This is a genomic window from Pseudooceanicola lipolyticus (assembly GCF_002786325.1).
Classification (GTDB): domain Bacteria; phylum Pseudomonadota; class Alphaproteobacteria; order Rhodobacterales; family Rhodobacteraceae; genus Pseudooceanicola_C; species Pseudooceanicola_C lipolyticus.
In genome coordinates this window covers 57,488-99,603 of sequence record NZ_PGTB01000006.1, presented here as the reverse complement: position 1 = coordinate 99,603, position 42,116 = coordinate 57,488, and the positions used below count along the sequence as shown (strand labels likewise).

At 63.1% G+C, this 42,116-nt stretch carries 38 protein-coding genes and 1 pseudogene (1 of these 39 cut by a window edge); 31 read left to right on the top strand and 8 right to left on the bottom strand.

All coding sequences use genetic code 11. The annotated features are described in order from the left end of the window. The 3 genes from CVM52_RS04375 to CVM52_RS04365 all read left to right on the top strand — a co-directional run. Positions 1 to 953 (top strand): ParB/RepB/Spo0J family partition protein (locus CVM52_RS04375; protein WP_100161380.1); only part of this gene is annotated, 953 nt, incomplete at its 5' end. A gap of 47 nt (positions 954 to 1,000) precedes the next feature. Then, positions 1,001 to 1,351 (top strand): antitoxin Xre/MbcA/ParS toxin-binding domain-containing protein, encoded by a 351-nt coding sequence (locus CVM52_RS04370; protein ID WP_100161379.1) that lies wholly within the window; start codon positions 1,001 to 1,003, stop codon positions 1,349 to 1,351. A gap of 2 nt (positions 1,352 to 1,353) precedes the next feature. Further along, positions 1,354 to 1,890: an RES family NAD+ phosphorylase gene (locus CVM52_RS04365; protein ID WP_100161378.1), complete on the top strand. Its 537-nt coding sequence runs from the start codon at positions 1,354 to 1,356 to the stop codon at positions 1,888 to 1,890. Positions 1,891 to 2,206: 316 nt separating this feature from the next. Here the strand turns inward: CVM52_RS04365 and CVM52_RS04360 are convergent, their stop codons facing one another. Continuing rightward, positions 2,207 to 3,946 carry an alpha/beta fold hydrolase gene (locus CVM52_RS04360; protein ID WP_100161377.1) on the bottom strand — a complete coding sequence of 580 codons (1,740 nt, stop codon included), beginning with the start codon at positions 3,944 to 3,946 and terminating at the stop codon, positions 2,207 to 2,209. 186 nt (positions 3,947 to 4,132) lie between these two features. Between CVM52_RS04360 and CVM52_RS27625 the strand changes: the two genes are divergently transcribed. Next, positions 4,133 to 5,935: a calcium-binding protein gene (locus CVM52_RS27625; protein ID WP_100161376.1), complete on the top strand. Its 1,803-nt coding sequence runs from the start codon at positions 4,133 to 4,135 to the stop codon at positions 5,933 to 5,935. Positions 5,936 to 6,053: 118 nt separating this feature from the next. Here the strand turns inward: CVM52_RS27625 and CVM52_RS04350 are convergent, their stop codons facing one another. From CVM52_RS04350 to CVM52_RS04340, 3 genes are read right to left on the bottom strand one after another with little or no spacing between them, the layout of a single operon-like run. Then, a complete protein-coding gene (locus CVM52_RS04350) occupies positions 6,054 to 6,728 on the bottom strand; it encodes a GntR family transcriptional regulator (protein ID WP_100161375.1) in 675 nt (224 codons plus the stop codon). 46 nt (positions 6,729 to 6,774) lie between these two features. Next, a complete protein-coding gene (locus CVM52_RS04345; protein WP_100161374.1) occupies positions 6,775 to 8,400 on the bottom strand; it encodes a thiamine pyrophosphate-binding protein in 1,626 nt (541 codons plus the stop codon). A gap of 32 nt (positions 8,401 to 8,432) precedes the next feature. Next, the gene (locus CVM52_RS04340) at positions 8,433 to 9,116 is read right to left on the bottom strand and encodes a DUF2848 domain-containing protein (RefSeq protein ID WP_100161373.1); all 684 of its coding nucleotides are present in this window, start codon (positions 9,114 to 9,116) and stop codon (positions 8,433 to 8,435) included. 434 nt (positions 9,117 to 9,550) lie between these two features. Here CVM52_RS04340 and CVM52_RS04335 point away from each other — a divergent pair, with 434 nt between their 5' ends. The 11 genes from CVM52_RS04335 (at position 9,551) to CVM52_RS04285 (ending at position 21,204) form a co-directional block, all read left to right on the top strand. Next, positions 9,551 to 10,390 carry a p-hydroxycinnamoyl CoA hydratase/lyase gene (locus CVM52_RS04335; protein ID WP_100161372.1) on the top strand — a complete coding sequence of 280 codons (840 nt, stop codon included), beginning with the start codon at positions 9,551 to 9,553 and terminating at the stop codon, positions 10,388 to 10,390. A 10-nt stretch (positions 10,391 to 10,400) separates the two neighbouring features. After that, on the top strand, positions 10,401 to 11,558 hold the full coding sequence (locus CVM52_RS04330) for an acyl-CoA dehydrogenase family protein (RefSeq protein WP_100161371.1): 1,158 nt from the start codon (positions 10,401 to 10,403) through the stop codon (positions 11,556 to 11,558). A 36-nt stretch (positions 11,559 to 11,594) separates the two neighbouring features. Continuing rightward, entirely contained in the window at positions 11,595 to 12,668 is a 1,074-nt protein-coding gene (locus tag CVM52_RS04325) for a Bug family tripartite tricarboxylate transporter substrate binding protein (RefSeq protein WP_100161370.1), read from the top strand. 62 nt (positions 12,669 to 12,730) lie between these two features. Then, positions 12,731 to 14,689, top strand: a complete 1,959-nt coding sequence (locus CVM52_RS04320; RefSeq protein WP_100161369.1) for a tripartite tricarboxylate transporter permease — start codon at positions 12,731 to 12,733, stop codon at positions 14,687 to 14,689. Between the two features lie 9 nt (positions 14,690 to 14,698). Further along, positions 14,699 to 15,487 carry an alpha/beta fold hydrolase gene (locus CVM52_RS04315; protein ID WP_100161368.1) on the top strand — a complete coding sequence of 263 codons (789 nt, stop codon included), beginning with the start codon at positions 14,699 to 14,701 and terminating at the stop codon, positions 15,485 to 15,487. 38 nt (positions 15,488 to 15,525) lie between these two features. Beyond that, complete coding sequence (locus tag CVM52_RS04310; protein ID WP_100161367.1) at positions 15,526 to 16,677, top strand: CaiB/BaiF CoA transferase family protein; 1,152 nt, start codon at positions 15,526 to 15,528, stop codon at positions 16,675 to 16,677. Between the two features lie 219 nt (positions 16,678 to 16,896). Further along, on the top strand, positions 16,897 to 17,442 hold the full coding sequence (locus CVM52_RS04305) for a MarR family winged helix-turn-helix transcriptional regulator (RefSeq protein WP_133119781.1): 546 nt from the start codon (positions 16,897 to 16,899) through the stop codon (positions 17,440 to 17,442). Continuing rightward, entirely contained in the window at positions 17,439 to 17,963 is a 525-nt protein-coding gene (locus CVM52_RS04300) for a flavin reductase family protein (RefSeq protein WP_100161365.1), read from the top strand. The genes CVM52_RS04305 and CVM52_RS04300 overlap by 4 nt, the downstream gene beginning before the upstream one ends. Positions 17,964 to 17,993: 30 nt before the next feature. Beyond that, positions 17,994 to 19,481, top strand: coding sequence for a 4-hydroxyphenylacetate 3-hydroxylase family protein (locus CVM52_RS04295; protein ID WP_100161364.1), 1,488 nt, complete (start codon positions 17,994 to 17,996; stop codon positions 19,479 to 19,481). Between the two features lie 5 nt (positions 19,482 to 19,486). After that, a complete protein-coding gene (locus tag CVM52_RS04290; protein ID WP_100161363.1) occupies positions 19,487 to 19,873 on the top strand; it encodes a cupin domain-containing protein in 387 nt (128 codons plus the stop codon). Then, positions 19,873 to 21,204 carry an amidase gene (locus CVM52_RS04285; RefSeq protein WP_100161362.1) on the top strand — a complete coding sequence of 444 codons (1,332 nt, stop codon included), beginning with the start codon at positions 19,873 to 19,875 and terminating at the stop codon, positions 21,202 to 21,204. Before CVM52_RS04290 ends, CVM52_RS04285 begins: the two co-directional genes overlap by 1 nt. A 28-nt stretch (positions 21,205 to 21,232) precedes the next feature. Here the strand turns inward: CVM52_RS04285 and CVM52_RS04280 are convergent, their stop codons facing one another. Continuing rightward, a complete protein-coding gene (locus tag CVM52_RS04280) occupies positions 21,233 to 21,901 on the bottom strand; it encodes a GntR family transcriptional regulator (protein WP_172720903.1) in 669 nt (222 codons plus the stop codon). 343 nt (positions 21,902 to 22,244) lie between these two features. Between CVM52_RS04280 and CVM52_RS04275 the strand changes: the two genes are divergently transcribed. The 5 genes from CVM52_RS04275 (at position 22,245) to CVM52_RS04255 (ending at position 26,924) form a co-directional block, all read left to right on the top strand. Continuing rightward, positions 22,245 to 23,537, top strand: a complete 1,293-nt coding sequence (locus CVM52_RS04275; protein ID WP_100161360.1) for an ABC transporter substrate-binding protein — start codon at positions 22,245 to 22,247, stop codon at positions 23,535 to 23,537. Positions 23,538 to 23,636: 99 nt separating this feature from the next. Beyond that, positions 23,637 to 24,530: a branched-chain amino acid ABC transporter permease gene (locus tag CVM52_RS04270; RefSeq protein WP_100161359.1), complete on the top strand. Its 894-nt coding sequence runs from the start codon at positions 23,637 to 23,639 to the stop codon at positions 24,528 to 24,530. Beyond that, entirely contained in the window at positions 24,530 to 25,486 is a 957-nt protein-coding gene (locus tag CVM52_RS04265; protein WP_205964874.1) for a branched-chain amino acid ABC transporter permease, read from the top strand. Before CVM52_RS04270 ends, CVM52_RS04265 begins: the two co-directional genes overlap by 1 nt. Further along, positions 25,483 to 26,229, top strand: a complete 747-nt coding sequence (locus CVM52_RS04260) for an ABC transporter ATP-binding protein (protein ID WP_100161358.1) — start codon at positions 25,483 to 25,485, stop codon at positions 26,227 to 26,229. Before CVM52_RS04265 ends, CVM52_RS04260 begins: the two co-directional genes overlap by 4 nt. Continuing rightward, positions 26,229 to 26,924: an ABC transporter ATP-binding protein gene (locus tag CVM52_RS04255; RefSeq protein ID WP_100161387.1), complete on the top strand. Its 696-nt coding sequence runs from the start codon at positions 26,229 to 26,231 to the stop codon at positions 26,922 to 26,924. Before CVM52_RS04260 ends, CVM52_RS04255 begins: the two co-directional genes overlap by 1 nt. Positions 26,925 to 26,955: 31 nt before the next feature. On the opposite strand, the gene CVM52_RS04250 is transcribed toward CVM52_RS04255, so the two are convergent. After that, positions 26,956 to 28,326: an FAD-binding oxidoreductase gene (locus CVM52_RS04250; protein ID WP_100161357.1), complete on the bottom strand. Its 1,371-nt coding sequence runs from the start codon at positions 28,324 to 28,326 to the stop codon at positions 26,956 to 26,958. Between the two features lie 205 nt (positions 28,327 to 28,531). Here CVM52_RS04250 and CVM52_RS04245 point away from each other — a divergent pair, with 205 nt between their 5' ends. The 4 genes and pseudogenes from CVM52_RS04245 to CVM52_RS04230 all read left to right on the top strand — a co-directional run bounded on the left by CVM52_RS04245 (position 28,532) and on the right by CVM52_RS04230 (position 33,228). Next, positions 28,532 to 29,224, top strand: a complete 693-nt coding sequence (locus tag CVM52_RS04245; protein ID WP_100161356.1) for a winged helix-turn-helix transcriptional regulator — start codon at positions 28,532 to 28,534, stop codon at positions 29,222 to 29,224. A gap of 157 nt (positions 29,225 to 29,381) precedes the next feature. Beyond that, a pseudogene (locus CVM52_RS28060) lies at positions 29,382 to 29,498 on the top strand (SAM domain-containing protein); the annotation flags it as partial. A 317-nt stretch (positions 29,499 to 29,815) separates the two neighbouring features. Next, positions 29,816 to 32,944, top strand: coding sequence for an adenylate/guanylate cyclase domain-containing protein (locus tag CVM52_RS04235; protein WP_100161354.1), 3,129 nt, complete (start codon positions 29,816 to 29,818; stop codon positions 32,942 to 32,944). Positions 32,945 to 32,970: 26 nt separating this feature from the next. Then, a complete protein-coding gene (locus CVM52_RS04230; RefSeq protein WP_100161353.1) occupies positions 32,971 to 33,228 on the top strand; it encodes a DUF4242 domain-containing protein in 258 nt (85 codons plus the stop codon). A 171-nt stretch (positions 33,229 to 33,399) separates the two neighbouring features. On the opposite strand, the gene CVM52_RS04225 is transcribed toward CVM52_RS04230, so the two are convergent. Both CVM52_RS04225 and CVM52_RS04220 read right to left on the bottom strand, forming a co-directional pair. After that, positions 33,400 to 33,939, bottom strand: a complete 540-nt coding sequence (locus CVM52_RS04225) for a glutathione peroxidase (protein WP_240620859.1) — start codon at positions 33,937 to 33,939, stop codon at positions 33,400 to 33,402. A 70-nt stretch (positions 33,940 to 34,009) separates the two neighbouring features. Then, entirely contained in the window at positions 34,010 to 34,687 is a 678-nt protein-coding gene (locus CVM52_RS04220; protein ID WP_100161352.1) for a TetR/AcrR family transcriptional regulator, read from the bottom strand. A gap of 135 nt (positions 34,688 to 34,822) precedes the next feature. Here CVM52_RS04220 and CVM52_RS04215 point away from each other — a divergent pair, with 135 nt between their 5' ends. The 7 genes from CVM52_RS04215 to araD form a co-directional block, all read left to right on the top strand. Continuing rightward, a complete protein-coding gene (locus CVM52_RS04215) occupies positions 34,823 to 35,887 on the top strand; it encodes a C4-dicarboxylate TRAP transporter substrate-binding protein (RefSeq protein WP_100161385.1) in 1,065 nt (354 codons plus the stop codon). Continuing rightward, on the top strand, positions 35,884 to 36,420 hold the full coding sequence (locus CVM52_RS04210) for a TRAP transporter small permease subunit (RefSeq protein ID WP_100161351.1): 537 nt from the start codon (positions 35,884 to 35,886) through the stop codon (positions 36,418 to 36,420). The genes CVM52_RS04215 and CVM52_RS04210 overlap by 4 nt, the downstream gene beginning before the upstream one ends. A 2-nt stretch (positions 36,421 to 36,422) precedes the next feature. Continuing rightward, on the top strand, positions 36,423 to 37,724 hold the full coding sequence (locus CVM52_RS04205; protein WP_100161350.1) for a TRAP transporter large permease: 1,302 nt from the start codon (positions 36,423 to 36,425) through the stop codon (positions 37,722 to 37,724). A 14-nt stretch (positions 37,725 to 37,738) separates the two neighbouring features. Continuing rightward, positions 37,739 to 38,509, top strand: coding sequence for a cyclase family protein (locus CVM52_RS04200; protein ID WP_100161349.1), 771 nt, complete (start codon positions 37,739 to 37,741; stop codon positions 38,507 to 38,509). 11 nt (positions 38,510 to 38,520) lie between these two features. Next, complete coding sequence (locus tag CVM52_RS04195; protein WP_100161384.1) at positions 38,521 to 39,462, top strand: fumarylacetoacetate hydrolase family protein; 942 nt, start codon at positions 38,521 to 38,523, stop codon at positions 39,460 to 39,462. Positions 39,463 to 39,595: 133 nt separating this feature from the next. Continuing rightward, positions 39,596 to 39,763 carry a hypothetical protein gene (locus CVM52_RS26780; protein ID WP_172720902.1) on the top strand — a complete coding sequence of 56 codons (168 nt, stop codon included), beginning with the start codon at positions 39,596 to 39,598 and terminating at the stop codon, positions 39,761 to 39,763. Between the two features lie 632 nt (positions 39,764 to 40,395). Beyond that, positions 40,396 to 42,116: the 5' portion of an L-arabinonate dehydratase gene (gene araD / locus CVM52_RS04190; protein ID WP_100161348.1), read on the top strand. The gene runs 22 nt beyond the window's last position; 1,721 of the gene's 1,743 nt are visible here — the first part of the coding sequence; the start codon lies at positions 40,396 to 40,398; its stop codon lies beyond the right edge, outside the window.

Sequence of the window (42,116 nt, the reverse complement as noted above, 5' to 3'; positions counted from 1 at the left end):
CCTTCGACCCGCGGCCGGCCGAGGCCCGGGCGGCCAGCGCCCGCGACCGTGCCGATGCCGAACGGTTGCGCGACGCCGAGGGCAGGGGGCTGGTGATGCTGGAGCTGCCGGTCGACGATATCGATGCCGATGCCTTGGTGCGCGACCGGATGGTTCTGGATGCCGAGGAAATGGGCGAACTGAAAAAGTCGATCCAGCGCGGCGGGCTGCGCCTGCCGATCGAGGTGTTTCCGTCGCCCGAGGGAGCGAAGAAACCCTACGGGCTGCTCTCCGGCTATCGGCGTCTGCAGGCCATGCGCGAATTGCGGGCGGCGTCGTCCGAACCGACATTCGCCACCATCAAGGCGGTGATCCGCGACCCCGCAGCGATGGGCGGCACTTTTGCCGCGATGGTGGAAGAGAACGAGATCCGCGCCTCGCTCAGCCACTACGAGCGCGGGCGGATCGCGGTGATCGCGGTGCAGCAGGGCGCCTTTGGCAATGTCGAGGAAGCGGTGGCGGCGCTGTTTCCAACAGCGTCCAAGGCGAAACGGTCAAAGATCCGGTCCTTCGCGGTGATCTTCGAGGAGCTGGGTGACATGCTGAGCTTTCCCGACCTGATCAAGGAGCGCGACGGTCTGAAGCTGGCCGCGGCGTTGCGGGACGGGGCCGAAGGGCGGCTGCGCGCCGCGCTGGCCGAGAAGGTACCGGAAACGGCGGAGGAAGAGGCGGCGCTGATTGAGGCGGCGTTGGCGCGCCTGATGCCGTCCAAGGCCGATCCGGCGCGGGGCGGGCGGCCGCGCAAGACGTTCGGCGCGGGGCCTTCGGTGGCGCTGAAATCGGGCATCAGCTTGCAGGCCGAAGAAGACGGCAAGGGCTGGCTAATCCGGCTCAGCGGCAAGCGGGTGGATCGCGAGCTGGTTGAAACGACGATGCGCGAGTTGGAAGCGCTTCTGAGCTCGAACCTTCGTTGACGCACGCGTATTGACGCATTATATGTCAATGCGCGTGGAGATATGCAATGTCGATTGTTGACTACCAAAAGGGCGGCCTGTTCCAGCCCGAGCGCATCGCAACCGCTCTGATGACCACACGCGACGAAATCGCGCGTACCGTCGGGCTGGGCCGCGATGCGGTCTCGCGGCGCGAACGGGTTGGCTCGGCGCGCACGCAGCGGCGGCTGCGCGAAATGCTAGAGATCGTCAACCTGATGGCGCCGCGCCTGGGCAGCGCGGCGATTGCCTATGCCTGGTACCGGTCCGAACCGCTGGACGGCTTCGACGGGATGACCGCGATGGACCTGGTGCAGGACGGCCATGCCGATTGGGTGCGCGACTGGATTGCGTCGATCGATGCGGGCGTGTTTGCCTGAGCATGGAGTATCGCGGGCCGCTGTTCCGTGCCCTGCACCCGTATTACGCCCATGAGCCGTTGTCAGGAGAGGGGGCCCGGCGCCATGGCGGCCGGTTCAATCGGCGGGGCAGGGTGGCGCTGTACCTGGCGCGGGATTTCGATACGCTGCGGTTCGAGATCGCCCGCGGCGGTGCGTTCCAGCCGTCGGTGATTGTCGAGTTCGAGACCGAGATCACCGGGTTGGCCGATGTCCGCGATACGGAACTGCTCACCCGCTATGGCATGACGCAGGCAGCATTGGCCGACCCGGCCTGGCGTCTGCGCATGCAGCGGGGCGAGGCGGTTCCGACGCAGGACATGGCCGAGGCGCTTATCGCGGCGGGGCATCCGGGAATGGCGGTGCCCAGCTTTGCGCGTGGCGCCCGGCATGACAGCCTGAACATCATCCTGTGGGAGTGGGGGCCGAATAGCGCGGCGCAACTGCGGTTGGTGGATGATGAAACGCGGCTGGGCGGCGGACCGTCCCGCGCGACCGGGGGCGGGGACAACCCGCCCTGATGCTCGCGGACATTCGCCCTCGCGAAACCCTGTCCGACGCGATATTTTATCGGACGCAGAAAAGCACAAACAGGTGCGGCGGTTAATCTTAGAAGTTTTGACATAAAGCGCCGCCTCCAGGCGGGCATCAACGGTGCGGCATTGCCGACCCGGGCCACAGCAAGGCTTCGGTAGAATACCGCCGGTCGGCATCCGAGTCACAGGCTTTGCTGACGACGCACCGGCTACTGTGTTGTTTTTATCCTGACCGGCGCTTGGCCGTGGCCGAGACAAATTGCGCAGGCACAATCATTTCAGGCAGGCCAAAGGACCCGCTTTATTCGGGCAGGGCGGGCCGGGTTGCAAAGGCGGCGTCGATCCGCCTGACCGCACTGGGCCACTCCTGGAACAGCACCAGTTGCCCTGCATCCTCAAGAAATTCGACGTGGTAATGCCCAAGCTCGGCAAGACGGTCGCGTACTCGCGCATGCGGGGCGATCTGGTCCTTGCTTCCCAGCATCGCAGAGACCGGAACCCGGCCTTCGAGCGAGGCGATCACGCCGCTCCAGTCGGTCACGGCAAGATAGCCGTCCTTGATAAAGGCATCGCCTCCCTGGGCGATGGCGTGTTTCAGACCTTCCGCCATCATGTCGAGACAGCCGGCCCGCTCGCAATAGGCAAGGTCGACAGGGGAGGCGCGCAGGTGGCGTTGCATCATCCGGTGCGCGCCCAGGAAATCGACCGAGGCGATGGCGGCCCGTGTCAGGAACCGGATCGCGGTACGCGAGCGCTGATAGGTACGGGCAAAAGCGCGCGACATGGTCGACATGCCCTCGATCAGGTCATCGGTGACAACGCCACTGTATCCGGTGTTCAACACCCCGACGCAGCGGTCGGGAAACCGGTCGGCAAAGTTGACCGCGATCCCGACCGCCGAGAGATTGCCAATCACGAAGACACGCTCCAGCGACAGCGTGTCGATAAAGGCCAAAAGGTCGCGGCAGGACTGGCGGATCAGTTCCATCCCCTCGGCCGGGATGGTGTCGGTCCGGCCAAATCCGGGGCGCGAGGGGGCAAGGATCCGGATGCCGTTGCGGAGCGCGTCGCTCTTGACGCTTTCGGGCAGGTCCGGCCCCGCCATCATACCGTGCAGGTACAACACGGGGCGCCCGTCCCGCGCGCCGTATTCGCGATAGCTGATCATCCGACCGCTTGGCAGGATCAGCCGTGCCTCGCGATCCGCGGGCGCGTCCTCGGCCGGGTGAAGCGCCTGCGAGACGACGTTCAGGCTTTGCACCTGGGCGATCAGAAAGACGCTGGACCGCACCAGGTCGCCCTGAGACTTGCTGTCGGATTTTTCGAGCAGGCCACGAATATGGGCGCGGACCGTGTTGATCGAAACCTCGCGCAATGCGGCAATCTCTTCGGCCTTCATCCCCTTCGCGAGAAGCACAAGCACCTGGGTCTCGGCCTGGGTCAGACCGTATTTCTCGGCAATCATGCCCCAGACCTCGTTCGCCTCGCTTATGTCGTTGAAGATGACAAGGAAGTTTCGGCTTGACCCGATATCGTTGCCGAAGGCGGCGGGCAGCCGGGTGATGATGGCCGTCTGAATCCCGGCCGTTCCGGTCGAGGTCTGGGCGAAGGCCACCGATTGGGTATCGGGCCAATTGGCAACCTGGTCGCCCAGTTCGCTCTGCGCCAAAAGTTCGAGCGGATCCTCCTCGCCCAGCTTGGCGCGCAGGCGCGTATTGATATGTAGGATGTTCCGCTGAGACCCGCAGATAAGCGCGGGCATGGTGAAGGATTCCAGCAACCGCCTGGCCCGATCGGTATCGCGTTGGATCCGCCCAATCCGGTCGAAGATCTGCAGCGCACTGTTCAGGTGCCCGGTGAATTCAGTTGCGTCCCCGGTTCCGTCGGTCACGATCTGCGAGGTCAGGCACTTTTCCCACAACTCGATCAGGTCGTGGAATTTCTCGGGTTCGGCGATGGTGGCATAGGTCAGCTGCACGAGTTCGGTGAACAGCGCCTGTCTGTCCGTCGTGTCGACGCTGCCGGTGTTGTCGGGCTCCATCTGCCACCTGTTCCTTCCGAGACGCCGCCGGGGCTGGCCGGCGCCCGACAGAGGCTAGCAGCAAAAAAACAACCGTCCCTATCAAAATTGATAATGTCGGATCGGCTGGCCGGGTCCAGAAGGTCTCGCAGGGGGAGGTTCTCGACGTCGAGACCGCTTTTACCCTCATTATTGTAGGAGACAGTTATGGCTGCTTTTTCTCAGCTTGATTCAGAGTTCCGGGTCAACACCTATACTTCCGACGCCCAGCAATCCCCGAACATCGCTGCCAACCCTTCGACGCGCGGCTTCCAGATCGTCTGGCAGAGCGACGGGCAGGACGGGTTCCTGTGGGGCGTCTACGGTCAGAATTTCAACGCCAAGGGCCAGAAGGTCGGCAGCGAGATCTCCATCGCCGACCTGACCGATGGCGACCAGGAAAGCCCCGATGTTGCCTTCAACGAGGATGGCAGCGGCATGTGGGTCTGGCAATCGACCATGCAGATGGCGCTTTCCCCCGATGCCGATACCCCGCCGGTGCCCACGACCTTTCCGGGCGTGAACTACGAGGTGCGTTCGAAGCTGTTCGGATTTGATTCCGACTCCCCCACCGTGACCTATATCCCCTACGAGGTGCAGCGCGAGAACACGCAAAGCAATAGCAACCTCGACGATGACCTGATCGACATCTCGGTGCACTCGCTGGGCGGCGACCGGTTCCTAACCGCGTGGTACAGCAAGGACGAGCCGCGCGACGAATATGCCTTCATGGTCGAAAGCGTCGATGCCAATACCTATCGCACGAATGTCAGCGGTGAGGAATTGTTCGGGATCGCCGAACCCTTCGGCTCGACCAACTGGGGGGATGTCGCCCTGCTGCGCGAGGTGACCGACCGCCGGTTTGGCAAACTCGAAGAGTATATCGTGGTCTCCAGCCAGTCGGGCTCGCCCGATGCCAGCGATGGCAAGATCATCTTCCAGATCTTCCAGCAGGATCTGACGGATGGGTCGTTCAACTACGACACCCGCCTGTTCACCGATTACAACGACCGCTTTGACGTTGCCAATTCCGGTGCAACCGGCAGCGCGTCAAAACCGCATGTCGCGGTGCTGAAAGACGGCGGCTTTGCCATCACCTGGCAGGAGCACGACGAACGCGGCGGCAACGCCTCGAAGTTTCATTACGACACCTATGTGCAGGTTTATAACGAGGACTTCACTCCGCGCGCGGGCAAGATCACCGTCGACACCGGCAGTTCGGATGAGACCCTCCCCGAGATCACCGCGCTCAAGGATGGCGGCTTTGCAATCACCTGGACGGACAGTTCGGGACGCAACGATGACGTCATGCTGCAACGTTTCAACAGCAAGGGCTGGAAGCTGGGCGAGGAGGTGATGGTGAACGACAAGGCTGCCGGCGATCAAAACGATTCCGCGCTGGCCACGCTGAACAACGGCGATGTCGCGGTCACCTGGACGTCGAGCACCGGGGACAAAGACGACGGCGCAGTAATGGCCAAGGTCTTTGACGTCACCGGCTATGGTGCCAAGCAGGCCCAGCACATCGTCGGGACCAACAAGAACGAAAAATTCGTCACCAAGGCCAAGGACGACTATGTCGATGGCGGCGGCGGGCGCGACACGATCAAGGGCGGCAACGGCAATGACACGCTGATCGGCGGTAGCGGCAATGACAAGCTGCTGGGCGGCGCCGGAAATGACCGGCTGGACGGCGGCACCGGCAACGACGTGATGACCGGCGGCGGCGGACGTGACAGCTTCCTCTTCAACAAGGGTAAGGACAAGATCACCGACTTCCAGAACAACCAGGATACGGTTCTGTTCGACAGCGATCTTGGTAAGGGCGGCAACGACCTGAGCAAGTCCGACTTGAAGAAGATGGCCGAGAAGATCGACGGCGGCCTGTTCTTCGACTTTGGCAGCAACGAACTGACGGTCCTCGGCGTCAACACCTGGAAGGCGCTCAGCGACGATATCGCTTTCGTCTGAGTGCCACACCGGCGGCATGCCCCAACATGCCGCCGGTTCTGCGCCGGGACAGGCTTGCAGCCCGGGTGCAGCAGGGAACATCCTCGGGGCAGGCCAGCAACGCCTTCCTCACGGGCGGTCAGAAGCGGTTGATCTGGCCCATGATGCTGGCCTGGAAATCGGTGATATGGTCAATCAACGCCTGGGCGGCGGCGTCGGCATCGCCCAGTTCCAGCGCGTCGACGATGGCTGAGTGCTGTTCGCAGACCCTGTTGTTTCGATCGGGTATGCGAAGTGAGAGGGTCCAAAAGCGCAGCGACCGGTCATGCAGGTTGCTCAGCAGTTCGGCCACGATGCCATTTCGGGCGGATTTGGCGATCAGTTTGTGAAAGGCGCTGTCCAGCGCAATGAGATCGGCAATTTCGCGAGTCTGGGCCGCCTTGTGCATCATCTGGATGTTATCGCGCATCTGCTGGATCTGTTGCGCTGTGACGTTCCGGGTGGCCCATCTTGCGGCCTGCACCTCGTTCAACAGCCGGACCTCGATGATCTCGACCAGGTGGTCCAGCGAAACGGGGCTGACCACCACGCCTTTGCGCGGCATGACATCCACCAGCCCGTCCAGCATCAGGCGATCTATCGCCTGGGTTACCGGGGTGCGTCCGATGCCCAGCGATCCGCTGAGTTCGGCCACGGTCACCGCCTCGCCGGGGCGCAAGTCGCAGGTGAGAATGCGGCGTTTGAGCGTGTCGTAGGCCTGTTCTCGGAGCGAGGCCTTCGTACCTTTGCCCTGCGTCCCGTTAAGCAGTTTCATCTAAAGTGGATCCCGGCCATCAATTGCTGCCGGCGTCGGGCCGGGATCATTTGAACACTTTCTCGGGGTCGAGCCGCAGGTCAATGAGAAGCGGGCCTTGCCTGTCGGCGATCGCGCTGCAGGCCGCTTCAAGTGTCTCGGCATTGCTGATTGTAACCGCGTCCAGGCCGGCGGCACGGGCCATCGCTGCAAAGTCCGGCGGGTCGGTCATCGACAGGTCGGGCGGGAGAGCGCGATTGGTGAATTGCACATGTTCGGCGCCATAGCTGCCGTCGTTGCAGACGATGATCACAAGGTCCGGCGTTTCCCGCCGGATGACTGATAGTTCGCCCAGGGCAGATAACAGCATGCCGCCATCCCCGGCCACCAGCACCGTCGGGCAATCGTCGATGGTCGTGGCGGTTCCGATCGCCTGACCGATGCCGCAGCCGATGCCGCCGAAATGCGAGGTGAACACCAGGTCACGCGGTTGGGTCACCGGCAAGTTGCGCCAGGCCGAGAACACAAAGCGCCCAAGATCGGCGACAAGAACACGCCGCCGGGGCAAGGACTGGTGCAGCCGCCGCAGGGCCATGGTGATGTCCACGGTGCCCGGCGCGGTTGCGACCTCCGCTGGGAGGGTGTCGAAGGCCGCGGCCTCGGCGTTCAGCCGTTCGGCCAGTGCCGTATCGGTGGCGGCCGAGCCGGGGATCTCGGCCAGGTCAAGAAGCGCGGTCATGGCATTGGCGGTGCCGGCGATGTCGCCGATCAATCGGATCGTCGGCGGTGCCATGCGCGGCGTTTCCAGCGCGTCGGGCAGGATCTGGACCACCCGCTTGCCCTGCGTATAGGCGCCGTCTTCCGTGGTATATTTGCTAAGGCTGGCACCGAAGGCCAAGATGCAGTCGGACTGCATGATGACCTCGGTCGCCGTCGGATGGCTGAGATTGCCACTGATACCGATATTGAACGGATGTCCGTCGAACAGGCCCTGGGCTTTCAGCGTGGTGGCCAGCGGCGCCTCGATGCGGTCGGCCAGAGCGACAAGTGCCTGCCGCGCCGCGTCCCCGATGCAGGCCCGACCAGCAAGGATCAGGGGCCGCTTGGCCGAGGCGAGCATTCCCACCGCCTCTTCGAGAAGGGCGCCCGAGGCCGGGGCAAGCACTGGGGCGGGCGGTTCGAAGCCGATTTTCTGAGGGCCGGTTTCGTCCCACTGAAGGTCCACGCGCATGTTCAGAACCACGGGTTTGCGAAGCAGGCTGGCACGGCGGAAGGCGCGTTCCATGTCTTCCAGCGCGGTATCGGCGCGGCGCAGGTCGATGAAATCCGCTCCGGTGGCCAAAACCAGGGCTTTCTGGTCGGTATTCTGAAGGTGTTGCAGGTCGCCCGGCGCGGTGTCGCCACAGATCAAAACCAGAGGGTTGCCGCCCTTTGCCGCCTCGGTCAGCGCGGTTGCCGCGTTGGTCAGCGCCGGGCCGTGGGTGATCGTGGCCACCCCCGTGCGCCCGGTGACCTGGGCATGACCGATGGCAGCCAGCACCGCATTGGCCTCGTGGTTGCAGGCAATATAGCGACCGCAACCGGAGGTGACAAAGCTGTTCACCATGAACAGGTTGGCATCACCTATCAAGCCATAGAGATGGGTGACCCCCAGTTGCTTAAGCCCGTCGGCGACGACCTCGTGAAGTTTCATCCTGCCGCTCTCCGTACCGACCGCATGGCTGTTTAGCCGCGCACCTCAAGCGTGTTGATGTCGTAATGGGCGGTGATCTTGCGGTTGAGGATTGGATCCTCCAGCTCGCAGGTGAAATCGGTGGAGCCTCGCACGCCGCCGATGGCCGGCAATGTGCCGCAGAACATGGCGGTGCCCGGCGCGATGGTTTCCTGTTCAAATTGCGCGATCAACGCCTCGGGCGCCAGCATCGCGGCAACGGTTCCCTCCTGATAGAGCATCTTCTCTCCGCCGATGGTGGCGTAGCTGCGGATGATGATCTGATCCCAGTGCTCCTTGACCTCGTCATAGCGCCAGACCGCGTTCCCGACGGGTTTGTCGCACATCTGCTTGGACAGGGTGACGCCCACGGTTTCGGCCTCGCGGTCGGTGTGATCCGACCCGATACCGACGAGCAACCCGTCCTCCGTACCGATCAGCACGAATTCCGCCTCGCCGCTTGATCCCTCGCCGATCACCTCGATCCTGTCCGACTGGGTCAGCCGCGCGGCCGAAACCAGGTAGAACATCGGTGTCGCCGCCGGGCGTTTGACGCCAAGCGCCTCGAGCTCCGCGATATGGTGTTCCATCGCCTCTTTGTTGCGCCCGGTCCACCCCGCCACGACGAGTCTGGCGACGTCGATCTCGGCCTGGGATGGTCCGCTAAGCTCGTCGATCCGCAGGGAAAGTTTGGTCATGTCTGGGTGTCCTTCCTTGGGCCGGTAACAGGGGTGCCTGCCTTTTCCGCTGGGCCGGATGGCGCCGGAAAAAGCCGCTTCAGCCTCCGTTTTAATGCCTTTGTGAAATTTCACAAGATCTGTCAGGGACTTCGCTTCACATGGAAGAAGTGCTGCCTGTTTTATGAGCGGGTATATGGAAAAAATTCATTTATACAATGATTTAACTGACATCTTTCGCCGTGGTGAGGCGAAATTGGGCCGCATATTGCACTAGGATGCCGTGGAAAATGCCCGAAATTCACAAGACAGTTGACGTGAAAAAGGGGTCATGTGTAACACTTGTGAAATATTACAAGTCGCAGGAGACCCGATGTCCATCTATCCCGCCTCCCCCTGCATGTCGCTGCGTCGTGCCGCCGCCCGGCCCGTTTGCGCCGCGAAAGGTTAATCCGATGCCGTATCAAGGTTTGACCACGGTCGAGGTCGAAGTCGAAGGGCGCATCGCCTGGGTCTATCTGAATCGTCCCGAGAAGAAGAACGCGATGAACCCCAAGCTGCATGCCGAGATGCTGGCGGTATTGGAGGAACTCGAGGCCGACTCCGGGATTGGCTGCGTGGTGATTGGCGGCCGGGGCGGCGCCTTCAGTGCCGGGCAGGATCTGAAAGAGTTCTTTCGCGACCTTTCAGGCGATCCCGTGGCGCAGAAAAAGGCGCAGCGGAACGCCAATGACTGGCGTTGGCACCGGCTTGAAGTGTTCGACAAGCCCACCATCGCGATGATCGAGGGCGTCTGCATTGGCGGCGCCTTCACGCAAATGATCGCTTGCGACTTTGCCATTGCCGCCGAGGATGCAACCTTCTGCCTGTCAGAGATCAACTGGGGTCAGATCCCTGGTGGCCTGGTAACCCGCGTGCTGACCGAGGCGCTTGGCTATCGCGACGCGCTGGACCTGTGCCTGACCGGGCGCAAGTTCGACGGAACCGAGGCCGCGAAGCTGCGGCTGATCAACGAGGCGGTGCCGGCGGCCGAACTCAAGGCCCGGACCCGTGCGCTGGCCGAGCTGCTGATCGGCAAGGATCCCGAGGCCTACCGCGCCACCAAGCACGCTCTTCGCTATGTCCGCAACATCCCGGTACGCGAAGCCGAGGATTACCTCGCCGCGAAGATCGGCGAGTTGCGCATGCGTGCCGGGTCCGGCGCGCAGGAAACGGCGATCAGGCAATTCGTCGACGACAAAAGCTATCGGCCGGCCGAGTCCTCTTACACCTCGGTTTCCGACAAGACGAAGTGAGGAACGGCACATGACTCTGGAACTCTCCGACGATCTGAAAATGCTGAAGGCGCAGATCCGCCGCTTTGTCGACACCGAGATCATCCCGGTCGAGCGCGAGGCGACTGACGGTTTTGACATGAAGCCGGAGTACCGCGCCCGTTTCGAGGCCATGACCAAGGAACTGGGCTATTGGTTCGTGGAACTGAGCGAGGATCAGGGCGGTCTGGGCCTTGGCCTGATCGCCCGCGTTCTGCTGTGGGAAGAGATGGGCCGCACGATCGCCTGCCCACCCCGCAAGCAGAGTATTTTCGGGCCTGAAGTTTCTCCGATCCTGTTCAACCTGACGCCTGAGCAGCAGAAGGACTACCTGTTCCCGGTGATGAGGGGCGAGAAAACCACCTGTTTTGCGCTGTCAGAACCCGATGCCGGTGGCGATCCGGGCAACATCCGCACCACCGCGATCCGCGATGGCGACGCCTATGTCATCAACGGGTACAAGATCTTTATCACCGGGGCGCAAACTGCGGATTTCGCGCAGGTGATGGCCGTGACCGACCCGGTGAAGGGGCGGAAGGGGGGAATATCTTCTTTCCTCGTGGATATGGACACGCCGGGGCTAAAGATCACCCGCGAACAGCAGACCATGATGGGCGACCGCCCCTGCGAATTGTCATTCGAAAATGTCCGTGTCCCTGCCGCCAATTTGATCGGCCAGGAAGGGCGCGGCTTCGCGTTGGCGCAGGACTGGATCAACCAGGGACGGATCCGCCACGGTGCCCGCGCCATCGGCGTGATCGAGCGTAGCCTGGAAATGGCGGTGGCGCAGGCGACCGGGCGCAAGACCTTTGGCAAACCGCTGTCAGAGCGCCAGGCGGTGCAGTGGAAACTGGTGGATTCCTACCTTGATCTCAAGGCCCTGCGGCTGATGGTCTATGACACCGCCATGCGATACGACCTTGGCGAGGACGTTCGCCACGACGCCTATATCGTCAAGATGCAGGGCGACCGCATGGCCTTTGAGGCCATGGACCGTTGCATGCAGATCCATGGCGGCTCCGGTCTGACCATCGACCTGCCGATCGAGAAATTCTGGCGCGATCAGCGCTCGATGATGATCACCGAAGGCCCCGAAGAGATCCTGCGCGGTTCTCTCGCACAGAAAGTCCTGCAGGACTACGCGCAATAGCAACCAAAAAAACCACCCCCCAACAGAGGATGTAACATGAAACTTGTGAAGACACTTGCAGCGGGCGCGGCGCTGATGGTTGCCGGGTTCGGCCCGGCCCTCGCCCAGACCAGCTATGAGGGCGAACAGGTCACGCTGCTGATCAATTACGGTGCCGGTGGTTCCACCGATGTCGAAGGCCGCCTGATCGCCAACCACCTGGGCAAACATATTCCCGGCAATCCCGACATTATCGTGCAGAACATGCCCGGGGGCGGCGGCAATATCGGCTCGAACTATCTGGGTACTTCGGCCAAGGCAGACGGCATGACGGTTGGGTTTTTTACCTGGAACCCGATCGACCAGATCATCGACGCGCCCGGGCTGATGATCAAATACAACGATTTCGACTTTGTCGCCGGCATCTCGCAGCCGACGATCTTCTACATGCGCAAGGATGTGGAGCCCGGTGTCGAAACGCCCGAAGATCTGCTGAAGACCAGCGGATTCAAGGCCGGGTCCCTCTCGCCGACGATTCACCAGACGGTCCGCACGCGGCTGGCGCTGGACATCCTGGAGGTGCCCTTCAACCTGGTGAGCGGATATAAGGGCCTCAAGGATGTTGCGACCGCGGTGTTGCAGGACGAGGTGCAACTGTCGAACGGGTCGCTGACCAGCTATTCCTCGGCGATTATTCCGATGCTGATCGAACCCGGTCTGGCAACCCCGCTGTTCCACTTCGACGTGGAAAAAGACGGCGCGTTCCATCCCGACCCGCTGTTGGACCAGTATAACACCGTGACCTTCCTGGACCTCTACCGTGCCAAACATGGCGCGGACGCGATGCCCTCGGGCGAGAACTGGGAAGCGCTGCGCCTGATCAACAACATCATGGAAGCGATGTACCGCTCGGTGTTCATGCCGCCGAATTCGCCCGATGACGCGGTTGAGATCATGCGCGCGGCGTTTCAGGCCCTGTCCGAGGATCCCGACTTCATCGCGGACTATGCCAAGACCGTGGGAATCGAGCCGCGCATGACCGTTGGCGATACCGGCCAAGAGATCATCAACGAACTGGGTGACCTGTCTCCGGAATTCGTCGAGAACTTCAAAGCTTACGTAAACCAGTAAGCAGCACGGCGCGGCACCCGCGGTGCCGCGCCCGTCCCCCCGGCTGAATCAGGAGATTAACCATGCTCGAGCAGGCCCTGGCGGGTGCGGCACAACTGCTTGTTTGGCCTGCGATAGGTTTCCTGTTTCTGGGGATCCTGATCGGCATCGTCTTTGGCGTGATCCCAGGCCTGTCCGGCCTGAACGGCATGGCGATCCTGCTGCCCTTCACCTTCACGATGGAAACGGTGCCGGCGCTGTGTTTCCTGCTGGGCATGTATGCGGTCACCTCGACCGCTGACACGTTATCCTCGGTTCTACTGGGAATACCCGGAACCGCCGCGTCGCAGGCCACGGTGCTGGATGGCCACCCAATGGCCAAGCGCGGCGAGGCCGAACGCGCCTTTGGGGCGGCCTTTACCGTGTCGGCGGTCGGCGGCGTAATCGGCGCGATTGCAGTGATCGTGTCGATCCCCATGCTGCAGCCGATCATCATGGCGTTCTCATCCCCGGAGTTCTTCATGCTGGGCGTGGTTGGCCTGACCATGGTCGGGTCGCTCAGTGGCGGATCGATCACCAAGGGGATTGCCGCCGCTGTTCTGGGCACGCTGATCGCCTGTGTCGGCTATGGCCAGCAAGTTGCGATTCCGCGCTATTGGTTCGACGTGCTTTACCTGATCGACGGTCTTCCGCTGATGCCCGTCGTGCTGGGGCTGTTTGCCATCCCGGAACTGTTGGACCTGATGAAGGGCAATGGTGGCATCGCGTCGGTTTCGGCGGCGCCGGGGCAGGGCAGCGGGCTGATGAAAGGTGTGCGCGACGCGGTGCGGAACTGGTGGCTGACGCTGCGCTGTTCCATTCTCGGGGTCTATATCGGCATGTTGCCGGGCCTCGGCGCCGGAATCGCGGATTGGATCGCCTATGGCCACGCGGTGCAATCCACCCGCAAGGACCCGCAATTTGGCAATGGCGACATTCGGGGCGTGATCGCCCCCGAAGCGGCCAACAATGCGGTAAAAGGCGGGGGCCTGGTGCCCACAATCGCCTTCGGTATCCCCGGTAGCCCGCCGATGGCGCTGTTGCTGGGGGGCTTCCTGATCCAGGGGGTCGCGCCCGGACCCTCGATGCTCAGCACCAACCTGTCGCTGACCTTCAGCCTGATCTGGACCCTGGTCATTGCCAATGTCGTGGCGGCGGGCCTGCTTTTCGTCCTGTCAAAATATGTTGCCCGCCTGATTTTCATTCCTGCGCTTTTGCTGGTGCCTGCGGTCACCGTCTTTACCCTGATGGGGGCGTGGATGAGCACCTTTCAACTGGGGGATTGGATAGCCCTGTTCGCCGCCGGCGCGCTTGGCATCGCGATGAAACGGGCCGCCTGGCCGCGCCCGCCGCTGATCCTGGGCTTCATCATCGCCCCGATCCTCGAAAACGCGCTGCATATCTCACGCCAATCCTACGGCATTGCCTGGCTGGGCCGGCCGATTGTGCTGATTCTGCTGGCGGTCGCGGTTCTGACCATCGTGATGTCCGTCCGCAAGACCCTGCAGCAGAAGGCCCGCGCCAAGGCCGGGCCGCAGCCGGAAGACCGGCAGATTACACCGGCCGAACAGGCCGGATCCGCCCGGTTCGGCGTGGTGTTCGCGGTGGTTGCCGCCGCCGGTTTCGCCTTTGCCCTCTGGGAGGCGCGGGGCTGGCCGGCGGCGCTGGCCGCCTTCCCGGTTGCGATGGCGGTACCCGGATTGATCTGCGCGGTCCTGGCCGGAACGACCGACTGGCGCCGCCGGTTCAGCGACCATCGGTCCGACCCTTTCCCGCTGGGTGTTCTGGTTGAATTTTCCTTGTGGCTGGGCGGGATCGTTCTGCTGACGGTGGCCTTCGGGCAGATGTTCGCGCTGCCGGTTTTCACGCTGGCCTTCCTGTTGCTGAAGGCCCGTGCCAAACCCGTTCTGGCATGTGTCTATGCCGGCGGGGTGACGCTGCTTCTTTGGGGCATCTTCGATCAGGTCATCCATGTGGCCTGGTACCCATCCTGGTGGCTGTAGGACGCGAACATGACAACCATCACTTACGACTTGCAGACCGAAGCGGGGCACAGCTGGGTTGAGGCGGGCAGCGGCGCGCCGCTGGTCCTGGTTCACGGCATTGGTGGCACCACCGACAATTGGAGCCCGGTGCTGGAGGCGCTGGCGCAACGCTATCACGTCCTGGCGTGGAGCTTTCCCGGCTATAACGGCGCCCGCGCCCTGACGTCACCGCGCCCCGAAGCGGAAGACTATGCCGACCGGCTGGCGGATTTTCTGCGCCGGCGCGGCATTGGCCCGGCACGGGTGGTGGGCCATTCGCTGGGCGCCGTCGTGGTCGCCGCCTTGGCCGGAAGCTGTCGGGAGCTTGTCTCGCGCCTGGACCTGATCTGTCCCGTGGTTGGCGCCGGTAACTTGCCCGAGGCCGCCAGGGCCGCCACGCAAGCGGCGCGGGCCGATGAAATCAGGTCAGGGGGCATGCAGCAGTTTGCCGAGGCGCGCACGGAATCCATCGTCGGCCCGACCGCCGAAGATCAGGATTTGCGACAGATCATCGCGACGATGGCCGAGATCCCGGCGGAGTCCTATCTTCAGGCTTGGCATATGCTGTGCGCTGCGGACCTTCTGCGGCTGCTTGTGCCGGGTGTCCTGCCAGTACAGGTGATCGGCGGCGACCTCGACCCGGTTGCCCCGCCAGACGCGGTTCAATCCGTGGCCGAACGGCTTGGGGTCAGTCCGATCATCCTGCCCGGTATCGGCCATTTCCCGACCTACGAGGCGCGAGACGTCCTGGTCGATCTTCTGACCGCTGGCCTGTGAGCCCGCCCGACCTTCCCAGACAAGGAGACCCCACGCCGATGACTGCGCCGCTTTCAGGATTTCGTGTCGTCGAACTTTCGACAATGATCACCGCGCCGCTGGCAGGCATGTTGCTGGCGGATATGGGCGCCGATGTCATCAAGGTCGAACGTCCCGATGGTGGCGACCCGTTCCGCAGCTTTCGCGGGGGCGCCTACAGCCCGCATTTCTGTTCCTACAACCGCAACAAGCGCAGCGTTGCGCTGGATCTGCAATCGGACAACGGCAAAGCCGCGCTGACGCGGTTGATCGAACGGGCAGACGTGCTGCTTGACAACTTTCGGCCGGGGGTTCTGGATCGGCTCGGTTTTTCCGACGACAGGTTGCTGTCACTGAATCCCGGCCTGGTGCGGTGTTCGATCAGCGGTTTCGGCACCGGCGGCCCCTATGCGCAGCGCCCGGCTTATGATGCGGTGGCCCAGGCGATCAGCGGCATGTCCAGCCTGTTTGTCGAACCCGAGGCGCCGGCGCTGACGGGGCCCACGATTTCCGACAATGTCACCGGCATCTATGCCGGCTACGGGATTCTGTCCGCGCTGCTGGAACGCGAACGCGGCGGCCCGGCGCGGCGGGTCGAGGTCAACATGCTGGAGGCGACGATGGCCTTCATGCCCGATCCCTTCGGCTATTTCACCCAGATGGGTTTGCAGTCGGATCCCTACCTCAGGGTGCGCACGTCACAGTCTTACGTTTTCCGTTGTGCGGACGGGCGGCTTGTCAATGTGCACATGTCATCGCAAGAGAAGTTCTGGCAGGGTTTTTTGGTCGCGACCGGACGGCAAGACCTGGCCGCTGACGCGCGGTTTGCAGAGCGTGCCGGGCGGATCGAGAACTATTTCGACCTGAGCCGGGAAGCCGCCCCAACCTTTGCCGAACACCCGCTGAGCCACTGGCAGGAAAAACTGGCCGAAGCAGACGTGCCGTTTGCCACGGTGAACAGGGTAGAAGAAGTGTTCGACGACCCTCAGGTGCAACATCTGAGTTCGTTCATGGATCTCGAACACCCCGCCGAGGGCACTGTGCGAGCGGTGCGCAACCCGGTTTGGATCGATGGCAACCGCGACAGCCAGCCCCAGGTCGCTCCGCCACTTTTGGGTGAGCATACCGAAGAAGTTCTGCAGGAGCTTGACGGTGACTTAAGCCGCGCCTGATGGCCGTCAGCCCCTCTTAGGGGGCGCTGCACCGCCGTTTTCCACCATTTTCATACGGCCTGCTTCTGGTTCGGAAGCGGGCCCGTTGCGGATTCGCAATCCCGACGGGCGGGATCGGGTAATTCGGGTAGCGAAACTGCCGCTGTGAAATTTCTGTAATATATCATTGACGACTTAATTAAGTTACTTCACTATCATCCTCAACGCCGAGGAGTGAAGATGACCGACGATTCGATCAACACGCGCCTGACCGTAAGCCGGGAGGACCTGTTGCAGGATGGAAGCGATGCTGCCTTCCGCACCATGCTGCACAATCTTCTGGCCTTCTCGGCCCGGCTGCAGCAGATCCGCGGCCAGTTCGCGGCGTTCATCGGATTGAGCGGACCGCAATACACCATCCTGATCACCGTCCGACAATTGCAGGGCGATGCCGGTGTCGGCGCCAATGCGGTGGCGGCGCACCTGTCACATTCGCCTGCCTTCGTGACGGCCGAGACCAATAAGCTTGCCAAGCTGGGGGTGCTGAACAAGTGGCCAAACCCCGAGGACGGGCGCCGGGTCATTCTGTCGGTCACCGATCGCGGCGAGGAATTGCTGAAAACGCTGGCACCGCAGCAGCAAGAGATCAACGACCAACTGTTCGAGCCGGTAACGGCCGAGAATTTCCGGATGTTGGAAACGCTGGCCCGCGAGTTGAACGATAGCGCGGAAAAGGCGCTGCTGTTGTCCGACTACCTGCTGCAGAGCCGCGGGGCCGAAAAATGAGCCAGAGCGTCGCGGAACAGAAAGCCCTGCGCAACACGCTCGGCCAATTCCCCACCGGCGTCTGCCTGATCACCTGCGCTGTCGGGGATGAAAACCTGGGGATGACGATGACCTCGTTCAATTCCCTGTCGCTGACGCCGCCTTTGATCCTGTTTTCCATCGACAAGCGGGCGCGCAGCCTGCCTCAGTGGGAAAAGGCCGCGGGTTATGCGGTGCATATCCTGTCTGCGACGCAACAGGAGCTGTCGAACCGCTTTGCCCGGCCCGGCGATAAATGGGCCGGGGTGACCCATACCGCGGGCCTGCACCAGGCGCCGATCCTATCCGGGGTCACGGCCGTTCTGGAATGTGCGGCCTGGCGGGTGGAGGACACCGGCGACCACATGCTGTTCATCGCGCGGGTTGAGCGCCATTCCAGCGACCCCGACCGCGACCCGCTGGTCTTTGCGCGCGGCCGCTATGCCGCGCTGGAAACCCGCGAACGTGCCGATACCGGATGGCCGCTGGCCATTCACTACTGACCGAAACGAACGACCGAACGGGAGAGACCGATGCTCAAGACCGGACAGCAATACCTGGAAAGCCTGCGCGACGGGCGCCGGATCTTCATTGACGGTGCCGAAGTGGAGGATGTCACCACGCATCCGGCCTTTACCAACGTGGTGCATTCGATGGCACGGATCTATGATTTCCAGTCCGCGGAAGAAAACCGCGAACTGATGACCTACGAGATCCCCGGATCCGGCGGGGAACGGGCCAACCGGATCTGGCAATTGCCGACTTCGCATGCCGAACTGGTCGAGCGCCGCAAGGCCCTGGAGGCCTGGACCGAGTTGCATGGCGGCTTTCTGGGCCGCGCGCCCGATCACGTCGCCTCGTGTATTTCCGGTATGTATATGGGGCTGGACGCGTTCGAAGCGCATGACCCGGACCGTGCCACCGCGCTGTCGAACTATTACAAATATGCGCGGGACAACGAGCTTTACCTTACCTACGTCATCATCAACCCGCAGGCCGATCGATCGAAGACGGCGGATGAGCAAGCCGATCCGTTCCTGACCGCCGGTGTGGTGGCCGAGGATGACGAGGGCCTGACGATCCGGGGCGCCAAGATGCTGGCGACCGGTGGGATCATGGCGAACGAAGTCTTCGTGACCTGCATTCAGCCGTTGCGCGCAGGCGAAGAGCCCTATGCGATTTCCTTCGCCATTCCGATGAATGCGAAGGGGCTGAAGATCCTGTCACGCAAATCCTACGAGGCCTCGGCCACCAGCGTCTTTGACAACCCGCTGGCCAGCCGTTTCGACGAAAATGACGCGGTGCTGTATTTCGACGACGTCAAGGTGCCGTGGGACCGGGTGTTCATCAACCAGGACACCGAGATGTGCAACAAGCAGTTCCACGCGACGCCGGCGCATGTCTACCAGAACTACCAGGCCCAGGTGCGGCTGATGGTCAAGATGCGCTTTCTCATGGGGATTGCCCGCAAGACCGCCGAAACCAATGGCGTGGTCGGCTTTCCCCAGGTGCGTGAAACGCTGGGCCAGCTGGCGGCGCAATGCGCCATGGTCGACTCGCTGGTCCACGCGATGGAGATCAAGGGCGAGATGCGGGGCGATTATTTCGTTCCCGACCGGCACACGCTCTATGCCGCGCAGGTGCTGACACAGCAGCTCTATGCGACCGTGATCACCACGCTGCGCGACCTCGCAGGCGGTGGCATGATCATGCTGCCCTCGTCGGTGGAGGACTTCGCCAACCCCGAGATCGCAACGCTGATCGGCAAAACACAGCAATCGCCGACAACCACCTCGGAAGGCCGGGTGAAGTTCTTCAAGCTGGCCTGGGATGCCGTCGGCTCGGAATTCGCCTCGCGGCACACTCAATATGAAATGTTCTATGCCGGGGCGACCTTCGTCACCAAGGGACATTCCTTCCGCACCTTCGACTGGGACCGTTGCACCGGCCTGGTCGACAGGATGCTCGACACCTACTCGCTGGAAAGCGAGCTGGCCCAAATCAAAACCGCAGCGGAGTAAGACCATTGGCCATCAACAAAGAACACAAGGAATTCCATACGATCGATATGGGCACCGAGGGCTGGGAAACCCCGCCGGGCTATCCCGAGGGGATCGAGCAGAAGATCATCGCGGGATCGCTGGACGAGGACGGCAAGCAGGGCCATCGCACCCGCCTTCTGCGCTTTGCACCGGGCGTGTTCACCACCGCTCCCTTCGTCCACGACTATTGGGAAGAGGTGTATCTGGTCGAGGGCGACCTGACCGTCGGCAATGACGAGAATGGCAAGGGTGGCGAGGCCTATCCGGTGCACACCTATGCCTGCCGTCCGCCGGGGGCCTATCACGGGCCGTTCAAGTCCGAAGGCGGCTGCGTGCTGATGGAAATCCACTATTACGAAGAGAAGGTCTGATGCACTCTGTCCCCGTTCTTCTGGACCGGATGGCCAAGGGAGAGACCCGCGCTCTCGACCTGACCACCGCCTGTCTCGATCGCATTCAGGACCCGGAGGGGCAGGGGGCGACGGTCTTTACCATGATCGACCCCGACCGCAGCATCGCCCAGGCCGAACAGGCCGACGCGGCGCGCGCAGCCGGGGAAGCGACCACGCCGCTCAGCGGGGTGCCGGTTTCGGTGAAGGCGCTGTTCGACCTTCAGGGTCATGTGACCCATGCCGGGTCGCGGGTGCTGGCCGACGCGCCTCCGGCCGCTGCCGATGCCGAGGTGGTCCGGCGGCTGCGGCAGGCTGGCGCGGTGATCATGGGTCACACCAACATGACCGAATTCGCCTATTCCGGCCTGGGGCTGAACCCGCATTACGGCACCCCCGCCAATCCCGCCGATCCGACGCGGATTCCCGGCGGTTCGTCGTCGGGGGCGGCGGTGTCGGTGGCCGAGGGGATGTGCGCAGTGGGGCTGGGCACCGATACCGGCGGGTCCTGCCGCATCCCGGCCGCCTTCTGCGGATTGACCGGCTATAAACCGACGGCCCGCCGCATCCCGATGGACGGGACCTATCCGCTCTCCGAGTCGTTCGATTCCATCGGCGGCATTGGCCAGACCGTGGGCTGTTGCGAAGCGCTGGATCAGGTGATCAGCGCCGAACAGGTCTCCCCGGCCGCGCCGCCCGACCTATCAGACCTGCATGTCGCGGTGCTGGACAATTACGTCCTGGACGATCTGAGCCCGCTGGTCGCAGCCACGTTTGAAGCCGAGGTAGCCGCGCTGGCCAAGGCCGGGCTGCGGATCAGCCGCGTTACGCTGCCGTTTCTGGACAATCTGCCGGAACTGAACGCGCGCGGCGGCATCATTGCGGCCGAGGCGCTGGCGCAGCACCGCGAGCTGCTGGCCAGTTCCGGGGCGGGCTATGACCCGCGCGTCAGCATCCGTATCCGCAAGGGCGAAACGCAACAGCCCGGCGAATACCAGGCGCTGTTGAAGGCCCGGGCCGACATGATCGCGCAGGCCGATGCGCTGACCGCCGATTATGACGCGCTGATCATGCCGACCGTGGCGATGGAGGCGCCGCGTTTCGCGGAGATGGCGGAGGACGCCGCTTATGGCAGTGCCAACCTGCTGGCGCTGCGCAACACCACCGTGGCTAACCTGCTGGACCGCTGTGCAATCAGCCTGCCGATGCGCAGCACCGGCCTGCCGGCCGGTCTGATGTTGATGTGCGAGACGATGGACGACCACCGGATGTTCGCCATGGCGCGCAGCTTTGAAACCCTGCTGAGAAGATAGCTTGATGACCCGGCTGTACGGAACAGGCTCAGCGCCGCATCACCCGGTCGACGATATTGCTCTGGAAGGCGGCGATATGGTTGCGCACGGCCTCTTCCGCGGCGTCGGCGTCGTGATTGGCAAGCGCCTCGACGATGGCGCTGTGTTGTTCCACCACGCGGTCGTTATGTTCCGGAACCTGCAGCGACAGGGACCAGAAGCGCAGCGACCGGTCATGCAGGTTGCCCAGAAGCTCGGCCAGGATCGTGTTCCCGGTGGCGTGGCTGATGATTTCGTGAAAGGCGCTGTCCAGGGAGATCAGCTGTTCGACATCCCGCGACGCCGCGGTCTTTTTCATCGTCTTCAGGTTTTCGCGCAGCGCCTTGATCTGTTTGTCGGTGATCCGTTCCGACGCCCATCGCGCAGCGCGGCATTCGTTCAGCAGCCGCACTTCGATGATTTCGACCAGATCTTCCAGCGAGACCGCGCTGACAACAACGCCCTTGCGCGGCATCACCTCGACCAGCCCGTCCAGCATCAACCGGTCCACGGCCTGAATCACCGGCGTACGGCCAAGGCCCAGATCGCTCGCCAGCGCCGCAACGGTCACCGCCTCGCCCGGTTTCAACTCGCAACGCAGAATACGCTGCTTCAGCGTGTCATAGGCTTGCCCACGCAAAGACACCCGTTTTCCGGTTTGGCTGGTGGGTTTTGACATGGTGCTCATCGCTTCGCATTTCACCTGTGCTGGTGAAGTTTCAGACGCTCATTCAGCCTGTTTTCAACACCATAGAAGAACGAAGAGCACGCGGATTGCAAGCGAATGGCGCCCAGGTGACGCCCTACGGCAACAGCGATCAATAACCGGGAAAAGCCGCGAAAACCGGCTTGGCACGCTTTTCAGGCAATTCGCCTGGCCCACCTGACTTAGCCCTCTCCAGTTCTGGCCCTGCCCCTTGACAATGCGGGAACACAAATACCACTGTAAAATATCACAAGCGTTTCAGATGTAAGATCTCCGCCCGTCACTCAGGGCACCCACCACGCAACAGGGAAGCAAAATGACACAAGTTCACACCTTAATAACCGCGATCTCGGCACTGGCCCTGATGGCCGCTGCAACCACCGCTGCTGCCCAGGACAAGCCGGAAAGCCTTGATCTTGGAGTCTTCACCTTCATGTCCGGCCCGGCAGCCGCCTATGGCATGCCCGGACGGCAGGGCGCCGAGGTGATGATCGAACGGATCAACGCCCAGGGCGGGATCGGTGGCGTGCCGATCAACGCCACCTTCGTCGACGAGGCACAGGGCGCCGAAGGCGTCATCTCGGAATATCGCCGCCTTGCCGAAGGCGAGACCGATTTCATGATCGCGGCATTGTCTTCGGGCAACTGCCTGGCCCTGGCTCCGATCGCTGATCAGCTGAAGATGCCGACCATCGGCTGGAACTGCGACACGCATCAGCTGTTCAAGGAATCGCACGACTACTTCTATCGCCCGAACGGCAACACGATTGCCGAGTTCATGGCCTATACGCTGTATTTCCTGAAGCAGAACCCCGATGTCAGCCGCGTCGCGATCATCAACCCGGACTATTCCTTCGGCCATGACGCGGCGGAAATCGTGAAGGCGACGCTGGCCGCGATGAAGCCCGACGTCGAAGTGGTGGCCGAACTGTTCCCCAAGCTGGGCTCGGCCACCTATCAGACCGAGATTTCCCGGCTCGCGGCAACCCGTCCGGACGTGATCTTCTCGAACCTCTGGGGCGGCGATCTCGAGAACTTCATCCGCCAGGCCGCGCCGCGCGGGATCTTCCGGCAAAGCCAGGCGGTGCTGGCCTTGGGCGAAGCCGTATTGCAACGCTCTGACCTGCCCGAAGGCGTTGTGGTCGGCGTGCTGGGCGACGGCTGGTGGCGGTCGCCCGATGCTGAAAGCATCGGCATGGCCGCGGATTTCGCGGCGGATTATGCCGAGAAATTCGGCGAAGACCCGGTGTTCCCGGCAATCAAGATGGCCAACAGTTTTCTGGTGATGAAGGCGGGGTATGAAAAGGCGATTGCCGAGAATGACGGCGCCTGGCCGACCGAAGAGCAGGTGGTCGCAGCGCTTGAAGGTCTGACCACGCAGACGCTGACCGGCGAGATGACCTTCCGCGAGGATAATGACGGCGTCATCGATCAGGTCGTGGGCATGACCACGGTTGTCGAGGGCATCGACTATCCGGTGCTGGGCAACATGGTGCGTTACGAGGGGGCGGCCCTGCTGCCGCCGCTGGGCTCGGATCCGATCGAATGGATCGGCTCGCTGGGCCCCGACTTCCTCGACACGCTGCCGGAACCGGGCAGCTACGAGTAATCGCCCGCCTCCACCCCGCTCCGCGGCGCCCCGGCGCCGCGGGGTGATCCCAAGATCGGCGCGAAGCCTGCGCCCCGAACCACCGGACCCGACACAGTGATGGTTTTTATCCCCCTCATCGTCGATGCCCTGGCGAATGCAGCCTTGATCTTCTTCGTCGCCGTCGGCCTGACCCTTGTGTTCAGCGTGCTGCGCATCCTGAACGTGGCGCATGGCAGCTTTTATTCCATCGGCGCCTATCTCGCGGCCAGTGCCGGGCTGTGGGTCGTGTCCGCAGGGGCGCCCGGCTGGCTGACCTTTCCGATCCTGCTGCTCTCGGCGATCCTGGTTGCGGTGATCTGCGGGCCCATCGTCGAACGCACGCTGATCCGCTGGACCTATGGCAAAAGCGAGGCGGTCCAGGTCCTGGTCACCTTCGCGCTGTTCCTGATCCTGGAGGATCTACAGCGGATGGTCTTCGGGGTGCAGTCGGTCTATCAGGATACGCCGATGACCCTGCTTGGCGTGGTCGAGATCGGCGGCATCGTCTACCTGACCTATCAGCTGCTTCTGATCGGGCTGGCCATCCTCACCCTGATCGCGCTGAAACTGTTCATCAGCTATTCGCGGGTCGGCAAACTGCTGTCGGCGGTGGTGGCAGACCGAGAGGTTTCGCAGGCGATGGGCATCGACACCAGCCGCATGTTCGTCATCGCCTTCAGCGTCGGGGTCTTTCTCGCGGCGCTTGGCGGCGCGCTGGCGACACCGACCTCGGGCGTTTCGCCGGGTCTTGGCGCCGACACCATGGTGCTGGCCTTCGCCGTCGCCGCCATCGGCGGACTGGGCCAGGTGGAAGGCGCGGCCATTGCCGCGATCATCGTCGCCTTTGCCAAGGTGCTGGCGATCTATTTTGCACCTTCGCTGGACGCTGTCGCGCCGTATCTGGTGATGCTTGTCGTTCTGATGGTGCGCCCCTACGGCCTGTTTGGCGCTGAAACCGCGCGGAGGGTATGATGTCGCGTTTCACCACGTTCCTGATGGCCGGCCTGATCCTTCTTGCGATCGCGCCTGTCCTGTTCCCCTTCACCCAGTTCGTGCTGACCATCGCCATCGCCAAGGGCTTTGCCGCGCTTGGGGTCGCTTTGCTGCTGCGCGCCGGGCTGATCTCGCTGGGGCATGCGATGTTCTATGCGGTGGGCGCCTATGCGGCAGCCTTCCTAGCCACCCGGCTTGGGATCACCGACATTTTCGCGATCTTCGCCTTCGCCATCGTGACCTCAGCGCTATCCGGGCTGATCGTCGGCCTGTTCCTGGTGCGCTATCGGGCGATCTTTTTCGCCATGCTGAACCTTGCCGTGTCCATGGTGGCCTATTCGCTGGTGTCCAAGGCCTATGGCATCACCGGCGGCACCGACGGGCTGCGGGTGCCGCTGCCCACCGTGCTGGGCGCAACGCTGGACAAGGCCGGTTTTGATGTCGTGCTGTACTACCTGGCGGTGGTGCTGATGGGCGTCGTCGGCTTCCTGATACACCGCTATATGCGCAGCCCGCTGGGCCATGCGCTCTCGGCGGTGCACAGCAACGAGGTGCGGCTGGAATATCTGGGCGTGTCCGCGCGGTCGACGCTTCTGGCCGCCTACACGATCTCGGCCACGCTGGCGGGGATCGGCGGGGCCATCGCGGCGGTGTCGATCGGCCATGTGCTTCCGGAATACGCGTTCTGGACGGAATCCGGCCATCTTGTTTTGACCGCGGTTCTGGGCGGCATCGCCGGGATTGCCGGGCCGTTCCTGGGCTCGATCTTCCTTGAACTCGTGCACACCGTCGCGGTTGGCTATGCTGCCGAGGCTTGGAACATGATCATCGGGGTGGCGATGCTGGTGGTGATCTTCTTCCTGCCGCGCGGGCTGTTCGGGTTGTTCGAACGGTTGACCGGGGTCAAATCCCGCCAGGGGGAGGCCGAGCTGTGAGCAAACCGCTTCTGATTGCCCGTGACCTCGAAGTTGCCTTTGGCGGCGTCAAGGCCGCCGACGGGGTCAACCTGACCATCAACGAAGGCGAATTCGTCGCCATCATCGGCCCCAACGGATCGGGCAAGACGACCTTTCTGAACCTCTGCACCGGCTATGTCCGGCCGGTGGCCGGCGAAGTGATCCTGCGGGACATGCCGATCACCTCGCTGCCGCCGCGGCGGATCGCGCGGCAGGGGATCGCGCGGGCGTTCCAGATCCCGCAGCTGTTCACCGATCAGACGGTGCTGGAAAACGTGATGCTGGCCATCGCGGCGCATCGCGGCATCTGGCAGGCGCTGAATCCGCTGGACCGGCCGGATTACCGGGCCGAGGCGATGGAACTGCTGGACCTGCTGGGCCTGGCCGAGCAGGCTGGTACCTTGGCCGGGACCCTGCCCGAGGGTCTGCGCAAGCTGGCGGATGTAACGGTGGCGATGGCGCTGCAGCCGATGCTGCTGTTGCTGGATGAGCCGACGTCGGGGGTTTCGGCGCTGGAACGGTTCCAGCTGATGGAAACGCTGATGACGGCGATGCGCAGCCGCGGGATGACCGCGCTGTTCGTCGAACACGACATGGAAATCGTCGAGAAATACGCCGACCGCGTCGTGGTCTGGGATTCCGGGCAGGTGCTGGCCGAGGGCGCGGCCGATGTGGTCATGAAGGACCCGCGCGTCCTGGAACGTGTGGTCGGGATGGAATGATGCTGAAAATCGAAAACCTTTCGGTCGATATTGCCGGTGTTCAGGTGCTGCGCGACCTGAGCTTTGAGCTGACCTCAGGCACCTGTACCGTGCTGATCGGGCGCAACGGGGCCGGCAAGACCACGACCTTGCGGTCGATCATGGGCCTGCTGCCGCGCCAATCGGGGCGGATTGTTCTGGACGGGCAGGATATTCAGGACCGGCCCAGCCAGGACCGGGCGCGCATCGGCATCGGCTATGCCCCCGAGGACCGCCGCCTGATCGGTCATTTCAGCATCGAGGATAACATCCTGTTGCCGGCCATCGCACTGAACATGCCGAAGGACGAGCGCGAAAGCCGGTTGGCCAAGGTTTATGACTTCATGCCCGAACTGGTGAAGCTGAAATCCCGGCCCGGCGGCGGCGTGTCCGGTGGGCAGGGCAAGATGGTGGCGTTGGGCCGGGCGCTGATGGTGGCCGACAAGGTGCTGTTCCTTGACGAGCCCTTCCAGGGCCTCGCCCCGGCCTTGGCACTGGACTATGCGCGCACGCTGTCGCGGCTGCGGGACGACCGGTCGGACCTGTGCATCCTGGTCACCGAATCCTCGCCTAAGCTGTTGGACAGCATCGCGGACGAAACGCTGCTGATCGAACGCGGCGCGGTCGAACGGCGGGACTCGTCCGCGGGGACAAACCGCCGCCTTGGCACAGGCTGAGATCGCGGGAGGTCCCCCGCGCTTCCCCGCTTTACGGCGCGATGTTCTGATTGTGCCGGAACAGGTTGTCCGGATCGTAGTGGCGTTTCAGTTTCAGCAGCCGGTCGTAATTGCCGCCGAAATTGTCACGCACGCGCCCGCTGTCATCGTCATCCATAAAGTTGATATAGCCGCCGGGTTCGGAATGCGGCGCGACGGCGTCGGAATAGTCGCGCACCCATTTGGTATGGGCCGAGTCGGCGGCCGGGTCGTCCGAGGCGGCCAGCACCACCATGGCAAAATCCGCGTCCCGGTGCCCGAAGGCGGTGGCGTCGCTATCAACGTCGTGGCAGGCGCCGTCGATCGGATAAAGGTGCATCGTCGAACTGACCGTTGGCGCGTTGGGACCATGCCGGACATGGGCGGCAATCGCCTCGTCGCTCAGCTCCTTGACGAAGTTGCCTTTCCAATATTGCCGGATCCCGGTTGGGAACAGCCCGTCAAAAGCCGCGTTGATCGCCGGATAGGGGAGGGGGCCGACATGTTCGGCCTTGACCTCGGCAACATCGTGGAAGGCCTTGAACTGTTTTTCACCTTCCGAAGGATCCCCCGACCAACAGGCGACGATGGCACAGAACATGTCGCCATGGCGGTTTTCCGGGATGAAGGGCAGCGGCGGGGCGATCTGAAAGGCCGGAAATGCGCCCATCTCGCGCGGGGCGGTCTTGATGTAGTCGCGGAAGAACTTGAAGACGGTCTCGGTCTCGTCGATCTCGTAGAACATCGGCCCCCAATAGACCGTCTCCACCGGCTGGAGCTTGTATTCGAACGAGGTGCAGACGCCGAAATTGCCGCCACCGCCGCGGATCGCCCAGAAAAGATCGGCGTTTTCTGTCTCGCTGGCGACCAGCATCTTTCCATCGGCCGTCACCACGTCGGCCGAAATCAGATTGTCGAGCGACAGGCCGTGACCGCGCGCCAGATAGCCGATCCCACCCCCTAGGGTCAGCCCGGCGATACCCGTTGTCGAAATGATGCCCCCCGTGGTGGCCAGGCCGAAGGCGTGGGTCGCCGAGTTGAAATCACCCCAGGTCGCGCCGCCTTCGGCGCGCACCGTCTGTGCCTTCGGATCGACCCGGACCCCGCGCATCAGTGACAGGTCGATGACGACGCCGCCGTCATTGGTGCCGAATCCCGGCCCGCTATGCCCGCCGCCGCGCACCGACAGGTCATGCCCGGTGTCGCGGGCAAAGTTGACAGCCGTCATCACGTCGCCGGCATTGGCGGCCCGCAGGATGACAGCCGGGCGTTTGTCGATCATGCCATTGTGAACCTTGCGCGCCGCATCATAACCGGCGTCGCCTTCAACGATGACTTGTCCACGAACCTGGTCGCGCAAGTCAGCTGGTGTCTTTGCGGTCATTGGTTTTCTCCCTGTTCGCAGTCCCCTCGGCCGTTGGATCAGCGGCCGGTCTTTCCCTTTAGGCGCAGGTACTGCGTCGAACGGGACAAGCTTGGCATGAAGATCCAGGCCAAAACTAGTCACGGAACTGAATCGGGCGGTACAGGATCTGGACCAAGTGGGCAGAGATCCATGCTATGATGGGGGCGGTCAGGAGGGGGGAACCATGCCACATGCCGGATACAAACAGTTCTGTCCGCTCGCCATGGCGGCCGAGGTGCTGTGCACGCGCTGGACCATGGTGCTGGTGCGCGAGATGATCGCGGGATCGACGCGGTTCAACGACCTGCGGCGCGGCGTACCCAAGATGTCGCCCACGCTGCTGTCGCAACGCCTGAAAGACCTGGAGGCGGCGGGTGTTGTGATCAAGCGGCCCGTCCCGTCCGAGCGGGGTGTCTTCGAATACTGTCTAACCCAGGCGGGAGAGGATCTGTACGACGTCGTGATCGCGATGGGAATGTGGGGTCAGAAATGGGTGGAATCCTCGCTGTCTTTGGGAAATCTCGATGCATCGCTGCTGATGTGGGACATGCGCCGGAACCTGAACCCGGAACCGCTCGTCGGCCGGCGCGCGGTGCTGCAATTCGTGTTTCATGACCAGCCGTCGAGCAAGCGGGATTGGTGGCTTGTGGTTGAACCCACTGGCGAGACCGACCTGTGCTGGTCCGATCCGGGTTTCGAGGTGGATCTGTACGTAAATGTCGATCTGCGAACCATGACGGCAATCTGGATGGGGCTTACCAAGGTCTCTGCCGAACGGGACAAATTCGAGCTGACCGGCTCGCGCGAGATCGCGGAGTCCATGCAGCGCTGGCTTGGGCTGAGCCCGTTCGCGGCACAGAAAAAGCTGGTGAGCTAGGGGTTGCGCGGCAACGGCCTGCGCGCTGCCTCGCCTCGCCACTATTCGGCGCGCTACGATTTTCTGGGGCGCGGCCAGCCCCGTCGCGGGCATAGCCAATATCGCGCGGAGCGCGCATAGTTGGAATCGTCGCGCTTCAGATTCATGGACCAGCACGATGGCAGCTGACGCTGAAAACTGGCTCGTGGAGCAAGGTCTCGGGAAATACTGCGAGGTTTTTCGAGACAACGATGTCGATATGCGGGCGCTGCCGCATCTGACCGAAGACGATCTTCGCGAACTTGGCTTGTCTCTGGGACATCGTCGGGTTTTCCTTGCCGCGGTAAAGGCGTTCCAGGCGCCAGCTGTTGCAGAACGCGACGCTGAGATTGCGGTGGCGCTGACACCCGAGCCCGAGGCGGCCCCGGATCTGCGCGCCAAAGCCGATAGCGAGGCAGAATTCCGGCATCTGAGCATTGCCTTCGTGGATATGGCCGGATCGACCCAGCTGGCCGAAACGCTGGAACCCGAAGACATGAGCGACCTTCTGCGCCGCTATCAGGACCGGGTCACGGCCGAGGTTGAACGCTTCGGGGCCATGTCGCCAAATATATGGGCGACGGTGTTCTGGCCTATTTTGGCTGGCCCACCGCCTATGAGGATCACGCGGACCGGGCGGTGCGTGCGGGCCTCGCGATTGTCGGAGGCACCGCGGCGCGCGCTGCGGGAAAATCCGCTGCCTATGCGGTTCGGGTCGGGATTGCCTCGGGTCAGGTGGTGGTCGGCGATCTGGTTGGTGAACAGATGCGCGAAGATCACGCCATGGTCGGGGCGGTGGTCAACCTCGCCGCCCGCCTGCAGGCCGAAGCGGAAAGCAACTCGGTCGCGCTGTCGCACGAGACGCGCGACCTGATCGGCAGATCCTTCGAGTTGAAAAGCCTCGGGCCCCGCACGCTCAAGGGCTTCGAACTGCCGCGCGAGGTCTATCTGGCCACCTCTGAACGCTCGCTCGAAACGCGGTTCGAGGCCACGCGCAGCGAAAGCGACGTTCCGCTGGTGGGCCGGGACGAGGAAATGGCGCTGCTTCTGCGCACCTGGGAGGCCGCGCTGAACGGCAAGGGCCAGGTGATCATGCTGTCCGGCGAGGCCGGGATCGGCAAATCGCGGATCGCGCAGGCCTTCATCGAACGCATCGGAGATGGCCCCGGCGAGCTGTTGCGCTATCAATGCGCGCCCTATCACGCCAATTCGGCCTTTCACCCGATTGTCGATCGATTGCGCCGCGCCGCGAAACTGCGCATGACCAACGACCCCGGCGAAAGCTATGAACGGGTCGAGGCACTGGTGCGCTCGCATTTTCTGGACCCGGATCGCGACGCGCCGGTATATGCCAAGCTGCTGGGCCTGACTCCGCCAAATCCGGAATTGCTGACCGGCCTGGAGCCGCAGGAACTCAAGCGTCGCATCATCGAAACCCTGGCCCGGTCGGTTGTGGCGCGGGCGGAAAGATTCCCGTTGTTGATGCTGGTCGAGGACACCCACTGGATCGATCCGTCGAGCCTGGAGGCGTTCGAACGCGTGGTGGAGATTTGCGGTGATCTGCCGGTGATGCTGCTGGTTACCCATCGCACCGAATGGACCTCGACCTGGCCGGTCGATCATCCGCATGTCTCGGTCCTGCGGCTCGGCCCGCTGAGCGGCGAGCATATCGCCAGACTGATCGAGGGTGTGCTTGAACGTCCGATCGAGCCCGCCCTGATCGAGGAACTTGTCGACCGGACGGATGGGGTGCCGCTGTTTGTCGAGGAACTGGCGCGCGCCATCGGTGACAGTGAGGATGGGCATTTGCAGGGGGCGGTCCCGGATAGCCTTCAGGGGGTTCTGCTGGCCCGGCTTGACCGGGTGTCGCGCAAGGCACGCAGCGTTTCGCTGGTTGCCTCGGTCATCGGGCGCGAGTTCGACCGTAGCCTGCTTGGCGCTCTGGCCGATGTGCCCCCCGCCGAGCTTGAGGCCGCTTTGATCGAGCTGCGCCGCGCCAATATCATCTATGAAAGCGGGATCGTTCCGGGCAGCTTCGCGTTTCGCCACGCGCTGATCCAGGATGCGGCCTATCAGGCCTTGTTACGCCGGAACCGCCGCCTGTTGCACGGCAAGTTGGCGCGTATGCTGGAGCGGCTGAAAGCTTCGGATGTCGATCGCGAACCCGAGCTTGCCGCGCGGCATTTCACCGAAGCCGGCGAAACCGCCGAAGCCCTCAGCCGATGGGAAGCGGCGGCCCGCCGCGCGCTGGAACGATCGGCGACCTACGAGGCCGTCAGCCATGCCAAGGAGGCACTGGCCGCCGCCGAAAGCATCGCGGCAGGGATCAGTCCGCATCCCAGCGTGATCGCCGCGCGCATCCTGCTGGCCGAAGCGCACACCCATGCCGGCAGCCTGCCGACGGCCCTCAAGTCAGCATGGCGCGCCGCCGAAGAGGCCAGGGCGCTGGACGATCCCCTGCTGTTTGCCGATGCGGCGATCACCTACATGGATAGCGTCATGCTGTCGGCCTATAACCCCACCGCCGCGATTGCGCTGTGCGAGGAAGCCCTGGCCAATCCCCGGATCGACGACATCCGCCTGAGATGCAAGCTGATGGCGCATTTGGCGCGCGGGCACATGATGAACGGCAGTTTCGTGGAAAGCACCCGTTTCGGGCGCGAGGCCGAGGCGATGGCCCGGAAACTTGGCGACAACAACGCCCTGTTCAACCAGATGATGTCGCGGTTTCTGGCGCCGGTCGTGGCCCGCGATCCCGACGAGGTGGCGAATTGGCGCGAGCGCATCGGGCAACTTCTGGCGCTGGCAGATCTGACGGATGATGCCGACCGTGGGCGCGCCTCTGCCATCGCCATCTATGTCGCGACCGAAATGGGCGACCGCGGCCTGATGGAAGAGGCGCTGCAACGTCTCGACGATGTGGGCGCCGCGCGCCAGCACATGCACATGGACTGGGTCGCCCGGCACGGGCACGCGATGAAGGCCATCCTGGACGGTGAGTTCGCCGAAGCCGAGCGGCTCGCCAACGAAGCGCTGCGGCTTGGGGTGACGACACATGGCAGCCATGTCGAAGGTCTGTTTGGCGTCCAGATGTTCTCGATCCGGCGTGAACAGGGGCGGCTGGCCGAGGTCGCACCGGTGATTAAGCGGCTGCTGGACGACGACGAAGGCGATGCCAGCTGGCGGCCCGGCTTTGCCCTGATCGCGGCCGAACTCGGGCATCTCGATGCCGCCCGGCGCATGATGAACGAGATGGCGGCGACCGGTTTCAACCTGCCGCTTGACGCGAAATACAGCGCCACGCTCAGCTATCTCGCCGATACCGCCGTCATGATTGGCGATACCGAGATGTGCCAGACGCTCTACGACCGTCTGCTGCCCTATCGCGGGATGACCATCACCATCGGCGTTGCCACGGTCTGTTATGGATCGGCCGACCGGAGGCTGGGTGCCCTCGCCGCCGAATGCGGGAATTGGACAGCGATGGAAGAGCATTTCCAGGCTGCCCTCGACCTGGATACAGGCATGAGGGCCACGCCCTGGATCGCGCGATCGCAGGCCGGGTTTGCTCTGGCCATGCACAAGCGTGGCCGCAGCAGCGACAGGGAACATATCGACGGACTGCTGGATGAAGCCATGGCAACGGCGGTGAAGTTTGGTATGATAGGACTCAGTGCTTCACTTCGCCGCGATCTCAACTGAGACCGCCAAGCCCAGAGGGTCGAACGATGCCACGTTTCATTATCGAACGGAACTTTGCCAAGGAACTGGCCCTGTCAGACGATGGGAAATTGCAGATCAAGCAGATCAATGACTCCGAAGGGGTCGAATGGATTTTCTCGTTTCTGAGTGCCGACAAACGCAAGACCTATTGCCTCTACGAAGCACCGGACGCCGATGCGTTGCGCCGTGCTGCTGAAAGGCTCAATATTCCGGCTGATGTGATCACGCCGGTAGACCAGATCGATCCAAACGTCTTCGCCTAGTCCGATCTTGTCAGGCCAGCACGGACGCGCGCGACCGGCGGTAACGCATAGGGGGTCGTCCATCTCTGGCCCCGCCACTGAGAACAAATTTGGCAACCGAAACTGCACGCCCGCCAGATGATGCCGGCGCCCTGCGCGCGCCCCGTCCAGCAGGAGGGCGGCGACTGGCGCTTAGTCCAGTAGCGCTTCCACCCGATCCCGGATCGCCGGTGAGTCTGGCTCGACTGCGGCTCTCCAGGTGTCGACCACGGTGCCGTCGGGTCCGATCAGGATCTTGTTGAAGTTCCAGCTGGGTACAAATCCGGTCTCCGCCGCTACGGCCGCGTAGAACGGATGCGCGTCGGGTCCGCGCACCTGGGTGATGTCGGTCATCGGCAGATCCAGGGCAAAATTCAACGCACAGAATTCCTTGACCTCCTGCGCGGTGCCCAGCTCTTGCCGGAAGTCGTTTGACGGCACGGCGAGCACCACCAACCCCCGGTCGCGATAGCGTTCGTAAAGCCGCTGCAAGCCGTCATACTGACCGGTAAACCCGCATCGCGAGGCGGTGTTCACCACCAGGACGGGCCTACCGCGCCAGCTTTCCACCGACAGGGTGCCGCCGTCGATGGAGGCAAAGGTGCCGGACAGCCCCGTGGCCCCAACCGCCGGCGCCGCGAAGGCGAGACAGCTCAGCAGGGCCAGGCGGATCAAGATATGTCCGAACATCATCCTCTTTCGTCCTTATGGCCCAGACGTCGACGCAATCTTAACACGCCACTGCAAACCGGTGAACTGCGGTCTAAACGCGCGAAAGTGCCGTTTCGATCCCGCCAGTACAAAAATCGATCAAGATTTTGCGGTAATCCATCGGCTCATCGCAGGTTGCGGTTTCGCTGAGTCCGACAATGCGGGCCCGGCTGGCGACGATGGACAGCATCGAAGCGACGGTCAGGGTCAGGACGGTTGCAAGCGCCTCGGCGCTGGCACCGGGCCGCAGGCGCTGGATCTCGGCGATGTAGAGCCGTGCGGTAGGGTCATAGAGGTCGCGGATCTGAGGCACGTAATGGTCGGTCGAGGCCACCCGGGCGATCAGTTCGGCATAGGCGCGCCACTGCGGATCACCGCGCGAGGCAATGTCGAGATAGGGCGTCAGGTAGGCATCCACCAGATCGCGGATGGTGAAGTCGCCACGCGCGTGCAATTCGGCCAGGGCGGCGGTGCGCAGGTCATCCAGCGTGGTGGAACGCCGGGCAAGCACCGTTTTGAAAAGTTCTTCCTTCGAGCCGCCGTGAAAGCCGACAACTCCCAGGGTTACCTCGGCTTCGCGGGCAATCTGTCGAATCGACACGGCCTCGAACCCGTCCGCGGCAAAACATCTCTCGGCGGCATCCAGGACCCGCTCGCGGGTCGCTTCGCCGCGGGCGAGCCGGCCGTCGGTGGTGCGGGAATTATCAGTTTCTTCAAGCGATTGTCGCAAGCGCTGGTTCTCCGATTATGGATTTCGCAAGGCCTCGATATCCGGTTGTTGACTTTTTATACATACGTTCAGATAGTTTGTTTGAAGGAGAGAATGCCGGAGCTTTTGCTTCGGCGCAACTGGGAGGAAACCTTGATGAATCTCGCAAGAGCGCTGGCCAGCTGCACGCTGGCCGCAACGCTAACCTGTGCCGCAAGCGTGCGGGCCGAAGTTTTGGATGTCACAGCGGTTGCGGGCCATCCGCCCGTCTTTCTGTGGGTCAAGACACTTTCGGAATCCTATATTCCGGCGGTGAACGCAGCGCTGGAGGGTACCGATTATTCCATCGATTGGACCGAAGCCTATGGCGGTACGCTGGCCAAGGTCGGGGGCGAGATGGAGGCGATGGAGGACGGCCTGGCACAGGTTGGGATCGTGTCGTCGCTGTTCGAGCCCTCGCTGCTGAGCCTTCAGAACGTCACCTACGTGACCCCCTTCGGTTCGCCCGATGTCGATCTGGTGCTTTCCACCGTCGATGCCATGCATGACGACATCCCGGCGATGCGGAAACTCTGGGAAGATCTGGACCTTGAATATCTCGGCGGCGGCTTCGGGCTCGAGGATTACCTGCTGATGACCACCTTCCCGGTGGCCAGCCTGTCCGACCTCGAAGGCCGCAAGATCAACGCCCCGGGACCGGCGGTAAACTGGCTGAAAGAGACCGGCGCAGTCGGTGTTTCGGGCAATCTGACCACCTATTACAATGACATCCAGTCGGGTGTTGCCGAAGGCGTGATCGTGTTCCCGACGGCGGCGGCGGCGGCCAAGCTGTTCGAGGTTGCACCCTACGTGACCCGCGTGCATTTCGGCGCGCAATTTGCGGGCGGCATTGTTGCCAAGAAAAGCTGGTTCGACGAGCAGGACGCGGTGGTGCAAGAGGCCCTGCGCGCGGCGGCCGACACCTTTGCCGCGGATTATCGCACCGGACTGGAAGCGCGGGTTGCCGGGGCCTTCAAGGCGATGGAAGCGGGCGGCGCCCAGATTTCCGAAATGTCGGAGGAAGAGCGCAGCAACTGGGCAAACACCCTGCCGAACATCGCGATGGACTGGGCCAAGGATCTTGACGGCAAGGGGATCCCCGGAACCGTGGTGCTGACCACCTATATCAACCACCTCAAAGATGCGGGCGTGGCATTGCCGCGTGACTGGTCGGCGGAATGACGCAGGACATCACCCGGGTCGGGGCGCGCGGGCGCCTCGACCAGGTTGCAGACGTGGTGATGGGCACTGCCAATGTGGTGGCGACGCTGTGGATCCTGTGGCTGATGGTGCTGATCGTGGCCGACGTGCTGGGGCGCGAGACATTGGGGCGCCCGATCGCGGGCGTGCCGGAGATGGTGAAATATTCCATCGTCGGCATTGTCTTTCTGCAAATCGCCCATACCCACCGCAAGGGCGAGATGATCCGCTCTGACGGCATCCTGGGCATGGTGCGCAGGCGCTGGCCGACAGCCGGCCTGACATTGGACCTGATCGCGCAGCTTTGCGGCGCGGCCTTCGCCCTGACGCTGGCCTGGGCGGTCTGGCCGAAGGTGGTGCGCGCCTATGAACGTGGCGAGATGGAGGGGGTGCAGGGGCATTTCACCCTGCCGGTCTGGCCCTTCCTGTTCCTGATCGTGCTGGGCTCGATCCTGCTGGCGCTGTCCTTCCTGCTGACCGCCGCGACCCGATTCAAAGAACACCGGAACGCCTGATCATGGACCCAATCACCGTCGGATACCTGTCGCTGGTCGCGATTGGCATTGCCATCTATGCCGGGCTGCACGTTGCGATTGCCCTGGCCGGTGTGTCGCTCTTCGGGGTCTGGGCAATCACCGGCAAGCTCAAGCTTGCCATGAACTTCGTGGCGCTTGCCGCGACGGACAGCATTGCCGACTATACGTTTGGCGTTGTGCCGCTGTTTGTGCTGATGGGCCTCGCCGTTTCGGAAAGCGGCATGGGCCGCGATACTTTCGCGGTTATCTCGCGCGGACTGCGTCGTTGGCGCGGCGGCCTCGGGGTTGCGACGGTGCTGTCCAATGCCGTCTTCGCCGCGATCACGGGCATTTCCATCGCCTCTGCGGCAGTCTTTTCCAAGGTGGCAGTGCCCGAAATGGTGCGCGCCGGGACCAATCGCAGCATTGCCGTCGGGGTTGTCGCCGGGTCTTCGGTGCTGGGCATGCTGATCCCGCCGTCGCTGCTGTTGATCCTTTTCGCGATCCTGACGGATTCCTCGATTGGCGACCTGTTCATCGGCGGCGTCGGTCCAGGGCTGCTGCTGGCCGGGGCCTACATCCTGTATCTCAGCGGTCTTGGCGTGGCCCGGCCGCAGTACTTCGAAGGGATCAACCCCGCGGAAGAAGGCGAAACAACGCCCACCTGGACCATTCTACCGGTGCTCGGCCTGGCGACGCTGGTGTTGTCGGGGATCTACTTGGGTTTCTTCACCCCCACCGAGGCCGGCGCTGTCGGGGCGGCGGCGGCGGTGATCATCGGCATCGTCCTGCGCCGGATCGGCGCCCGGGCTGCCTGGCGGATCGCGGTGCAGACGGGCCATATCACCGCGGCGGTCTGCTTTCTGATCATCGGCGCCTCGATCTACAGCCGCATGCTGGCGTTTTCCGGGTTGCCTGCCTCGATTACCGAGGCCGCGATCGGCTCGGGCATCGGGCCCGTCGGCTTCCTGATGCTGTTTGCCGGGCTGCTGGTGCTGCTGGGCACCGTTCTGGACAGTTCGTCGATCATGCTGGTGACGGTGCCGCTGGCCTATCCGGTGACCCAGCAGATGGGCATCGACATCGTGCATTTCGGCCTGATCACCGTGCTGGCTGTCGAGGTCGGATTGCTGACCCCACCGCTGGGCCTGTCGGTTTTCGTGGTCCACGCAACCCTCAAGGATACCGGCATCACCCTGGGCGAGGTGTTCCGGGGGGCCGCGCCCTTTGCCCTGATCATGACGCTGACCCTGGTCGCGCTGATCCTCATCCCGCAAATCGCAACCGGCCTTTTGGGCCGTTGACAAAGGACAGATTCATGCGCCTGATCGACCTCTCTCGACCACTCGAAAACACGGACTATGCCGATCCGCCGGGGCTTGGCCCCAAGATCACCTATTTCGCCCACCAGGAGACGGCCGAGCAGATCCTCTCGTTCTTTCCCGGGGTAAGCCGCGACGATCTGCCGGGCGGCGAGGGCTGGGCGGTCGAGCAGGTGACCCTGTCGACCCATAACGGCACACATCTTGACGCGCCGTATCATTATCATACCACGATGGATGGCGGCAAACGGGCGATCACCATCGACGAAGTGCCGCTCGACTGGTGCATCGGGCGCGGGGTCAAACTTGATTTCCGGGCGCTGCCGGACGGATATGTTGTCACTCCCGAAGACGTGGTGGCCGAGTTCGAGCGCATCGGCCATGACCTGCAACCGGGTGATATCGTGCTGGTGAACACCGCCGCCGCCGCGCATTACGGCACGCCGCAATATGTGCCGTCGGGCTGCGGCATCGGCCGCGCGGCAACCAACTGGATGACCGAGCGGGGCATGCGGGTTTGCGGCACCGACGCCTGGAGCTGGGACGCGCCTTTTGTCCACACCGCGAAGAAGGTGGCCGAAACCGGCGATGCCTCGCTGATCTGGGAAGGCCACCGCGCCGGGATGGATCGCGGCTATTGCCATATCGAGAAGCTTGCCAATCTCGAACAGCTTCCGGCCACCGGGTTCGAGGTGCAATGCTTCCCCGTCAAGATCAAGGGGGCTTCGGCCGGCTGGTGCCGCCCTGTCGCCATCATCCGGGACTGAAGGAGACCGACATGAAACTCGCAACATTCGAGGGCGGGCGCGGCGCCCGCCTGGGCGCCCTGGCGGCAGATGGCGAGACACTCGTCTGCCTCACCTCCACCGGCCAGCCGATGCTTGCCTCGATGCAGGCGCTGATCGAGGCCGGGGCCGAGGGGCTTGCAGCCGCGCGGGCCGCCTTGGAAGAGGCCGCAGAGACCGTTCCGCTGGCCGATGTCCGTTTGCTGGCGCCCCTGCCGCTGCCGCCGCAGATCCGCGACGCGTCGACGGCACCGCGCCATATCGCCAACGCGCCGGTCGGAATGCGGCGCCTTGCGGCGGTGCTGACGGGCGATGGTGATCCCGGCCCGTTTGAGGGCACCGTGCCGGACATCTACAAGGCACAGCCGATCTTCTATATCACCAACCGTTTCAGCGTGGCGGGCCACGGCGATACCATCACCTGGCCACGCTATTCCGACTATATGGATTACGAGCTCGAGGTCGCGGTGGTGATCGGCAAGGGGGGGCGCGACATCGCCGCCGCCGACGCGATGGAGCATGTTTTCGGCTTCACCATCTTCAACGACTTCTCCGCCCGCGACACCCAGCTGCGCGAGATGCAGGGCATGCTTGGGCCCGCAAAGGGCAAGAGCTTTGACGCCGGGAATGTCTTTGGCCCCTGGATTGTCACCCGTGACGAGATCGCGGATTACCGCGACCTGCGCTGTGTCGCCAAGATCAACGGCAAGCTGGTGACCGACAGCCGCCTCGGCGCGATGCTGCACGGCTTCGAGGACATGATCGCCTTCATCTCCAACGCCGAGACGTTGCACGCGGGCGAGATCATCGGCGGCGGCACGGTTGATGATGGCTGTGGCCTGGAGCGGTTCGAGTTCCTGTCCGACGGCGATGAGGTGGAACTGACCGTCGACGGCATCGGAACGCTGCGCAACCGGGTGGTGCGCGGCGCCTGATCCAAGCCCGCTCCGTCCGATACCCCTTCGCAGGCGTCCCGGTTATTCCGATCACTGACCGGGACGCGGAACATCGCGTGCAGCGAGGGCAAGTCAGACGGCAGGATAGGGGCGCCATCGATCGCCCTGCTGTATGATGGCGCCGCATTTTGCCATCGAGGCCAAAGCGAAACTTGAGCAGCTGCCAGAGATTGCCGAAGTCAAATTCGATGTCTGCCCAAAAATTGACTGGGACCCGTCGCACATGAAAAAGGCCTTTCGGGAAAAACTCGCCCGACCGGATTTTATGAAGCCGTTTTGACGGGATTGTCGATGTCGTTTCGCCTCGGGGCGCGTTTGGATATCCGTTTGCCGCGGCGCGATTGTGAGTGACAACCTCATGGTTTCTGATGGGTTCGCCCACCGGGGGTGCCCTTCATCTTGCAATATGCTTTGCGAAACTGCCTCAGGCCGCGCGCCCAGTCGCCAAACTTTCCACGCCCAGAGAAGTTTTCTGGCTTGAGCAAGAATCTCAGCACCTCGAAAATTTGCCTTCCGTTGGTGCTGCGATGGCCACTTGGTCTGGGGCGGCGACGGTGCTTGGGGAAAGTGCGACAGACATGCGCGTCGCGGCGATCCGCGATCTGTGCTCGTGACCAACCAGCCTTGAGCCGATCCTGGATGGCGGCCCTCGGCTCGGGGTGAACGACCATCTTGTGAGGGTTCGCGCGTGCCGCTTCTCATACCTGTCCGAGAAATCGTGGCATGATACCCGTTCAGATCTCGCAACGCATTGCCCGCCTACCCGGACATGCCGGCGTATGCTCCCGCATTGCAAAAGGGATCGAATCCAACCCGCGGTATCGACATTCGGGTTGATACTGTAATATATTAGTTTCAGATGAACGAGAGTTCGACCCATTTTGCAATAGAGTTTCTGCTGGCGAGGTGCCCATGGCCGATGACAAAAAGACCGCCGACCAATTGCGCAGCGCGCGCTGGTTCGGACCCGACGATCTGCGCAGTTTTGGGCATCGTTCCCGGATGATGCAGATGGGGCTGGCGCCCGAGGATTGGGAGGGCCGGCCCGTGATCGGCATCCTGAACACCTGGTCCGAGCTGAACCCCTGCCACCTGCATTTCCGCGACCGTGCGGAAGATGTGAAAAAGGGGATCGCCCAGGCCGGCGGCCTGGGGCTGGAGGTTCCGACAATCTCCATCGACGAGAGTTTCACCAAACCGACCTCGATGCTCTATCGCAACATGATCGCCATGGAGACCGAAGAGACGATCCGTTCGCATCCCCTGGACGGCGTGGTGCTGATGGGGGGCTGTGACAAATCCACCCCCGGTCTGACCATGGGTGCGATCAGCGCGGGCGTGCCTTTCATCTTTCTGCCTGCCGGTCCGATGCTGCGCGGCAACTATGCTGGGCAGGCGCTTGGCTCGGGTTCGGATGCCTGGAAATTCTGGGATGAGCGCCGCGCCGGCACGATTTCGGCCGAGCAATGGGTCGGTATCGAGGGCGGCATCGCGCGATCCTATGGGCATTGCATGACGATGGGCACGGCCTCGACCATGACGGCCATTGCCGAGGCGATGGGGCTGACCCTGCCCGGGGCCTCGTCGATTCCTGCGGCGGATGCGGGCCACAAGCGGATGAGCGCGGCCTGCGGGCGGCGGATCGTCGACATGGTCTGGGAGGATCTGACGCCGGACAAGATCATCACGCCGGCCGCCGTTCAGAATGCGGCGACGGTGGCGATGGCGACGGGCTGTTCAACCAATGCGGTGGTGCATCTGCTGGCCATGGCGCACCGCGCCGGGGTCGAGCTGAACCTCGATGATCTGGATGCATTGGGCCGGATCACGCCGCTGATCGCCAATATCCGGCCCCTCGGTAGCAGTAACTACCTGATGGAGGATTTCTATTTCGCGGGCGGGCTGCGGGCGCTGATGGATCAATTGGGCGACAAGCTGGACCGCACGGCGATCACCTGCACGGGCAAGCCACTGGAAACAGGTATCGCCGGAGCGCCGGTTCATAATGACGATGTGATCCGCCCGCTGTCGAACCCGGTCTACAAGGAAGGGTCGCTCGCGGTGCTCAAGGGCAATCTCTGCCCCGACGGAGCGGTGATCAAACCCGCCGCCTGCAACCCGAAGTTCCACCGCCACGAAGGCCCGGCGCTGGTTTTTGACAGCTACCCCGAGATGAAGCAGGCGATCGACGACGAAAACCTCGATGTGACGCCGGATCATGTGCTGGTGCTGCGCAACGCCGGGCCGCAAGGTGGCCCAGGCATGCCCGAATGGGGGATGCTCCCGATGCCCAAGGCGCTGCTCAAACAGGGGCACCGCGACATGCTGCGCATCTCGGACGCGCGGATGTCGGGCACGTCCTACGGCGCCTGCATCTTGCATGTGGCACCGGAATCCTTTGTCGGCGGGCCGCTGGCGTTGCTCAAGACCGGGGATATCGTGCGCATGGACCTGGAGGCGCGGAGCCTGGATATGCTGGTGGATGAGGAAGAACTTGCCGCCCGCCGCGCCGCATGGCAGGCGCCGGAACCCCGGTTCGAACGCGGCTGGGGCTATATGTTCCAGCGCCATGTGGGCCAGGCCGACAAGGGCTGTGACTTTGATTACCTAACCTCGGGCTTTGGCAGGGCGGC

Coding starts and splice junctions, on each gene's coding strand:
- CVM52_RS04370 (WP_100161379.1), top strand. CDS start 1,001: ATGTCGATTGTTGACTACCAAAAGGGCGGCCTGTTCCAGCCCGAGCGC.
- CVM52_RS04365 (WP_100161378.1), top strand. CDS start 1,354: ATGGAGTATCGCGGGCCGCTGTTCCGTGCCCTGCACCCGTATTACGCC.
- CVM52_RS04360 (WP_100161377.1), bottom strand. CDS start 3,946: ATGGAGCCCGACAACACCGGCAGCGTCGACACGACGGACAGACAGGCG.
- CVM52_RS27625 (WP_100161376.1), top strand. CDS start 4,133: ATGGCTGCTTTTTCTCAGCTTGATTCAGAGTTCCGGGTCAACACCTAT.
- CVM52_RS04350 (WP_100161375.1), bottom strand. CDS start 6,728: ATGAAACTGCTTAACGGGACGCAGGGCAAAGGTACGAAGGCCTCGCTC.
- CVM52_RS04345 (WP_100161374.1), bottom strand. CDS start 8,400: ATGAAACTTCACGAGGTCGTCGCCGACGGGCTTAAGCAACTGGGGGTC.
- CVM52_RS04340 (WP_100161373.1), bottom strand. CDS start 9,116: ATGACCAAACTTTCCCTGCGGATCGACGAGCTTAGCGGACCATCCCAG.
- CVM52_RS04335 (WP_100161372.1), top strand. CDS start 9,551: ATGCCGTATCAAGGTTTGACCACGGTCGAGGTCGAAGTCGAAGGGCGC.
- CVM52_RS04330 (WP_100161371.1), top strand. CDS start 10,401: ATGACTCTGGAACTCTCCGACGATCTGAAAATGCTGAAGGCGCAGATC.
- CVM52_RS04325 (WP_100161370.1), top strand. CDS start 11,595: ATGAAACTTGTGAAGACACTTGCAGCGGGCGCGGCGCTGATGGTTGCC.
- CVM52_RS04320 (WP_100161369.1), top strand. CDS start 12,731: ATGCTCGAGCAGGCCCTGGCGGGTGCGGCACAACTGCTTGTTTGGCCT.
- CVM52_RS04315 (WP_100161368.1), top strand. CDS start 14,699: ATGACAACCATCACTTACGACTTGCAGACCGAAGCGGGGCACAGCTGG.
- CVM52_RS04310 (WP_100161367.1), top strand. CDS start 15,526: ATGACTGCGCCGCTTTCAGGATTTCGTGTCGTCGAACTTTCGACAATG.
- CVM52_RS04305 (WP_133119781.1), top strand. CDS start 16,897: ATGACCGACGATTCGATCAACACGCGCCTGACCGTAAGCCGGGAGGAC.
- CVM52_RS04300 (WP_100161365.1), top strand. CDS start 17,439: ATGAGCCAGAGCGTCGCGGAACAGAAAGCCCTGCGCAACACGCTCGGC.
- CVM52_RS04295 (WP_100161364.1), top strand. CDS start 17,994: ATGCTCAAGACCGGACAGCAATACCTGGAAAGCCTGCGCGACGGGCGC.
- CVM52_RS04285 (WP_100161362.1), top strand. CDS start 19,873: ATGCACTCTGTCCCCGTTCTTCTGGACCGGATGGCCAAGGGAGAGACC.
- CVM52_RS04280 (WP_172720903.1), bottom strand. CDS start 21,901: ATGTCAAAACCCACCAGCCAAACCGGAAAACGGGTGTCTTTGCGTGGG.
- CVM52_RS04275 (WP_100161360.1), top strand. CDS start 22,245: ATGACACAAGTTCACACCTTAATAACCGCGATCTCGGCACTGGCCCTG.
- CVM52_RS04270 (WP_100161359.1), top strand. CDS start 23,637: ATGGTTTTTATCCCCCTCATCGTCGATGCCCTGGCGAATGCAGCCTTG.
- CVM52_RS04265 (WP_205964874.1), top strand. CDS start 24,530: ATGTCGCGTTTCACCACGTTCCTGATGGCCGGCCTGATCCTTCTTGCG.
- CVM52_RS04255 (WP_100161387.1), top strand. CDS start 26,229: ATGCTGAAAATCGAAAACCTTTCGGTCGATATTGCCGGTGTTCAGGTG.
- CVM52_RS04250 (WP_100161357.1), bottom strand. CDS start 28,326: ATGACCGCAAAGACACCAGCTGACTTGCGCGACCAGGTTCGTGGACAA.
- CVM52_RS04245 (WP_100161356.1), top strand. CDS start 28,532: ATGCCACATGCCGGATACAAACAGTTCTGTCCGCTCGCCATGGCGGCC.
- CVM52_RS04235 (WP_100161354.1), top strand. CDS start 29,816: ATGGGCGACGGTGTTCTGGCCTATTTTGGCTGGCCCACCGCCTATGAG.
- CVM52_RS04230 (WP_100161353.1), top strand. CDS start 32,971: ATGCCACGTTTCATTATCGAACGGAACTTTGCCAAGGAACTGGCCCTG.
- CVM52_RS04225 (WP_240620859.1), bottom strand. CDS start 33,939: ATGATGTTCGGACATATCTTGATCCGCCTGGCCCTGCTGAGCTGTCTC.
- CVM52_RS04215 (WP_100161385.1), top strand. CDS start 34,823: ATGAATCTCGCAAGAGCGCTGGCCAGCTGCACGCTGGCCGCAACGCTA.
- CVM52_RS04210 (WP_100161351.1), top strand. CDS start 35,884: ATGACGCAGGACATCACCCGGGTCGGGGCGCGCGGGCGCCTCGACCAG.
- CVM52_RS04205 (WP_100161350.1), top strand. CDS start 36,423: ATGGACCCAATCACCGTCGGATACCTGTCGCTGGTCGCGATTGGCATT.
- CVM52_RS04200 (WP_100161349.1), top strand. CDS start 37,739: ATGCGCCTGATCGACCTCTCTCGACCACTCGAAAACACGGACTATGCC.
- CVM52_RS04195 (WP_100161384.1), top strand. CDS start 38,521: ATGAAACTCGCAACATTCGAGGGCGGGCGCGGCGCCCGCCTGGGCGCC.
- CVM52_RS26780 (WP_172720902.1), top strand. CDS start 39,596: ATGATGGCGCCGCATTTTGCCATCGAGGCCAAAGCGAAACTTGAGCAG.